The sequence below is a fragment of the Acanthopleuribacter pedis genome (assembly GCF_017377855.1).
Taxonomy (GTDB): domain Bacteria; phylum Acidobacteriota; class Holophagae; order Acanthopleuribacterales; family Acanthopleuribacteraceae; genus Acanthopleuribacter; species Acanthopleuribacter pedis.
The window spans coordinates 1-57671 of the sequence record NZ_JAFREP010000046.1 but is presented as its reverse complement, the minus strand read 5'-3'; the positions used below and the strand labels follow the sequence as shown (position 1 = coordinate 57671).

Annotated in this window: 45 protein-coding genes (1 of these 45 running past the window's edge); 28 read left to right on the top strand and 17 right to left on the bottom strand. The window is 56.9% G+C overall.

What is annotated here, in order from left to right; translation table 11 throughout:
- Positions 1–614: the 3' portion of a type III secretion system gatekeeper subunit SctW gene (sctW, locus tag J3U88_RS31190; RefSeq protein ID WP_207862942.1), read on the top strand. 514 nt of this gene lie to the left of the window's left edge; 614 of the gene's 1128 nt are visible here — the last part of the coding sequence; its start codon lies beyond the left edge, outside the window; its stop codon occupies positions 612–614.
- Between the two features lie 51 nt (positions 615–665).
- A complete protein-coding gene (locus J3U88_RS31185) occupies positions 666–1037 on the top strand; it encodes a type III secretion system chaperone family protein (protein WP_207862941.1) in 372 nt (123 codons plus the stop codon).
- Between the two features lie 145 nt (positions 1038–1182).
- Here J3U88_RS31185 and J3U88_RS31180 read toward each other — a convergent pair whose 3' ends face one another.
- The 7 genes from J3U88_RS31180 to J3U88_RS31150 form a co-directional block, all read right to left on the bottom strand.
- On the bottom strand, positions 1183–1704 hold the full coding sequence (locus tag J3U88_RS31180) for a phage tail protein (RefSeq protein ID WP_207862940.1): 522 nt from the start codon (positions 1702–1704) through the stop codon (positions 1183–1185).
- A 69-nt stretch (positions 1705–1773) separates the two neighbouring features.
- A complete protein-coding gene (locus J3U88_RS31175) occupies positions 1774–2313 on the bottom strand; it encodes a phage tail protein (RefSeq protein ID WP_207862939.1) in 540 nt (179 codons plus the stop codon).
- 10 nt (positions 2314–2323) lie between these two features.
- Positions 2324–2854, bottom strand: coding sequence for a phage tail protein (locus tag J3U88_RS31170; RefSeq protein WP_207862938.1), 531 nt, complete (start codon positions 2852–2854; stop codon positions 2324–2326).
- A 492-nt stretch (positions 2855–3346) separates the two neighbouring features.
- Positions 3347–4444: a hypothetical protein gene (locus J3U88_RS31165; RefSeq protein WP_207862937.1), complete on the bottom strand. Its 1098-nt coding sequence runs from the start codon at positions 4442–4444 to the stop codon at positions 3347–3349.
- 73 nt (positions 4445–4517) lie between these two features.
- Entirely contained in the window at positions 4518–5654 is a 1137-nt protein-coding gene (locus J3U88_RS31160) for a trans-sulfuration enzyme family protein (protein ID WP_207862936.1), read from the bottom strand.
- A 2-nt stretch (positions 5655–5656) separates the two neighbouring features.
- Entirely contained in the window at positions 5657–6712 is a 1056-nt protein-coding gene (locus J3U88_RS31155) for a PLP-dependent cysteine synthase family protein (RefSeq protein ID WP_207862935.1), read from the bottom strand.
- Between the two features lie 981 nt (positions 6713–7693).
- Positions 7694–10156, bottom strand: a complete 2463-nt coding sequence (locus J3U88_RS31150) for a glycogen/starch/alpha-glucan phosphorylase (RefSeq protein WP_207862934.1) — start codon at positions 10154–10156, stop codon at positions 7694–7696.
- 736 nt (positions 10157–10892) lie between these two features.
- Between J3U88_RS31150 and J3U88_RS31145 the strand changes: the two genes are divergently transcribed.
- The 5 genes from J3U88_RS31145 (at position 10893) to J3U88_RS31125 (ending at position 17784) form a co-directional block, all read left to right on the top strand.
- Positions 10893–11852, top strand: a complete 960-nt coding sequence (locus tag J3U88_RS31145) for an exopolyphosphatase (protein WP_207862933.1) — start codon at positions 10893–10895, stop codon at positions 11850–11852.
- A gap of 396 nt (positions 11853–12248) precedes the next feature.
- Positions 12249–13037 (top strand): lysophospholipid acyltransferase family protein, encoded by a 789-nt coding sequence (locus tag J3U88_RS31140; protein WP_207862932.1) that lies wholly within the window; start codon positions 12249–12251, stop codon positions 13035–13037.
- Positions 13027–13683 (top strand): GNAT family N-acetyltransferase, encoded by a 657-nt coding sequence (locus J3U88_RS31135; RefSeq protein WP_207862931.1) that lies wholly within the window; start codon positions 13027–13029, stop codon positions 13681–13683. The genes J3U88_RS31140 and J3U88_RS31135 overlap by 11 nt, the downstream gene beginning before the upstream one ends.
- A gap of 227 nt (positions 13684–13910) precedes the next feature.
- Positions 13911–16454: an MMPL family transporter gene (locus J3U88_RS31130; protein ID WP_207862930.1), complete on the top strand. Its 2544-nt coding sequence runs from the start codon at positions 13911–13913 to the stop codon at positions 16452–16454.
- Positions 16455–17541: 1087 nt separating this feature from the next.
- On the top strand, positions 17542–17784 hold the full coding sequence (locus tag J3U88_RS31125) for a hypothetical protein (RefSeq protein ID WP_207862929.1): 243 nt from the start codon (positions 17542–17544) through the stop codon (positions 17782–17784).
- A 132-nt stretch (positions 17785–17916) separates the two neighbouring features.
- Here the strand turns inward: J3U88_RS31125 and J3U88_RS31120 are convergent, their stop codons facing one another.
- Positions 17917–18321 (bottom strand): hypothetical protein, encoded by a 405-nt coding sequence (locus J3U88_RS31120; protein WP_207862928.1) that lies wholly within the window; start codon positions 18319–18321, stop codon positions 17917–17919.
- A gap of 508 nt (positions 18322–18829) precedes the next feature.
- Here J3U88_RS31120 and J3U88_RS31115 point away from each other — a divergent pair.
- On the top strand, positions 18830–19369 hold the full coding sequence (locus J3U88_RS31115; protein ID WP_207862927.1) for a hypothetical protein: 540 nt from the start codon (positions 18830–18832) through the stop codon (positions 19367–19369).
- A 41-nt stretch (positions 19370–19410) separates the two neighbouring features.
- Here the strand turns inward: J3U88_RS31115 and J3U88_RS31110 are convergent, their stop codons facing one another.
- The 4 genes from J3U88_RS31110 to J3U88_RS31095 form a co-directional block, all read right to left on the bottom strand.
- The gene (locus tag J3U88_RS31110; protein ID WP_207862926.1) at positions 19411–20235 is read right to left on the bottom strand and encodes a hypothetical protein; all 825 of its coding nucleotides are present in this window, start codon (positions 20233–20235) and stop codon (positions 19411–19413) included.
- A 72-nt stretch (positions 20236–20307) separates the two neighbouring features.
- Entirely contained in the window at positions 20308–21600 is a 1293-nt protein-coding gene (locus J3U88_RS31105; protein WP_207862925.1) for a DUF1501 domain-containing protein, read from the bottom strand.
- 41 nt (positions 21601–21641) lie between these two features.
- Positions 21642–25277, bottom strand: coding sequence for a DUF1800 family protein (locus J3U88_RS31100; protein ID WP_207862924.1), 3636 nt, complete (start codon positions 25275–25277; stop codon positions 21642–21644).
- Positions 25278–25382: 105 nt separating this feature from the next.
- Positions 25383–26366, bottom strand: coding sequence for a c-type cytochrome domain-containing protein (locus J3U88_RS31095; RefSeq protein WP_207862923.1), 984 nt, complete (start codon positions 26364–26366; stop codon positions 25383–25385).
- 865 nt (positions 26367–27231) lie between these two features.
- Between J3U88_RS31095 and J3U88_RS31090 the strand changes: the two genes are divergently transcribed.
- A complete protein-coding gene (locus J3U88_RS31090) occupies positions 27232–28176 on the top strand; it encodes an isopenicillin N synthase family dioxygenase (protein ID WP_207862922.1) in 945 nt (314 codons plus the stop codon).
- Positions 28177–28250: 74 nt separating this feature from the next.
- Here J3U88_RS31090 and J3U88_RS31085 read toward each other — a convergent pair whose 3' ends face one another.
- On the bottom strand, positions 28251–29777 hold the full coding sequence (locus tag J3U88_RS31085; protein ID WP_207862921.1) for a CYTH and CHAD domain-containing protein: 1527 nt from the start codon (positions 29775–29777) through the stop codon (positions 28251–28253).
- 1138 nt (positions 29778–30915) lie between these two features.
- Here J3U88_RS31085 and eno point away from each other — a divergent pair.
- The 3 genes from eno to J3U88_RS31070 all read left to right on the top strand — a co-directional run bounded on the left by eno (position 30916) and on the right by J3U88_RS31070 (position 33586).
- Positions 30916–32193, top strand: a complete 1278-nt coding sequence (eno, locus tag J3U88_RS31080; RefSeq protein WP_207862920.1) for a phosphopyruvate hydratase — start codon at positions 30916–30918, stop codon at positions 32191–32193.
- Positions 32194–32315: 122 nt separating this feature from the next.
- Positions 32316–33050: a pseudouridine synthase gene (locus J3U88_RS31075; RefSeq protein ID WP_207862919.1), complete on the top strand. Its 735-nt coding sequence runs from the start codon at positions 32316–32318 to the stop codon at positions 33048–33050.
- A 293-nt stretch (positions 33051–33343) separates the two neighbouring features.
- The gene (locus J3U88_RS31070) at positions 33344–33586 is read left to right on the top strand and encodes a hypothetical protein (RefSeq protein ID WP_207862918.1); all 243 of its coding nucleotides are present in this window, start codon (positions 33344–33346) and stop codon (positions 33584–33586) included.
- A gap of 372 nt (positions 33587–33958) precedes the next feature.
- Here J3U88_RS31070 and J3U88_RS31065 read toward each other — a convergent pair whose 3' ends face one another.
- The 4 genes from J3U88_RS31065 to J3U88_RS31050 all read right to left on the bottom strand — a co-directional run bounded on the left by J3U88_RS31065 (position 33959) and on the right by J3U88_RS31050 (position 40655).
- Complete coding sequence (locus J3U88_RS31065) at positions 33959–34330, bottom strand: VOC family protein (RefSeq protein ID WP_207862917.1); 372 nt, start codon at positions 34328–34330, stop codon at positions 33959–33961.
- Between the two features lie 168 nt (positions 34331–34498).
- A complete protein-coding gene (locus tag J3U88_RS31060) occupies positions 34499–35932 on the bottom strand; it encodes a sodium-dependent transporter (protein WP_207862916.1) in 1434 nt (477 codons plus the stop codon).
- A 282-nt stretch (positions 35933–36214) separates the two neighbouring features.
- A complete protein-coding gene (locus J3U88_RS31055) occupies positions 36215–37450 on the bottom strand; it encodes a PGAP1-like alpha/beta domain-containing protein (RefSeq protein ID WP_207862915.1) in 1236 nt (411 codons plus the stop codon).
- 325 nt (positions 37451–37775) lie between these two features.
- On the bottom strand, positions 37776–40655 hold the full coding sequence (locus J3U88_RS31050; protein WP_207862914.1) for a hypothetical protein: 2880 nt from the start codon (positions 40653–40655) through the stop codon (positions 37776–37778).
- Between the two features lie 514 nt (positions 40656–41169).
- Here J3U88_RS31050 and J3U88_RS31045 point away from each other — a divergent pair.
- The 16 genes from J3U88_RS31045 (at position 41170) to fliN (ending at position 57126) form a co-directional block, all read left to right on the top strand.
- Complete coding sequence (locus J3U88_RS31045; protein WP_207862913.1) at positions 41170–41940, top strand: flagellar hook assembly protein FlgD; 771 nt, start codon at positions 41170–41172, stop codon at positions 41938–41940.
- Positions 41940–43322, top strand: a complete 1383-nt coding sequence (locus J3U88_RS31040) for a flagellar hook protein FlgE (protein WP_207862912.1) — start codon at positions 41940–41942, stop codon at positions 43320–43322. The genes J3U88_RS31045 and J3U88_RS31040 overlap by 1 nt, the downstream gene beginning before the upstream one ends.
- 242 nt (positions 43323–43564) lie before the next feature.
- Positions 43565–44857, top strand: coding sequence for a flagellar hook protein FlgE (locus J3U88_RS31035; RefSeq protein ID WP_207862911.1), 1293 nt, complete (start codon positions 43565–43567; stop codon positions 44855–44857).
- 221 nt (positions 44858–45078) lie between these two features.
- Entirely contained in the window at positions 45079–45627 is a 549-nt protein-coding gene (locus J3U88_RS31030) for a flagellar basal body-associated FliL family protein (RefSeq protein ID WP_207862910.1), read from the top strand.
- A gap of 39 nt (positions 45628–45666) precedes the next feature.
- On the top strand, positions 45667–45960 hold the full coding sequence (locus J3U88_RS31025; RefSeq protein WP_207862909.1) for a FliM/FliN family flagellar motor switch protein: 294 nt from the start codon (positions 45667–45669) through the stop codon (positions 45958–45960).
- A 52-nt stretch (positions 45961–46012) separates the two neighbouring features.
- The gene (gene fliO, locus J3U88_RS31020; RefSeq protein WP_207862908.1) at positions 46013–46618 is read left to right on the top strand and encodes a flagellar biosynthetic protein FliO; all 606 of its coding nucleotides are present in this window, start codon (positions 46013–46015) and stop codon (positions 46616–46618) included.
- Positions 46619–46656: 38 nt separating this feature from the next.
- Complete coding sequence (gene fliP, locus J3U88_RS31015) at positions 46657–47361, top strand: flagellar type III secretion system pore protein FliP (RefSeq protein WP_423842099.1); 705 nt, start codon at positions 46657–46659, stop codon at positions 47359–47361.
- 16 nt (positions 47362–47377) lie between these two features.
- Entirely contained in the window at positions 47378–47647 is a 270-nt protein-coding gene (gene fliQ / locus J3U88_RS31010) for a flagellar biosynthesis protein FliQ (protein ID WP_207862906.1), read from the top strand.
- Between the two features lie 21 nt (positions 47648–47668).
- Complete coding sequence (fliR, locus tag J3U88_RS31005) at positions 47669–48457, top strand: flagellar biosynthetic protein FliR (RefSeq protein WP_207862905.1); 789 nt, start codon at positions 47669–47671, stop codon at positions 48455–48457.
- A 9-nt stretch (positions 48458–48466) separates the two neighbouring features.
- Positions 48467–49537 (top strand): EscU/YscU/HrcU family type III secretion system export apparatus switch protein, encoded by a 1071-nt coding sequence (locus J3U88_RS31000; protein ID WP_207862904.1) that lies wholly within the window; start codon positions 48467–48469, stop codon positions 49535–49537.
- Entirely contained in the window at positions 49534–51663 is a 2130-nt protein-coding gene (gene flhA, locus J3U88_RS30995; RefSeq protein ID WP_207862903.1) for a flagellar biosynthesis protein FlhA, read from the top strand. Before J3U88_RS31000 ends, flhA begins: the two co-directional genes overlap by 4 nt.
- Positions 51660–53165, top strand: a complete 1506-nt coding sequence (gene flhF / locus J3U88_RS30990) for a flagellar biosynthesis GTPase FlhF (protein WP_207862902.1) — start codon at positions 51660–51662, stop codon at positions 53163–53165. Before flhA ends, flhF begins: the two co-directional genes overlap by 4 nt.
- Entirely contained in the window at positions 53165–54031 is an 867-nt protein-coding gene (locus J3U88_RS30985) for a MinD/ParA family protein (RefSeq protein ID WP_207862901.1), read from the top strand. The genes flhF and J3U88_RS30985 overlap by 1 nt, the downstream gene beginning before the upstream one ends.
- A 6-nt stretch (positions 54032–54037) precedes the next feature.
- A complete protein-coding gene (locus J3U88_RS30980; RefSeq protein ID WP_207862900.1) occupies positions 54038–54808 on the top strand; it encodes a FliA/WhiG family RNA polymerase sigma factor in 771 nt (256 codons plus the stop codon).
- Between the two features lie 30 nt (positions 54809–54838).
- Positions 54839–55873, top strand: coding sequence for a flagellar motor switch protein FliM (fliM, locus tag J3U88_RS30975; protein WP_207862899.1), 1035 nt, complete (start codon positions 54839–54841; stop codon positions 55871–55873).
- A 218-nt stretch (positions 55874–56091) separates the two neighbouring features.
- Complete coding sequence (gene fliN, locus J3U88_RS30970) at positions 56092–57126, top strand: flagellar motor switch protein FliN (protein WP_207862898.1); 1035 nt, start codon at positions 56092–56094, stop codon at positions 57124–57126.
- The last annotated feature ends 545 nt before the right edge of the window (positions 57127–57671 follow it).

Below are 57671 nucleotides of genomic sequence, written 5' to 3'. Positions count from 1 at the left end.
GGCTTAACGTCAGTGAAACCGCCGCGCAATTCGCCGCCGGCGACGGCAAGAAAACCCAGGACCTACGCGACTTTTACCGGCATACCGTGTTGGCGCCGGAAACCTTCGTCGATGCCTTTGAGTCGGTGATCAACCATTACCCGGACCGCAATTTCCTGGAAGCGATTTCGTTTATGATCGCCGCCGTCGGGCGCGATTTACACGCGCGTGGGCCGTCGCTTCAGCCCAACGCGCTCAAGAAAATTTTGGACGATCTGTTCCGCTTGGAAATGATGGGCCACATCTACCGCGACGCCGAGAGTTTGCTGGACCGCGTGTTCAAACTTTTCAAAACACGCAGCAAAAAATCGCCGCGTGCCTTTATGCAGCAATTCATGGCCCTGAAAAAAGAAGTGTGGCTACAGAGCGGCCAACTTAACGAACTCGTGGAAGATCTTGGGTTCACCGCGCTCAAGGCCCGCATCTTTTTTGTGCAGGAATTCCAAAAAATGATCAAAAAGATTCCGCTCAAAGCCTTTGACGATTTGGAGATGCGTGAACGCATGCTGGAGGTGATCGTCGAGGTGCGCGATGCGGCCGTGGAAGAAGAAGAGAAGATGGAAGAGGCGGGTTAACCCGTCGCCGGTTCGAGGAAAAAACGGCGCCGCCGCGCCGGGGAGAGAAGCATGCAATGGATTGATGAGGTCGTGCGCAAATTCGGCCAAACCATGGGATTACAGTTGCCGTCGTTGACGGCCGCCGGGCAAGTCAGCCTGGATTTTGAAAAAAAGGGGCAGTTCTTTTTGGAGCTCACCGAGGACGGGGTTTTGCTTTACCTGGCCCGTCCCTTTCCGGCCTACCAACGGGACGTGGCACTGCGGGCCCTGACCCAGTGTCATTACCGTAGCCAGGGGCCGCAAACCTTTTACCCCGCCATGCGCAAGGGCGATACGCTGGTGTATTTGACCCACGTCAGCTTCCGCGAGTTCAACCTACCCCTCATCGAGCGATCCTTAAGTCAGCTCGACCGCATGCTCCGCAAAACCTTGGCCGCTTAAGGCTTGCAAGGGTGCGACCGACAGGTGACCTCGCATCAGCCGCTTCGCTTTGGGGTCGCCGGCGCTTGGGCCCAGCCATGCAGCCACTGCTGAAAGCGGTGGGTTGCATGGCGCGGTGCGCCCGCCTGTTGGCGTTGTCGAAATTTCAGTTACGGCTAGGGAATAAACCGCTGGTGGCGATGCAGTAGTTGGTGAACGTGGTGGGCTGCATGTTCTCATGGGGTGCGCCGCCACCCGCGTTCGCGCAGGTCGCGGTAGACATGATGACCGCGTCTATCGCGTCGCCATAGGGTTTGGGGGCCTCGCCAACCAAAGGAACCACGTCAGCGAGCGCGTAGCCGCCGAGATTTGCGACCACATCCGCATCCCCTTTAAAGGTGTTGAACGCATGGGTGTGGGCGGCCATTTCCGCGACAGTGAGGGAGGCGGTTTCCCCGCCGGTTCTGGTTCCTAGTGAGAACATGACGCCGCGGTGGACCGGAACACGTCCGCGTAAATCGGGCAAGGCAAAGCTGGTGCGACCGTCGCCGCCGTAGAATGTGCCGATCAGGGAGTAAAGCGATTGATTTTGGCTGATGGGTAGGATCGCGCCGTTACAGGCCGCCCAGCCACGCGGGACAAAGTTAAAGCTAAAAATTCTGATTTCACCAAGATAAGGTTCAGTCATTTTGGGTACCTCCCAATCCGTTTCCGCGACCATGTGTGACGGGACCGCGCATTTCGCGCGGTGGTGGCTTTAACTTCGTGACGGATAGGTTCCGACGAGCGCAATGCAATAGATCACGCCGATGAGTGGTTGTAGATTGGTATGGGTTTGCCCGCCGCCTGTGACCTGAAGCCACGACGAGCTGGTGGTGTTTTTCAGGTCGGGTGGGTCCTTTTTAAAGGTACGGGCGCCGATCTTCTGTGCATCCTGCAAAACGCCGATGATGTTGCCGGCGGGGGTACTGTTCTCACTTTGTTCGGCCTCGGTAAAAGCTGCGTGGTAATGACTTGGGATTTGTTGTTCCGAGAGGGAGACCGTGTAGGACCCCGTCTTCTCGCCGAGCCGACGGGGGGTCAATCCGGGACCGGAACCCGCGTGCATCACCGCGCGGTCTTCGAGATTGGGAAGTGCGGTGGTCGTGCGACCATCGCCGCCGTAAGTGGTGCCAATAAGTGAAAACAGCGCCGTGTTCTGGGCGATGGGGAGCAATTGTCCCTCGCAAAAGGCCCAGCCGCGGGGGGCGAAATTAAAGGCGAATGCACGGACTTCCGCAATAAAAGGTTCAGCCATGGGTTTCCTCCTAGGTGCGTGAGGGGTACGTGCCCGTGAGAGCAATGATGTAGTGGAGTGCCAACGCCGGCATCATGTTGGTGTGTGGCGCGTTGCCGCCCGTTTGGCCGACACTTCCGGGTGGCAACGCCCGAAGTTGGTCCGCTGTTGCATGGGCTTCGTAAAACACGCCGCCGGCACTGGGCACCGCTGGGACTTTACCTGCCGGCGAGTGATGGTTCCCGGTTGCGGTGGTTCCCTGGAAGGGATGGTTGTGTGAGGGGAGTTGCTCCGGGGTAAGGGTGACGCTTTCCACACCGATTTTTTGTCCCCACGCGCGGGGTGTGAGACCGGGCCCCGTGCCTTGGCACGCCACCAAGCGTCCGCGAAAATCCGGTAGGGCGAACGTGGAGCGACCGTCTCCGCCGTAGGTGGTTCCAACCAGCGAAAAAAGCGCATCATTTTGACTAATCGTGAGAAGCTGACCGTCACAGTAAGCCCACCGGTTGGGTGCAAAGTTGCCTGCGAAAATCCGTATTTCGCCAAGGAAAGGATCAACCATGAAAACCTCCGTTTCAATCGGTGCCTGGGTTGGCCGGTGGTATGGAACCACACCGGTTTGGTTGGTGACCGGGGCGTTTGGGGCAAACGCGTGGGGAATGGTTGTCTTGGCGAAGGAGGGTGCAGTGTCTTTCGCCAAGTCGTGGGTCAGCGCTGCATCCGCCAAAAAAAACGACACCGCCCTCACCCGGATTGCCCACCAAGAAGCCGTCGTTTCTTGGTGGAACGATGGGCGCGGTGGGACCATGCTGCCGCGTTCCGAAGGCGCGGGATGGGAACACCGATCATCTTCAGTGGATGGGGCAAAGCGGTGGGCGCGACGAAACAGACCGAGGTCTTGGTTTCGTGCGTACGTGAGGCGTTTTCTTGGTTTGCGGCGATTATAACACGAAGCTGTTTATTTGATTTTTATGTTTTTGTGGTACGCCTGTGTCTTGCCAGGGTTCGTTATTTGCGCGCGTAATGGTGTCGTGACTTTTCGTAGGGGCGCCGGTTAACGGCGATAGGTGACGGCCCGTGCTCTGTCTTGCTGCGCGAAAACAAAGAACTCGGGGCTTGCATCCATGCGGTCCGCGTCGAGTGGGATTTCCCAAAAGCCGAGGGTTTCAAAGGTAAGTGTGTGTAATGCCAATACATAACCCCGGTCGTCGTTGCGTTTGCCGCCGTGGTCGAGCAGCAGCCACAGGGTCGTGGCTTCCACGTGCAAATCAAAGAGTTGCGCGCCGCCGGTAAATGCGTAGTTGGGCGCTCCGAAAAATGCCGAGAGGTCGATGGTGTAAATCTGAGCAATGGTGCTGTTTTTATTGAAGAGAAAAACAGCCGTTGCATTTTGTTTGGCCGCGTAGAGTCGCCAGTCGTCCATCGGGAAAAAAACCAGCTTGCGGCCCATCATGTCCTCATCGGGCATGGCCGGCACCGAATAGGTCTGTTGCGGCTTGTTGTTTTGGTCCACGCGGAAAAAGATGTCGGGCCGGTCGTCGGCGCGCAGCAGGTATTGGTTTTCGGGACCGGGGACCGGGGACACACCCGCCGCGTTGTAGGCGTTGACCACTTGGATATCGGGTGTGTAGGTCAGCGATTGGTGTTTTTGCGTGCTGACCGCGTGGATCAGGCCTTGGTGAACCCACAGCAGGTTGGGCGAGACCACCGTTTCTTTTTTGCCGCCGACCGCTTCCGAACCAAACATGGTTAGCGCGAAGTCGCCTGCCGCAAACTTAATAAAAGCATGGTCTTGCGGGAACGACATCAGCAGCGAGCCGTCGTTGAGCCAGGCCACGTCGCCCAGGGGTCGGAACATGCTGTGGCCCGCGGCGACATTGCCCATCTGGAAGCGCAAACCCCCCTGTTCGAGGGGGATTGGGGTCGGTTGGGCCGGTGCGGTGATGGTTGCCGTGGGGACGGCGGTGATGGTTGCTTGCGGTTGACCCGCGGGTTCCGGTTGTTTGTCGGCGGCGGGTGTTGACTGGGCTGAAGGGGTTGGTTGGGGTGAGGGTGCCGGTTCCGATTTAGGGGGCGATTCCGAGCAGCCGGTCAGGCAAAAAGCCGTCAGCAAGATCCCCATCGCAAGCCAAGTTAAACGGTATCCGGTCATCAAATCCTCCAACCAAAAAAGAAAAACGCATGCCGCGAAGGGCATGCGTCCGGTGATTTATGTGGGTGACGGTTTAGCCGTTGACGGCTTGGACCAAGTCAGCGATCAAATCGGCCTCGTCTTCAATACCGACCGAGAGGCGGATCAGGCCGTCGCTAATGCCCAGCTCGGCACGGGCCTCGGCGGGTACCGCCGCGTGGGTCATGGTGGCCGGGTGGCAGACCAAGGATTCGACGCCGCCCAGTGATTCGGCGAGGCTGAAGAGTTTGAAGCGGGTCAGCACTTCCTCCGCGCGTTCCTGGTTTTCCACCGTAAAGGAAACCATGGCGCCGAAGGAGCCCATTTGCGAGAGGGCCAGTTCGCGCTGGGGGTAATTGTCCAGGCCGGGGTAGATGACTTTGCCGACGCCTTTCATTTCCGTCAAGGCTTTGGCCACCGCGCGACCGTTGCTTTCGTGACGGTCCATGCGCACCGCCAGTGTTTTGATGCCGCGCAGGGTCAGCCAGGAATCCATCGGGCCGAGGATCGCGCCCGCCGAGTTCTGTACGAAGTGGATTTTCTCGCGCCAGGATTCGTCCTTGGCGACCAACACCCCACCGACACAATCGCTGTGGCCGTTGAGGTATTTGGTCGTGCTGTGGTTGACGAAGTCCGCGCCCAATTCGATGGGGCGTTGCCGGTACGGGGTGGCGAAGGTGTTGTCGACGCACAACAGGATGTTGTTTTCCTTGGCGACCGCCGCCACCGCTTTGATGTCGGTCAGGGTGAGCATGGGGTTGGTCGGCGTTTCCACGAACATCATTTTGGTTTCGGGTTTAATCGCCGCTTTGACCGCGTCCAAATTGGAGGTGTCGACAAAGGTAAAGGTCAGGCCGAATTTCCGCAAAATACGGTCGAACAGGCGGAAGGTCCCGCCGTAGGTGTTGCCCGTGACAATAAAATGGTCGCCCGCTTCAAACAGGGACATCAGGGCGTTGATGGCCGCCATGCCCGAGGCAAAGGCAAAACCGCAGGCGCCTTTTTCCAGGGCGGCCACATTGTCTTCCAGGGCTTGGCGGGTCGGGTTTTGGGTGCGCGCATACTCGTAGCCCTTGTGTTTGCCGATGCCTTGTTGTTGGTAAGTCGAAGTTTGATAAATCGGTACCATGACCGCGCCGGAATGTGGATCAATCCACTGGCCGGCGTGAACGCAATCTGTCGAAAATCCCATGGTTAGTTTTCCCCTTGTACTAAATTCCGAACCCATTCTTTGCTCGCATAACGCTCGAGGTTGTCCGGGAAAACGGTGATCACCGATTTCCCTTCGCCCAGTTGGGTACACAATTGAATCGCGGCTTCCGCGTTGGCGCCGCCGGACCCGCCGGTCAAGATGCCCAAGCGCCTGGCCAAATCGCGACAACGCGCGAAGGCGACGGTGCAGGGGATATCGAGAATCCGATGGGCTAAATGAAGATCCAGGTTTTTTGGAACAAACGAATTGCCGATGCCCTCAACGAGGTAAGGCCGTTTCTCATCGCCGCGGAAGACGGAACCTTCCGGTTGAACCAACCAGCGTACCGAATCGGGATTGGCGTTGCTGAGCCAGCGGGCCAAGCCTGTAAAGGTGCCGCCGGTACCCGCGCCGATGGCCATCCCGTCGGGAACATAACCCAACTGCTGTTCGATTTCAGCCCCTAAGCGTGTTTCCGCTTGTTCCGGGTTGGCCGGGTTCTCGAACTGGAGTGGCACGAAGCAGCGCCCGTGTTGGGCGGCGTAGGCGTGGGCGCGTTCGATGCAGCCCGTCATGCCGTGGCATTTGTCTACGAGAAAGACTTCCGCGCCGTAGAGTTGCATCAACACGATTTTCTCGTGGCTCATGCGGTCCGGCACGAAAAAGACCGTGCGGTAACCTTTGAGGTTGCCGGCGAGGGCCAAACCGATGCCGGTATTGCCGGCGGTGGGTTCGACGATGGTCATGCCCGGTTCGAGGCGTCCGTCGCGTTCGGCCGCTTCGATCATGGCCAGCGCGGGACGGTCCTTGATGCTGCCGCCGGGGTTGAGGTACTCCAGCTTGGCGAAAAGTTTGGCGCCGCCCGCGGGGACGATGCTGCTGATATCGACGAGTGGTGTGTTGCCGATGAGTTCAATGAGTGAGGACGTTACCTTCATCGTGACCCCTTGATCGTGTTGCCGTTCGTTGCCTTGCGGCGTTTCGCTGCTTTCACGAAGCGTGCCGGAAGCGAAACAATCGCGGGGGACGTTCAAAATCGAATGAGCCTGATTGACCATGAAGCTTCTGTGACCCTTTGGCGCTTAAATTTCAACATACACCGGGCATGGTGAGAACGCACGGTAGGAGAGGGGAAACGGCGTGTTTCTCTTGCTGGAACCTTAAGCTGGTGCAGCGTGCTCGGGTTGTGTGAAGAGCGACGGAACGGCGCGGCGAGGTGCCGTGAGGTTCCCAAGGTCGCAGTGTCACCTGAAACGGACGCGCCAAACAGTCGTGGCGGTGGACGTCCTTGACCGCGGCCGGCCCCGTGGCGGGGTGGGAAAGCATGCGGGTGGGGAAGGCGTTTGCCGGCACGAATGTTTTGTTCAGGTCACCGAAACTTCGTGCCGGATGGGCCGGGGCTTGCCGGCACGAAATACTGCGACGACGGTTCTTCAAAACGTCACGATCATAGCAAGGTCTTTTGGCAAACACGAGAGAGGATGTGATGGATGGGGGAAATGGGTGTCCCGGTGGGGCCTGGCTTGGGAAGCGACATTTCTTAGGATGTGGTGATGGGTGGCGGATGGGCGGCGTGGTGGGTGGCGGGGGTTCACGGACGGGAAATCCCTGAAGGGGATGACACCAAGAACGTTGTGAAGGGTTGTGGTGCCGGCGCCTTCAGCGCCTACACGACGGGAACGCCCGGGGACCCTGGGTAATGGGTTGTTCCACAACCCATTACCCAGGGCTGAAATCCGTAACGCCCTCGGCGTAACCAAAGGTCGTTCGCCTCCGGCTCACCGTTTAAATCAGTTGTGGACCACGCGTTGGGGTGTGCGAACCCCTCCGGGGTACGCCGGATCAGCCCCCAGCTTGTCCCGGCGCGCGATTTGAGCACACGCATTCGTGTGTGCGGCCCCACCCAAGGTGGCGGGGGTTCACGGACGGGAAATCCCTGAAGGGGATGACACCGAGAAATTTAAAAGAGGAAGGGGCCCCGCCGTGCATTTGCGCGACGGGGCCCCCTGTGTTGCCGTTGACGGGATGGCGATTGGTTGCTACTTCCGGGGCGGTTTGGTGCCCCAGATCTTTTCAGCGTATTCACTGATGGTGCGATCCGAGCTGAACTTACCGGAACAGGCCGTGTTCAAGACGGCGCGACGTGTCCACTCCTCGCGGTCCTTGTAGATGCGCTGAACCTCTTCCTGGGCCGCGCGGTAGGCGGGTAGGTCGGCCAGCAACAGGTAACGGTCACCGCCTTCCAAGAGTGCGTGGCGGATCGGTTCGAAAATGCCGCGCTCCAAAATGCTGAAATGATCCGAGAAGATCAGGTCCAGCGCCTCGCGCACTTCTTCGTCCTGCTGGTAGTAGGCGTAAGGATCGTAGTTTTCGGAGAGGGCTTTGGCCTCGGCCGCGTCCAAACCGAAGATGAACATGTTCTCGCGGCCGACTTCTTGGGCCATTTCCACGTTGGCGCCGTCCATGGTCCCGATGGTCAAGGCACCGTTTAACATGAACTTCATGTTGCCCGTACCCGAGGCTTCCGTGCCCGCGGTCGAAATTTGCTCCGATACTTCCGTGGCCGGAATCAGCTTCTCGGCAAGGGTTACCCGGTAGTTGGGCAGGAAGTGAACGCGCAGTTTGTGGCGAACCGATTCGTCGCGGTTGATCATGTCACCGATGTTGTTAATCAACTTAATGATCAGCTTGGCCATAAAGTAACCCGGCGCGGCCTTGGCGCCGAACAGGAACAACTGCGGATGGAAATCCATGTCGGGGTTCTTGCGCAAGCGGTTGTAGAGAATGACGATGTGAATCGCGTTCATCAACTGACGCTTGTACTCGTGGAGGCGTTTGATCTGAACGTCGAAGATCCAGGTTGGGTCGGTTTCCCAATCCCATTCCGCGTTCATGAAATCAGACAGCCGTTTCTTCGCCGCGAACTTCACCTGGGCGAAGCGGTCACAGAAGGCGCGGTCGTCTGCCAGCGGTTTGAGCTTGGCGACCTGTTTCAGATCGGTGATCCAGCCGTCGCCGATGGTTTCGGTAATCAACTCGGCGAGGTCGGGGTTGCAATCCAGCAACCAGCGCCGTTGCGTGATGCCGTTGGTTTTGGCGTTAAAACGTTCGGGATACATGGCGGCGAAATCGGGAACAACCCGCTCCTTCAGCAGTTCGGTGTGGATCTCGGCCACCCCGTTGGTGCTGTGGGAGCCGACGATGGCAAGGTGCGCCATGCGAACCTGACGGTGCTCGCCTTCCTCGATGATGCTCATGCGGCCGATGCGGTGCATGTCGCCGGGAAACTTGGCCGCGATGTCCTTGATAAAGCGTTGGTTGATCTCGTAGATGATCTGCAGGTGGCGCGGCAACAGTTTTTCGATCAACTCAACCGACCATTTTTCCAGCGCCTCAGGCATCAAGGTGTGGTTGGTGTAGGCCAAGGTGCGCAGCGACAGGCTCCAAGCGTGATCCCAGCCCAAACCTTCCTCGTCCACCAGGATGCGCATCAACTCGGGTACCGCCAAGCTGGGGTGGGTGTCGTTGAGCTGGATGGCGACGCGGTCCGGGAACTCGTTCCAATCGTCGCACTCGTCCTTGAACCGCGCGATAATGTCCTGCAACGAACAAGAGACAAACAGGTATTGTTGGCGCAGGCGCAGTTCTTTACCTAGGTAGTGTAAATCATTGGGGTACAGAACCTTGGTCAGGTTCTCGGCGGTCACCTTGTGTTCAACCGCGTTGATGTAATCACCCTTGTTGAAGTCCTCGAAGTCAAAATCCTCGTGGGCGTGGGCCGTCCACAGGCGCAAGGTGTTCACCGTTTTTCCGCCGTAACCGACAATGGGCACATCGTAGGGAATGCCGATGACGGGGTGGGCGTCGACCCAGCGCGGGCACAGGTTGCCCTTGTCGTCCTTGCCCATTTCGACGCGCCCGCCGAAATTCACTTGAAACTGAAGGTTGTTGCGCGGCACTTCCCAAATGTTGCCCCATTTCAGCCAATCATCCGGCTGTTCGACCTGGCGGCCTTTTTCAATTTCCTGGCGGAAGATGCCGTAGTTGTAGCGAATGCCGTAGCCGTAAGCGGGAATGTTAAGGGTGGCCATGGAGTCGATGAAACAGGCGGCCAGTCGGCCGAGGCCGCCGTTGCCCAGGCCCATGTCGACTTCTTCGTTGCGCAACGTCTCGTAATCGAGGCCGTGTTCCTCGACCGCGCTGCGAACCTCTTTCTCAATGTTTAGGTTTTGCACGTTGCTGTGAAGTACGCGACCCATGAGAAATTCGAGGGACAGGTAATAAACGCGTTTGACCTTGTTCTTTTTGTGGGTCTTCCGGGTCTGTAACCAACGGTCAATCAACCGATCACGAATCGTATAGGCCAGGGCCTGGTAGAAATCGAGCTGGCTCGCGCCTTCCTGGTCTTTGGCCAAGGTAAAATTCAGATGGTCTTGTAAATCCTTGTGGATCGAATCGGTGTCCATACCGCGACGAACGCGTTGGTGATCATTGGTCGTCATTGTCGTACCTTCTTTAAATAATGTTCGAACCTGGATCAGAGTTTCGGAATGTTATTCGTTGAGAGCACCGAGCGTTTGAAACCGTGGCGGCGCAACAAAACCGTGTGCCGGAAGGGCACGGGCGGCCGCAACAATGATGAATCGTTGGAAAAACTCGCCCAGTATAACGAAATCGAAGGCCGCCCGACAAGAGGAAGGCACGAAGGGGGTGGGTTGCGGCGTCGCCGAGCGGTTGATCGCGGCACACCGCCCGGGTGGCAAAACCCCCAACCCACCACCCATCCCAAAAAGCCGCGGCGCGATCCCCGCGTGGCAAAACATGTGGCCAACCGCCCCTCGCAAAAAAGCCGCGGCGCGATCCCCGCGTGGCAAAACACCCCGGCCAACCGCCCATCCTGAAAAAAAAACGAATACCAAGCCAAGCCCGATCAAAGCGCCAAGCCAAACATCCCAACCTCCTAGCCGGAAATTGAACCAACCCCGGCCCTTTGCTCTTTCATCCTGAATACCGAATGGGGTAGGCTAAACATTGAATTCCTTGATTGAAACACTCGCGGTTGGTTGGTTCCTCTGTCCGTAGCAGGCGGAGTTTCCGCTGATTGTCCCGAACAATACCCCGTACCGAGCAGGTACCGCGGTGGGTCGGTTGCCGGTTTAGCGCCCAAGACGGCGGTGAAAGTGAGAGGCCGGGGAGAAGGGAAGCCACATGGGATTGCAATAGTTGGAGGTAAAGTCCATGAATACGGACGCTCAAGCGGAAAAGAAAAAATATCGTTTGGTGACCCGCAGTGATTTCGACGGATTGGTGTGTGCCGTCCTCTTTAAAGAATTGGACATGATTAACGAAATTATGTTTGTCCACCCGAAGGACATGCAGGATGGGAAAATCGACGTCAACGCCGGCGATATCACCACCAACCTGCCTTATGTGCCGGGCTGTTATTTGGCGTTTGACCACCACTACAGTGAAACCTTACGCACCCCGCTGGCTGAACGTAAGAACCACGTGATTGATCCCAACGCGCCCTCGGCCGCCCGCGTCGTTTACAACTACTACGGGGGTTTGGATACCTTTCCGCGCATTGGCGAAGATTTGATGGAGGCGGTGGACAAGGCCGACTCCGCGGATTTCGAACGCGAAGACATTCTCAATCCACGGGGTTGGGTGCTGCTCAGCTTTTTGATGGACGCCCGGACCGGGCTCGGTCGCTTCCGTAAGTTCCGTATTTCCAACTACCAATTGATGATGGACCTGATCGATTACTGCAAAGACCACACCATTGACGATATCTTGGCGTTGCCCGACGTCAAGGAACGCATGGACATGTTTTTCTCACATGAACGCAAGTTTGACGAACAGATCAAACGCTGTGCCACCATGCACGACAGCGTGGTGGTCCTGGACCTGCGCGACGAGGAAGTCATTTACACCGGCAACCGTTTTAAGATTTATGCGCTGTTCCCGGAGAGCGAGGTGTCGATTCACGTGATGTGGGGTTTGCGCCGCCAAAACACCGTGTTTGCCGTGGGTAAATCGATTTTTAATCGCAACCATCCCGTCAACATCGGTGAGTTAATGCTCACTTACGGCGGCGGCGGGCACCATGCCGCGGGGACCTGTCAGGTGGCCAATGAATTGGCGGACGCCACGCTACAAAAAATCATTAAGGAAATCATCGAAGCTAAACAAAACTGACCCCGATTTAGGCTAGAATAGTCGACTTGTTACAAGGCGGCGCTCCCAACCGAGGCGCGTTGGGTGGAAAAAGACGCCTTGTACCGGCGGCCCCGCTTGACAACCTTTGCTTAAGTTTGTTTTGGTATAGGGTTCGTTGGTTTTTGTGTGATTTGTGTGACGAACTTCGCGGTCGTCCCCCGATCATCACGCGCCGTTGCGTCAACCCCGGTTTTTGTACCATCGGGTCGCTGCATCGGTTAGGATGCGAACGTGCGCCAAACGCAACTTTGGGTTGCGTCGCGCTTTTTCTCACGGTTGCCGCGAGAAAAGGCTGAAGGTGCTTTCAGCAGAAAAATCTTGGGTGGATGTCGTTTTGCAAAATCGATGGATGGTTTTTTCTCCCGGAGGTCCTTTATGACGGAAAAGTTATTGGTCCCTCCCCTCGGGCTCAAATTGCGCCAGATTATGCGCCATCCGTTGCCCCATCACAATCCTCGGTACCCGTCTCGCGTTTTGCGCTCCATGGTCTGGTTGGCGCAACGTTTTGTCGTGGAAATTGAAAACGACCTGGGCGTGGTCGGTACCGAAAACGACCCCATGATCGTGGTGCTCAACCACAACCAGCGCTTGGAAGCTGTGCTGGTTCCCGCGTTGTTAACCTACTTGCGTGATGGTAAAACCATTCATTTCCTCGCCGATTGGCCGATGATGCTCATTCCCGGTGTCGGCGTGCTCTACCGCCGCAACGATGTCATTCTGCTGACACACAAAAATGCTAAATTCCGGTTTTTCAACCGCTTTAAATCGCGCTTTGACACCGGGGTTCCCGCGCAGGAACAGGCTTTGAACCTGTTGCGCAACGGGTCTTCCATCGGTGTCTTTCCCGAGGCGACGATTAATCGCGATCCGCAACGCCTCATGCGTGGATCGCCCGGTGCTGCTAAAATGGCGCTGCAAACCGGTGTACCGATTTTACCGATTGGGATCCGCTTCCCCTACCACCCCGTCGACAAGCCGATCTCCGACTTCGCCAAGATGAAGCTGGTCGTCGGTAAGCCGATCACGCCGTCGCATCCCCCGGAGGATGCGCCGAAACGGCGTCACGTTCACGAACTACACTGCCATGTCATGACCGAATTAGCGAAGGTTTCCGGTAAATCCTGGGATCTCCAAGCAAACAAGAGGAGGAAGTATGTCCTTTAAAGACGAATTGTCGGTCTCCAAAATCAAAACATCCGAACAGCGGGATGCCGCGCTGCAAGTGATTCAGGCCGTTTTTTTGGAAGAAAAAGGTTGGGTTCCTTCTCATGAAATCCTATTACCGACCAGCGATTTGGAGCGGGACGACGTGTCCTGGTTTATGGTCAGCCGCGAGGGCCAAGCCCTGGGTGTGACCCGCGTTTTGTACGCCCTTCCGGTCGACCTTTACGAAGAGTACGGTTTTAAACCCGTTGATCCCAGCCTGGATGTGGAGGCGTTTATTCGCAACAACCGCATCGCCGAGGTGGGTCGCTTCGCCGTATTGCCCGAGTTCCGCCGCAAAATTCACATTGCCGCCATGTTGATGCGTGCCGCCTCCACCGAAACCGTGGAAAAAGGATTTACCCACTACATCACCGATGTTTTTGAGTCCGATCCCAACACGCCTTACGGCTTTCACAAACGCGTACTCGGTTTCAAAGTGGTTGCCACCCACGATGTCGGTGAAATGCTGACCGACAGCCGGCGAATCACCATGTTGTTGGACTTCAAAGAAGCGTTCAATTGCATGAAACGCCGCAACTCCTGGGTTTTCCGTTTCATTACCGAAGGTTGGAGTGACAAGCTCATCGCCCAGCTAAGCGCCTAACGCGTTTTACGCGGCCCACCTGCTGGGCCGCACGGTTTTATTTGCTACAGGGTGCGACCCTTCCCCGCGTTTCCCATCGGAACTGCTGAACAAAGGCGGGTTCGCTCCGACGGCTAAGTCCGTATGATTTACCCGCTTCGATGCGGTCCCCCAAGGTGCGGGTTCACCCTTTGGACGAATCCGTCGCCGCTCCGTTCCGTATCCTCGTCGCGCGAACTGAGAACTTTATGAAAAATGGTTTCTTGCCCCGCCAATTACCCCTTAAGTTGGTGCGTTTTGCCGCGTCTCACCCCGTCGGGGTGCTGGTCAGCGCCGCCCTCCTCTTAATTGGGGCCGCCTTTTTGGCCACCCGCGTGCGCATCGCCGCCGATATTCTCGCCTTGATCCCCGAGGACAATCCCAGCGTGGATGAATTTCGCACCACCATGGAACGCTTCGGGTCGATTGATATTTTGTTGGTCGGTTTGAAGCTCAACCCCGACCGCGACCTCGAGGCCGATACCACCTATGCCGACATCCTCGCCGAGGAAATGCGTGCCTCCGAGAACATCAACTGGGTTGAATACCGCCTGCAAGACTTCACCGAGGCCGCCGACGAACTGCTCGACCGGGTGACCTTGTTCCTGCCGCCCGAACAGGTGCCTGCCTTTGCCGCCAAGTTCGGTGAGGAAGGTGTCGATCAGGCCGCCGCCCAGCTTGCTGAGCGGGTTCGTTCACCCTTTAGCCTCGGCGTCAAAGAATTGATCCGCAAGGATCCGCTCGGGATTTTGCCGCTGCTGATCGGCGATTTCGTTCAGGGCGATTTGGGGTCACGGTTTGACACCGATTCCGGGTACATCATCGACCGCGAGGGTCGCTATTTAATGATGTTCGTCAAACCCAACGGTGTCGCCGCCAATTTGCCCTTTGACCGCCGCTTGATGGCCGATCTCGCTGAAATCGAACAACGCGTCAACGAGACCTGGGCCGAGGACGAATGGGAAGGCGCGCCGCCCGAGGTCATTTACGCCGGCGGTTACCCCGCCGCGCTGGAAGACAGCCAACTCATTACCCGCGACATGGGGATTGGTGCCTTGGTTGCACTGGCCTTGGTGGTTACCTTGTTTACGCTGGCTTTTGCCCGCTTGAACGCGATCCTCATCAGTTTGGCACCGCTGGTCACCGGCTTGGTGCTGACCTTTGCCTTTGTAGCACTGTTCCTGGGTCGCCTGAATGCCGCGACCTCGGCCTTTGCCGCGCTGTTGATCGGTTTGGGGATCGACTTCATTATTGTGCTCTACAGCCGCTATCTCGAGGAGCGCCGCGCCGGCGGCGATCACGACCAGGCGATTACCGCCATGGGTCGCCACACCGCCGTGGGTGTCCTGCTCGGCGCCGTCACCACCGCCGCGACCTTTTACGCCTTCCTGATTTCGGGTTTTAAAGGCCTCGCCGAGTTGGGTCTGCTGACGGGGACCGGGATTTTGATTGTGGTTGTGACCGTATTTTTAATTTTACCCGCCTTGTTGACCTTGCTTGAACGCAACCGCGACGAAAGCCGGTTTCGCCTCCACGCCTTTGGCGCCGAGCAGTTGTGTGTATGGAGTCACCGTTACGCGCGGCCCGTTTTGTGGGTGAGCGCGCTGGTAACCCTGGTGCTGGGTGCCTTTACCGTCAACCTGCGTTACGACGACGACTTGATGAACATGCGCGCCACCGACAGCCGCAGCGCCGCCAACATGCGCACGCTCATGAACGCCTTCGGCACCCGTTTTGTGCCCCTGATGTTGCGGGTAGACGGGGCAACCGAGGAAGAGGCGCTGACGCGGGCACGCGGGCTCATGAGCGAACTCAACAGGCTGGTGGCCGAGGGTGATTTGGCCAAAATTGATTCGCCGGTCGCCTTCCTGCCCAGCCGTTCCCAGCAAATGGAAACCCTTGCCGCGCTCAAAACCGTCAACATCGATGAAACCGCTTTTTTGCAGCGTTTTGACGCCGCCTTGGATCGTCAGGGCCTCAATGCCGCGCCTTTTCACGAGGCACTTACGCCCTTGCTGGCATCGCTGAAGGTGACCGAACCGCTCTCCTTTACGACCTTGGCCGATACCAAGGTGGGCCGCATCTTGGAACGCTACATTCAAACGGAAGAGGGTGTGACCTCGGTGTTGATTTACGCCTACCCGCCGCCGGATCGCTGGCGCCGCCAAACGCCGCCCGGCCTACAGGCGCTGGCGGATCGCCACCCGTCCGTGATCCTGACGGGACCCGTGGTGATCTCCCGTGAACTAAAACAAGTGGTCTGGGAAGACGCCTGGCTGGCGGCATTGCTCGGCATGGTGCTGGTTTTTATCTTCCTTGCGGTTGATTTGGGCGGGTTTCTGCGGGCTGTATTCTCGCTGGTTCCCCTCGGGGTCGGTATGGTGTGGATGGTCGGCTTGATGGCCGCGTTCGACCTTCCCGTCAACGTCATGAACATCTTTGTATTCACCATGGTCATTGGGATCGGTGTGGATTACGGGGTTCATTTAATCCACCGGTGGCACGAGTCCAACGGCGACGTTGAAGCGCTGGACGGTACCGCCAAAGCGATTGTGATCGCCGCGCTTACCACGGTCAGCGGTTTTGGTTCGCTGATTCTGTCCCATTACCAGGGCCTGCGCTCGATGGGTGCCGTCGCCATTATCGGGGCGCTCTGCACCGCGGTGGTGTCGATCACCCTGCTGCCCGCCTTGCTGGTGCTGTTCCAAGTGGACCCACAAGCCGACGAAAACGAACCGGAGCACGAAGGGTAGGGGCATGGGTTCGCCCGGGGCGCCTCCCGAAAATACAACCGTTGTTTGAGGTCGTGGACCCTCCTTTTTTTGGGGGTGCCCGCATTTTTTTGTATCTGACCAAACGGGCTGGGTTTGTGGGTGTTAGTTGTAAGAAATGGGTGCCCTTTTGACACTTGAAGCAATTTTTTTGACATTTTTGACGCGGCAATTAGTGGGTTAAGGGCGTTTTTTAGGGTGTACTTTGATGAGGAATTTAAATACTATAAATTTATTCAAAAGGGTTCGTATCGATTTAAGGATAACCCCAAATAATTATCCAAAGATCAACCTTGCTGTTCATTCTCTCGGTGAGGCCGGGGTCGGCTTTTTGTCGGGGCGTTCCAAGATTTTCGCGGTGGTTGGCTCGGGAAATCTTCGAGGTGATCGATTGGTAGTTTTTGGTTATCCTTGTGCTTGTTTTGTAAGTGCTATGTTTTGTTTGTGTTAGGGTTTTGGTTTTTGGTTGTAGCTGTCTGAAAATGTCAAAGAATGCTTTGTGGATGGAAATCCGCCGCTCGCGTGAAAATGAATTGGTTTATCAAAAAACGGCCAAATCCTGACAAACGTTCAGAATTGTCACGCTTTCCTTGATATTATTCTTTGTACAAAATTGACTATCGAAAAATTAAACTTTGTGCCCTTTTTTTATTGCGTTACGTCCGAGAATGCTTATATTAATAGTATGCGGTTCGGCGGTATGGTCCAGCCGACCACAACCCCCACCTCCCACGGGTGGGTTCCCTCCCCGCTTATTTATACCTAAAGTGTGCGATTCGGGTGGATGCGATCGCACAAAATGTTGGAGCGAAACGGTTTGGGAAAAGCACAGGCGTACTTGTAAAGTACGTCGCGCATTTTCACGACATGTTGCAGCCCAACAGGTTGTGCGAGGGCGCCGCCAAGAATCGCTCAATTTAGGTTTATTGATCATCGCTTCATGCATGGATGTTGTTCGCCCGGCACTTCTTGGTTCCGGTGTCTTGCTCCGCTTCACGCAAGACTTGCCCTCATCACCAACATCTGAACCTTCTCCCGGTTCAATAGGTCTCCACTCCCCGAGGTACGTATGTCACAGCTTAAGTTCTACAATTTGGATGAAATGTGCTTGGTTCGCGAAACCTGCCCCGCCGACGCCCATCTTCTGCGCCACGCCATTGAAGACGCGCGTGCCCAGCAACGACAACCCGCCGCCCATCGCGAGGTGCTCGGCAACGTTCACAGCTCCATCCAACAAAGCGGCGATTTTATTTCCATCGTCAACATTGAAGTGCGCTCTCGTAAAGGCGCCGCCAAGAGTTTTTCTTATTAAGTATGAAGTCGGGCCGCCCGCCCGGCTCCCGTAACAGACGATATCGCTATACAAAAAAGGCGTGATACCTCGGTATCACGCCTTTTTTGTGTGGGCAAGTCTGTCGCCGGGTCATGCGTGCGGCGCTGTTGTTTAGTCGCCGTCCGTTGTTGCGACCACCGTGCCTTCCAATAAGAAGTTGTTGAGGCGGCCTTTACCGTCGAGATCACCGGCCGAGAACAGGACCTCGAAATCCGCGTCTTCGACACCCGAGGGTGATGAAACTTTGACAACCCGGAAGTAGGCAACCCGTGTACAGGATTGCCATCCGCCGGAACCTTGGGCCAGGCCGCCGCTGGGGGACATGGCGACCACATCGTCGTTGGTGGCTTTGACGTCGAAATAAAACCCCTTGTCCGGGGAAGCAAAGAAATTGGCCGTCACCCGAATCAAGTTGCCACGGGTGAGGTTGGGGATTTTGAGAACCGGCGTGTCCGCGCGACTCGGCGAACTTACATCGATGGACCAGGTACCACTTTTGCTGACGATTTTGCTCATGAGTGCTCCTTTTTCGCCGCCGCACGGACGCGACAGCAAGTTCGGCCGCCACACGCGAGGGGCATAATCGAAATGATGGTGTTTTTCGGGATGAGGGACTTTTATTGTAAACCCAAAGTGACGCGTCTGTCTGACTATTTCGATTTTTGAGACGGCTTCATCGTAATTACCCAATAAAAGACATGCCTGCCATGATTTGACCACGGCTCATTTTTGAAAATGAGGGACTTGCGGTTTTCTCCGCTGTACTGGTGCAGAAATTTATGAGCGTGATGAATGGCATGGTTGTGCAAATTTTCGTAACAAATTGATTCTAGTAAATATTCGCCCGGGATAAAATATTCTCATCGGATCTTCTTGTTTTTCTCATCGGTTTATCGGAGTTTTCTCACCGATAATCCATCGATTTCGGGCAGCATGGCGCCAAACGTGATCCGGCGCCGTCCGGCTCGCGAATCCGACGGCGATGTCGCTTTTGTGCCCGTTGCCGTCCATGGAGCGTTGCAGCATGAAATCCCCTCTGCTTGCTTTGTTTCTTTTGTTCCTTCCCGGTTTCTTCACGCCCGTTTCTGCATTTGATCGTGAGGAAGGCACCGCTTTGGTTGCCCACCTTGTCAAACGCCAACCGGCTAACCGCGAGATCATGTTTGTCGAAATGCTGTTCTCGTCTTCCCATCGCGATCTTTTTTTTGACAACAAAAGTCTCGACGGTTTGGCCAAAATGCTGCGCAAAACCCGGGACAAACGCTTCCAGCGAGACTTTGACGCGGATGCGAAATACCGTTCTTGGTTGCTCTCAAACCTGGAAGAACTCAAAGCCTACAATGATTCCAAGCAAGACGATCTGGTTGGTGTCGCACTTCGAATGAATGATGCCAGCCTCGAAATGAATGATCGCCTCAACAACTTAAACAAACGTAATCTGCTCTACTTGATCCAATACGCGGCCCGTTTGCCGATGAAGCAAACCCTGTCCGAGGAACCCTTTGTGATTTCCGTGGGCCAACTGTTGCCCGTTCTGCGTGCCGAGTACAACTCTCGCAAATAATAACTGGTTCCATTCATTGCTATCCTAAAGCGTCCCAATTCCTACAGGCCGAATCCGCGAATCGTCAAACGATCCGGGGTTCGGTCTTTTTTCAGGGCCAGGGTCAGGTTTGCGTGGCGCGGCTGGTCCGCCAACATGTGGCGCGTTAAACGTTCGAAATACTGAATGAAGCGCGATAGACCCGCGCGATCCATGACCCCGGTTCCTCCCGGGTTACTTTGCGCCGAATCGCGTTCTTGTTGCGCGCGCCAATCCAACACCACTTCAAAACCCGGTGCCGCTAAAAACAGGGAAAGGGTGAAGCGGTCGAAAAAGGCGCGGTACGGGTCTTTGAGTTGCCGGTTTACCCAGGTGCGCCAAATCCCGTCCGGGTCGCTGTCCCTTTCCAATTCGTTGATGGGTGCCGCCAAGGCATCCTTGCTTTGGGGCCGTGCGCCCATGCACCAGCCTTCGCAAATAATCAGTTGGGGTCGGCCCTGAAATACCTTTTGCTGTTGGCACGGCACGCGGTCATCGCGACTTTTGTCAAAGACCGGCAGCTTGGTTTCTGTTTTGGGGCCGGCAGCGGTTAACGCGTCCAGGAGTTGGTTGCCAAGCATGAGGTCGTGGGTGCCCGGCACGCCGCGGGTGGCCAGCAACGGGTGGATTTGGGCGGCCAGTACTTTTCGTTGGGCGCGTGTGTGATACAGGTCGTCGATGGAGAAGGCGGCGGTTCGGACGCCCTGAGCCGCAAACACCGCGGTGAGCTTCGCGGCAAGGGTGCTTTTTCCACTTCCTTGGGCACCCGCGATACGGAACAGCAAGGGGTGCGCTTGTGCCGCCAACCGCGCCTGGATCACCGCGATGATGTGGGTCAATGGGTCCATGTGCCCTCCCGCAAGAAAAAAAGGCGCGAGAGGCGCCTTTCATTGGATGAACTGGATTTTCTTCGATGGGGATTAGGTAATGATACCCACCGAGTTGAAGGTATGACCGGGAATGATGGTGTCCAACGTGGTGTCGTTGACGCCCATGTGGTTGCGCATGATTTCCCAGTAGATGTCACGGAAATCGGTTGTCCAACCCAGATCGTGGTTGCGGTGCAACTCACCCAGGGTCGGCCACATGTCATCGCCACCGATGTGGGTGCCGTTCAAACCGCCGCCCATGACCATGGCCAAGCTGCCGGTGCCGTGGTCCGTGCCGTTGGAGTCGTTTTGGTAGGCGCGGCGCCCGAACTCGGTGACAACCAGGAACATCACGTCCTGCATGCGCACCGGACCCATGTCCGCGTAGAAGGCGGCCATGGACTGCGCCAGCTCGGAGAGCAATTCCTGGTGACGGGTTTCGCCGTCAGTCAGGTTGGCGGGGTTGATCTGGGCGGCGTGGGTGTCGTAACCGCCTTGGTCGATGGTGACCACCTCGACCCCGAGGAAATCGTCGTCCTTCAGCATTTGGGCCGCGTGCATGACGCGATCACCCAAACCCGTGTCGGGGTATTGGGCGCCGTTTTCGGGTTGGTAGTCTTCCCGATCTCGGGTCGAGAAGCTGTCGAGCATGTCGAAAATGCGTTGGCCCGTGTTGTACACGGCTTCGTTGCCGGCGGTGGGGGTGAAGTTGTACATGGCGCGGATGTTCTGGCGCATGGCTTCATCCTCGACCCCTTCCAATTCATTGTCGACGGCCATGGTCAGGCGCCCGAAGTTGGTACTGACGGGAACGGGAACCTGGCCGGAAGCCATTTGCGGAATGTTGTTGCCGATATGCAGGCCGCGGATCGAGCCGGGGCCCGTCGTGTTGGCCAGGAAGCGGTTGAGCCAGCCCGCGGAGATCCCGTTCCCCGGAATCGCCGTTTCGTAATAACTCTGGGATTCAAAGTGGGAACGGTCGGAACCGGGGTAGGCGACCGCGTGGATGAAGGAAAAATGGCCCGCGTTCATCGCCGGGAGCAGCGGGTCCAGGGCGGGGTGCATGCGGAAGAAGCTACTGCCCGGAACGTTGGAAAGCTGCGCGGAGGTGAAACCCAGCGTGGGTCGCAAGCTGCGGTAGTGGTTGTACTCGGCGGAGGAAACGGGGATCAGCGTGTTGAGCCCGTCGTTGCCGCCGCGTTGAAACAGCACCACCAGCTTTTTGAGGCCGCCGCCTTTGCCGAGGCGGAGGGGTTTGTGTTTCAGACCGGCGAGGGCCGGGACGGCGCTCAGACCGGCGACACCGCCCGCGAGTGCTTTGAGAAATGTTCTGCGTTGAACCATGATGAAATACTCCTCTTTTTACTTCAGCGTTAGGGTGTCGCTTACTGTTTGTTGAGTTCCGGCAATCTCAGGTAGAGACTGAGCACTTGGCGAACCCGGGTATCGAGCAATTCGTCGGTTAACTCGAAGTTCGGGTTGTCGCGGGTGAGCCAAGACATGGCCAGCTGGCGCATTTCCGGGCTCTCGCGGCCGTGGGTGGTGATTGCCGAGAACAGGTCGAGGATTTCATCGGCCGTTTCTGCATCGTATTTCTGCAGCAGTTTCTTGAGGTCGATTTCGGGGAAGTAGCCACTGCCCCGGTTGATCGCCATGCTGTTGGCGTAGTTAAAGCGGCCCAACATGGCGTTGGTGTCGATCCAGTTAACCCCTTCCTCGGGGAAACCGGTGGGATCGGCGAATTCCAGCATGTGCATGCCCATGCCTTCCATCACGCGCGGCATGATGTTGGGAACGGGGAAGGACTCGGTCGCGCGGGTCAGGCCGATCACGAACTCCAGCGGGGTTTTGGTTTTGTTCAGACGGTATGCCGTGTCGGTGAGGAAACGGGGATGGCTGAAAATGGCGTTCAGGGTGGACGGGATGTCGCCCTGGGATGCCTCAAAAGCGTCCGCGGCGGCGGTCACGACATCCTGGGGCGGATCGTCGGCGATGAACAACTGACACAACTTCCAGGAGATGAAGTCGGCGGTTTGGCGCTGGTTGGTCAGGTGGCGAATCAGCGCGACACCGTCGGACATGCCGCCGCCCGCTGAAATGTTCAGGGCCGGGATGTCGCCGCCGAACAGGGTTTTGGCGCCGTAGTCGTGCAGGCCGGCGTCGAAGTAGAAATCGCCGTAGCGCAGGGACCAACCGGTGAACACGCGGGAGGCCTGGATGATGTCGTCGTGGGTGTAGCCGTTGTTGACGCCGACGGTATGGAGTTCCATGATCTCGCGGGCGTAGTTTTCGTTGGGCGCACCGACGATGTTGGTGTCGTTATCCAGGTAGCGGGTCATGGGGTAGTGCGAGGCCGAGGCCAGCAGCAGGTCCGCAAAGTTACCCAGCGCGTGCTCGCGGAAACGGTAGTTTTCCTTGAGCTCCTCCGTTTGGTTTTCGGTTTTCTCAAGCTGGGTGTTGAAGTGGTTTTCCCAGAATTGGGTCATTACTTCCAACAACTGACGCTTGGTGTGGGCCATGCGCAGGAACAGGTAGGCGCGCAGGTCGTCCGAATCGTGGTGGGGCATGACGAAGTCACTTGCCAACAAGGTATCCAAGGCGCTGTCGTCGATGGAATCGGGGTTCATCTGACGCGCAATCCAGTTCTGGACACCCATGGTGAGGATTTCGTTGACGGTCTCGGGGTTGGGACCGAAGGTCAAGCGGTTGGCCACGTGGTAAGCCTGGTCCAACTGCTCGGGGGTGGTGCCGGGCGGTGGGAAGGCAACGACCGCGGGTGGCGGTGCAACCCCACCGGTCGGGTTCATTTCCAAGTTGCGGAACATGTTGTGTTCCTGGCGCGACACGCTCATTTGCAGATCGTAAATCGCGGCCGACATAATGCGGCCCGGTAACGCGTGGTTTTCCACGTTGTCGGACGCGTTGACGCTCGAATTGCGGCTAAAGCGCGGGCCGACATTGATGTGGGCCGTGCGGCTCCAGTTGCTCAGGTCGTAGTTGAAATTCTCGCGGTCGCCCTGCAAGCTGCGGCGCATGTAGAGGCGCACGTTGATGCCGTCGTAGGTAACGGTCACGAAGTAGCGGCCTGGCTCGGTAATGATGTTGCCGGTTGAGATGGTGCGTCCGGTGTTGATGCCGTTGTGCATGTAGAAGCGAATTTGGCGGTTTTGTAAATAAAGCCTGGCCAAGTTGCTGCCCGAGGCCCGGGTGATCGACATCAAATCGTAGGAGACGCCGTCGTTGGTCGGGGTTTCGTCCATCAGGAAGTCAACTTCGATACTGAACTGGTTGCTCTGTGCCAGGGCTTCTACCACGTGGGGGCCCGCCTTAGCCGAGAACAGAGAGGTCCCGGTTTGGAGCTGAATGCCGCCGGTAGGGATCTCAAAAATGCGCGGATCGGGTGAGAGGTGGTGATCCAGCCCGGAGGTCTCTTGGTATACGGAGCCGGGTTGGAACAGGAACTCAACCTGCAAGCCGTCGGGCCAGCGGTTAAAGCGACCGCCCCAGGAGGCGGTGGGTTGGGGGGGACGGCGGTACTGTGCGAGGCTGTGGGCAAAAATGTTGGCGGGGACGTCGCTCGAACCGCCGAACGAATCGGGGTCGGTGCCGAACTGCCAAGAAACGCGCATCTGCGGTGAACCACCGGAATCGGAGGTGCGCAGGAAGTAGTGGTGGTTGCCGGCTTCCAGATAAACGATGCCGGTGTTTTGCCACTGGTCCGGGTAATCGTGCCAAATGTTGGCGACCCGTTTGCCGTTAATTTCAAGCGCGCCGTCGTTGTGAATGCGGAAGCGGTAATAACCGGTGTTGGTGATTTCGATGACGCCTTCCAATTCGAGAATGGTGTCGTCGGCGAAATACACATCGTTGATCATGGTGCGGTTGCCGCTGCCGCGCGAAATTTGGGTCGAGTTGTAGGCCGTGACGCTCCAAGGACGCAAGCCGAGTTCCTCGGGAATGGGGATGGCACTGCGCTCGCGTTCGTGGGAGAAGGCGTGGACCCAAAGTCCGGGGCCGGTGATGACCTCATTATCGCGGTAGACCGTGTAATCGGTTTCGTAGGTGCCGCCGTTGCCGTCGTCCACGGTGAAGCTGAAGCGGTTGAGGCCGGGCGCCAGATCAAAGCGCGGGTAGTAACCACCGTTTGCGACGGGGACTTCTTGGCCGTTGAGGGACAGGGTGGCGCCGATGTGGGGGCTGACGATAAAGGCGTTGAGGTCCAGTTGCGCGGTGTTACCCGAAACGCGTTGACCGCTGGGTGGGTAGAACTGGAGCGAGGGCGTGGTGAGCTGGCCTTCGGTCAGTTGCACCGTGGGATGGTAGAAGTAATCGGCGGTAATGGTTTTTTGACCGGCGCCGATCACACTGCCGGTGCTCTCCCAGGAAATCGCCAGGTGGCCGGGGTCGTCGTTTGCATACTGCTCAATGCGGATCTCAACCATGCCGCGCTGTAAATTCGCGTTGTAGGTGGTCAGGTAGGGCCAGGAATCGATTTCCGCCACGTTGATGTCGTTGATGTAGAGGCGAACGCCGCGGCTGCCTTCGATGACCATGGAATAATCCGCGGTTTCGGGAACCCACAGCCAGCCCGTGTAGAGGGCGCCGTAGTTGCGGCGCATGGTGGTGTTGAGGAACACGTTGTCCCAGGCCACGGTGTCGTCGAATTGGGGGACGGGTTGGATGAGGACCGGATCGTGGGGCGGGTTGGCGAAGTTGGGCCAGTTGATGCTTTGGTCCTCGGAGCCGTCGGCAAGACCCCAGTACTGGCCGAGCAGGCCGTGCTTGAGTGAGCCGTCGCGGCGCATCTGGTTGATGAAATCGAGGATGTTCACCGTGCCGTTGCCGTCGAGGTCGGGTACGTCGGGTGTGGCACCGGTTTGTTGCCACATGGGAAATGATACGGCGAGTGTGTCGCTGCAATAAGCGCCGTCGCCAAACTGGTCGCAGGGTAGAGGCTGCGCCAGGATGGGAAGGGCCGCGAACGCCACGCACAAGGTCGTGAGCCAGGGTTTTAAATTCATGCTTATGCTCCAGTCCTTTTCCAACTCAAAAATAGTGGGTCAAAGGTGTGTGCCCGCTTGGGTTCCATCGTAATCGGGATCGGGACGACACACGGCGACCGCGGTTTATTCCAAGACGCCTCGGATAATCCACAGTCGAATGCGCTCTTTCTGCGCCTCGCTCAACGGGGCTGCCGCGTCGGGGGGCGGCATCTGGTCGGCGGCGACGCGCGTGTAGATCGAGCTTTGTTCCGGCTCACCTGACACAAATCCGGGACGGCCGCTGTTGCCGCCCGCCTGTGCCAGTTCATAGGTATTTAATGAAAAGCCGCCTTCGGTGGCGGCCATGTGGCAGCTTTCGCAGTGAACATCGAAAATGTCTGCCTTGAGGTCGGCCCAGGTTTCGGGAATGATCACCGATACCTCGACGCTAATGGGTTCCGTGGTGAGGTACCCGTCGTCGGCGGCAACCGCAAAGCGATCAATGCCGACAAAATCTTGGTTGGGGAAATAACGAATTTGGTTGTTGATGGGAATGATTGAACCGTTGGCAGGCGGGTCAACCGTGGTAAGGGTGGGGATTTGTTCCGCGTCGGTCATCTGAAAAGAAATCGATGCGCTGACGTTGCGAATGGTTTCCGCCGAGGTTTGGCCGATGCTCAGGTTGGGTGGCGTATTTTCGGGGCGGGCGTCGAAGTTGCAAAAGTAAAACCAGTCGAGAATGTCGACGCGGCCGTCGTTGTTGGGGTCCAGATCGGCCGCCGCCGTTTCGTTTTGCCAGTTGGCGTAGAACACGGCCCAGTCGTCGCCGTTGAGGTCGCCGTCGCTGCTGATGTCCGGGTTGCCCGGGTGGACCAATACCCAGGTGGTGTCCTCGTAAACCGCGTCTGAATCCAGGTCGATCAGTTGGACGCGGTACTCGGTGCTTTCGGTTGGGTTCACCGTATAGAAGATGCCGGGTTCGGGGGCGCCGACCCACTGGACGCGGTGGTTGGCGGGCGGATCGATGGGTGCTGCCGACAGAGTGGTGATCGATTGACCACAGGAAAAGCCGGCGGGACCGGCGTCGATACCGGCCTGGAAAAACACCAACGTGAATAAGGCGATCATGGAAACGGGATTCCTTGGCGAATGAGGCAAAGCCTGGTTAGGGGAAAACGGTTTAGGTTTAAATGAAAAAAGCGGCTTTATGACGGAACTTTGTATAAAAAAATCGAAAAAGTGAGAACGGATAGCCGAATAAAATTCGGGTTCTCGTTGTCCGTCACTCGTGTGCGCTGCCCCTTAATCTAAAAGAAGGGAGGGTCAAACAGCCGTGAGTTGCATCACCTAAATATCTGAAACTGTAAGCATCTGAACTTTTGTGACCAGGCCCGGTATTTAGCAACCATTCGCGGCGCGATGGGCTCGGCGTCAAGGGTTCAATGACTTTTTGTTGGGCGGTCCCCGAGGAAGTCTGGCGGAGAAATCGGGCCGCAAGGCTATTTTAACGCCGTTTTTTGTGTCTGGGTGACGATTTTTTGTCGGGCGGTGTAGGTGCCGGTGAAAAGCTGTTGCTTGTCCTGGATCTCGGCGTGGGTTTTCACCGTTAGCCTGTGTATAATACAACGTTTGGGTTGGACCGAATTCCATGCCACATTCATTTGCGCCGTGTCGGCGTTTAACGCAACCTTGCGTGATCCCGCCAAGCCCGCATTGCTCACAAGGATTCGTCGCGAGAAGCGGAAAGCCTTGTAGGAAATGCGGGCCGGCCGCCTTGGGCACCCTCGCGGCATGCGTTCCCATCGGGACGAAGCCTGCCCACGTAGCACGGTTCCGGTTGTGGCGGACCCATCGTCCGTCTTGCGACCCATCGGTTTTCCGTGTTTCGGCCGCGTTTGGGGCACGCCTTATTTCGGTTTTTTTTACAGCAACCCAGAGGATGAAATTCAGTTGCTTTCGAAACACGATTCGAAAGTCAGGAGGCAAGTAGCGCATGAGCATTCCCCATATCAACCTTAGCGATTACCGTGAGGGCGACGCCCAAACCAAGCAGGCATTTGTGCAAACCCTCGGCAAAGGGCTCGAAGAGGTCGGTTTTCTGACCGTCGGCGGCCATGGGCTTGATAAAGAGGTCATTGCCAAGACCTACGCCATGTTTCGTGAATTTTTTGCGCTGCCCGAGGCGGTCAAGTGTCAGTACGACAAAGTCGCCGGCGGCGCCCGGGGTTACACGCCCTTTGGCCGTGAGCACGCCAAAGACCAGAAGTTACCCGATTTGAAAGAGTTCTGGCACACCGGTCAAGAATTGCCCGCGGGCCACCCCTTGCGCGCGGAATACCCCGACAACGTGTGGCCCGTGGAAATTGAAGGCATGGAAGCGGCCGTGACCGGTCTGTACCGCCAGTTTGAAAACTGTGCCGCCACCTTGCTCGAGGCCTTGGCCGATTACTACGGTTTGCCCAAGTCGATCTTTTCCGACATGATCACCGACGGTAATTCGATCTTGCGTACCATTCATTACCCACCCATTGACGGCGGCATGCCCGCCGGTGCCGTTCGTGCCGCCGCCCACGAGGACATCAACCTGATCACCTTGCTGATCGAAAGCCAAGGTGCCGGTTTGGAAATTCTCACCCAGGAAAACGAATGGGAAGCCGTTCACGCGCTTGAGGGCGACATCATCGTGGATTCCGGCGACATGCTGCACCGCCTGACCAACGGCGTGATTCCCGCCACCACCCACCGCGTGGTGAACCCGGTTGAGGGCGAAAACCGCTCGCGTTACTCCATGCCGTTTTTCGTGCACCCCTTCTCGGCCTGCGATCTGACCGTGATGGATCATTTCGTCACGGAGGAACGCCCCGCCAAGTGGCCGCCGATCACCGCCGGCCGGTTCTTACAGCAACGCTTGGAAGAAATCGGGCTGATCAAGAAATAGCACCCAATCCTTCCGCAAAAAAGAAAAACCCACGTTTCGCACGTGGGTTTTTTAATGCCTGGGAGGTATCGGTCTTAGCGCCAGAAGGGTTTGGTTTTTTTGAATCGCGACCAGTGGTCGTCGAAATCGTTGACCAGATGTTCGATGTTACAGGCGAACCAGCCGCGGATCAGACCCGCGCCCGCGTCTTGTGGGGACAGACCCAACTGGTCCAGCAGGGTGTCGGCCACCACCGCGTCGTTGAGGTAGCCCAACTGGTCCTGCAACCCTTTTTGCGCCTTGCGGTAGGGCACCGTTTTGCTGTTGGGGTAAAGGCCCATGAAAAATTCGGTGGTGTAGCGGGCGCGTTTGCCGAGAATGCGTAGTCGGTGGCGTTGCTCCAGGCTGAGGTCGTCGAATTTTTTACCGCGTTTGAAGAAACGGTCGTGGGCGTCGTTCATCATGCCGATGCCCAGGTCCATCAGCGGGCGTTCCCAAGCGGCGACCTGTTCCGCGTCGCAGCCGTTGAGCCACAGCCTTTGGTCGAGCCAGTGGCGCAGCCGCAGCACCAGTAACAGGTAGCGTTGCGAGCGCAGGGCGCCGCGGGCTTTGACGTAACCGGCGGCGCGTTGTTGTTCGGCGCCTTCGTTAATCACTTGGAGTTGCGGCATTTCGGGGAAGTAGGAACGGATCACCGCCAGGGATTCGTCGCAAAAGACGTCCCAATCGCGGGCAGGCCCCATTTCATCGGCCAACCATTTGAATTCGTCGCGCCAGAATTGGAACTGACGTTGCGGCAGCAAGCCGCGGAACAGGGAGAGGCAGGAGCGCATGCGGCGCAGGCCGACCCGGAGTTGGTGGACGCCTTCGGTGTCGGTGCCGTAGAGGACGGGGCATTCGTTGGCGAGTACTTGGGCCAGGCAGTTTTCGATCATGGCCGCGAACCCTTGGCTACAGCTTTCTTTTTCGTTGAGTTGCAGCGGTCGGGCGCGTTGCGGTTTCCAGGTGGGTTCCTTTAATAAATTGTAGGCGCGCTGGGCTTTGCTGCGGCTTTCGGCCATGCAGGGGAAACTTTCGGCGAGGGCGATGGCGACTTTCATCAGGGAAACCGGATTGCCGCCTTTGAGTTCGAGTTCCACCTCGTGGATGGCCTCGGTTTGATCGCCCGCGCGGATTTCGCCGAGGTCGAGGACCATTTCAATGGTGGTGAAATCCTCGAGTTCCAGGTACCAGGCCGTGCGTTCGAAGTCCGTGACAAAGAGCGGTGCCAGTTGGTCGCGCAGGGCGGCGTCGGCAAAAATCTCGGCGAATTGACTTTCGGCCAACTTTTCGTAATCGGGTTGGTCGTCGGCGATGGGGCATTCGAACTCTTCGCGTTGGTGCAGGCTGCCCGCGCCGCTGCCTTTGGCTTTAACCGTTTGGACCCAGCCGTCCGGGGTTTTGCGGACGCGGAAGCCGATGCCCTTGTTGCGCAAGCTCAGATCGGGGCTGTCAAGATAGGTGCTGACCACGTGTTTTTTCTTGGGGGGTCCCAGGGCGAGGCGGTTAACCATGGGGTGTTCGATAATGCGGTCGACCTGGTCGGGGTCGATCACAAACTTAATCTCTATTTCTTTGGCCATTCATGCTCCTTGATGCAATGGGGCGGCGGGGCGGGCCGCGCGGAAAAGGACGCGGCCGTTGGGTAGCGGATGATCGGAGGCGATGCGGCTCGGGACGGTTCGCCGGCGGAAAAGAAGCGGCGCGAAAAACAAAGGCAACGGATTGTGGGTCGCGCGGAAGCTGCCGCATCGCGGTTAATTGTGAGATTTATGTTAGCATTTTTGGCGAGGATCGGGGTGGATGAGTTTTTTTGATTGGGTGGTGCGGTTTTTTTTGTGGGGCGTGGGTTGGCCTTTGTTATTTCTTAGGATCGTTGGATGGTTTGATGATGCGGATGGGCGTCCGCGCCCTTTGAACCGGTTCCCGGCGTGGATGGTGCCGTCGCTTCGAAAGCGCTCACGTGGGGCGTGGGTTGGACTTCGTTTTTTAGCAGGATCGTAGGATGGTTTGATGATGCGGTCCGGCGTCCGCGCCCTTTGAACCGGTTCCCGACGTGGATGGTGCCGTCGCTTCGATGGGCTTGGTTACATTGATGCCCGGTGGCTCTGAGGTTTACCCGCATCATGGGATTTTTTCTAAACTGAAGCCAAAAACAGAATCGAAGCCAATTCAGTCCCTGGAAAGGGCCTTTGGAGAGGGCCTCTCCAAGTGACGGCTTCATCCGCGTCGGGAAAAGGCGAGACCAACCGGAGGTTGGGCGGAAAAGGATAAAAAGCGTGGGGCCGCATCCTCAAAAAATCATGGCATCCTGAGAAATAAAAAGAACCAAGCCAAACCCAGGGTAAGGCCTTCGAAGTGACGGCTTCATCCGCGTCGGGAAGACTTGGCACAGGGCGTGGATGCTCGGCCGCATCCTCAAAAAATCATGGCATCCTGAGAAATAAAAAGAACCAAGCCATGCCCCGACGGAACCCGCGGCCCCATCCACCCGCATCCTGACAAGAAAACGGGTCCACACCGGCCTGGCTTTTTAGGTAAGATGACCCTTACCTGATTCTTTGCCATGCCGCCAGGGGGAACATCGCGCCTTTGGCGCGCGGTTTCCGTCCGCCACACCCGTGGGGATGCTGCCGAACATGATTAATTCGAGGCGTGTATGGCTGGGATGGGCCGTAGCCAGGGTCCTGCCTGTAGAAAAATAGAAAAACGAGGTCGCACATGAGCTTCATTGAAGAAGTGGTAGGAAGACAGATTCTTGATTCTCGCGGTAATCCCACCATTGAAGTGGATGTATATTTGGAGAATGGGGCCATGGGCCGTGCCGCCGTTCCTTCCGGTGCCTCGACCGGGGAACATGAAGCGCTTGAGTTGCGTGACGGCGATAAAGCCAAGTACATGGGCAAATCGGTGGAGCAAGCGGTTGAAAATATCCGCGAAAAGATCGCCCGCGCGGTAGAGGGCATCGACGCCCGCGATCAAATCGCCGTGGACCGGGCCATGCTGTTGCTGGACGGGACCGACAACAAAAGCAGCCTTGGTGCCAATGCCATGTTGGGTGTTTCCTTGGCCGCCGCCAAAGCCGCCGCCGACGACCTGGACCTGCCTTTGTTCCGTTACATCGGTGGGATCGACGCCTGTGTGTTGCCCGTGCCCATGATGAACATCCTCAATGGCGGTGCCCACGCCGACAACAACGTGGATATCCAAGAGTTCATGGTGATGCCCGTGGGCGCCTCCAGCTTCTCCGAGGGTTTGCGGGCCGGCACCGAGGTATTCCATCACCTGAAAGCGGTACTCAAAGCCAACAACCTCAACACCGCGGTGGGCGACGAGGGCGGTTTCGCGCCGAACCTGAGCTCCAACGCCCAGGCGCTGGATTTCATTCTCGAGGCCATCGAAAAAGCCGGTTACAAAGCCGGCGAGGATTTCGTTTTGGCCCTGGATGTGGCTTCCTCCGAGTTTTACAAGGACGGCAAGTACCACCTGGAAGGCGAAGGCCGCAGCCTGACCTCCGATGAATTGGTGGCCTTCTACAAGGACTTGTGCGACAAGTACCCCATCCGCTCCATCGAGGACGGCATGGACGAAAACGATTGGGAAGGCTGGGCCAAGCTCACGCAAACCATCGGTGACCGCGTGCAGTTGGTCGGCGACGACTTGTTCGTCACCAACCCCAAAATCCTCAAGCGCGGTATCGACGAGGGCATCGGCAACGCCATCCTCATCAAACTCAATCAGATCGGCACGCTCAGCGAAACCATGCAGGCCATCAAAATGGCGCAAACCGCCGGCTTTAACACGGTCATCTCGCACCGTTCCGGTGAGACTGAAGACGTGACCATCGCCGACTTGGCCGTGGCGGTTAACGCCGGTCAAATCAAAACCGGTTCCGCCTGCCGCACCGATCGCATTGCCAAGTACAACCAGTTGCTGCGCATCGAGGAAACCCTCGGCGCCAGTGCCGTGTACGCCGGTCGTTCGATCTTCAAAAAATAAGCGCACCACGCTTCGCAACGGCCGATCCCGTTCCCACGGGGTCGGCCGTTTTTGCGTTTGGCCGCCGGCTTTTTGGCGGCGAATCGTGTTTAATAGGCCTTCAACTTGAGCGGGGGGTTCTTTTGAAACTCGATGTACTTTATCGCGACGACCATTTGGTAGCAGTTTTTAAACCGAGCGCCCTGTTGGTGCACCGCACCGCCATGTCCCGTGACCGACGTTTTGCTTTGCAACTGGTGCGCAACCAGTTGGGGTGTCACGTGTATCCCGTTCATCGTTTGGACCGGGCCACCTCCGGCCTGCTGATTTTTGCGCTGTCGTCGGAAATCGCCGGGCTGATCTCGGAACAGATCCGCGAGCATCAGGTGGAAAAAGGGTATTGGGCGTTTGTGCGTGGGTTCGTGCGCGAGCCGGGATTGATCGACCGGCCGCTGAAAAACGAAGAGTTGGACCAGATGCAGGAGGCCGAAACCCGCTATGCGCCGCTGCGTCACCTCACCTTACCCGTGCCCGTCCACAACTTTCCCGAGGCCCGTTACACCCTGCTCGAAATTTGGCCGAAAACGGGGCGGCGCCATCAAATCCGCCGCCATTTGGCCAGGGCGGGCCATCCGCTGATTGGCGATACCATGCACGGGGATGGGCGTAACAACCGCGTGTTCCGCGAACATTGCGAGAGTCAGCGGTTGCTGTTGGAATCGCGCCTGTTGTCATTTACCCATCCCGTTACCGGGGAGGCGCTGGTGTTGAAAGCCCCCGTGGGCCGTGATTTCCAGGCCTTGTTTTCCCGATTTGGCTGGGACGATTTGTGTGACCGTGAGATGAACGGCTATGAGGGACCACCGGCCGAGATGTGACTTTTTTCCCGTGCTCTGTCCCTTTCCGATGCCGGCTCACGCACGAATAAACGGTTGCACCCTGATGAGAACAAGGGTTCGGCCGCATTGGCATTAAGACCTAAGAAACGCGATAACTCGCGGAGATTTTCGCTAAACCTCTGGGCTGCAACGGCCTGTAAAAATGCTCACCGCACCCAGTGGGTGCGCGTCGTGCGCGACCCCGGCCCGCTTTTTTCAAGCCATTTCGCTCCAGATCTTTAGCGAAAATCTCACGCTCTTATCGCGCTTCTTAGGTAAGAAAGGAGCGTGGGATGGGCATGGGCGCCGCATCGGCGGTGATCATTTGGTTGTTTATGTTTCAAATTTTGTTTGGCAGCTGGACCGATTTTAAGGAAGCGCTGCGTTACGGCATCACGCCCGACATCATTTCGATGTTTCGCGGTGATTTTGGCGAGGATCTGTGGGCCGAGTTTCGTCTAACGCTCTGGCTGCTGTCGGGTCCCGCCGCCGGGTTCGGTGTGTACGTGATGGTTTCCCAGTGGATGAGCCTTTAACCTAAGCAGCGGGCCGGCCGTTTGTGTGCGCGTTTTGCCTAATCCCCTCACAAGGCTTGTTGCGAATCATTGAAGCGGAGGGCGTTTTGGCTGAAATAATGGGACTTACCACCGCGGCGGTTGTGTACGCCGTCATGTTTAAGCTGCTGTTCGGCACCTGGGAGGCACTTAACGAGGCGCTGGAATATTCGATTACCCCCAACTAGATTTCGTTGTTGCGAGGTGAATGGCGCGCCGATGTGTGGGCTGAATTCAAACTGTCGCTTTTTTGGGGCTCGGGCGTCACCCGCGGCTTTTTTGTTTATGTGTTGGTGCCCATCGTGACGGCCGGGCTTTAGCGCCGAACCGTCGCGGGGGAAAGCGGGGCACCGATTATTTTTTGAGTGGGATTTCCATCAGGGTAATCCAGAGCCCGTTGGGATCGCGCAGGTGGGCTTCCCAAGGGCCGTAGGGATTGCTCGGTTCGATCATAAACTGGACGCCGTCTTCTTGCATGCGCTGGTATTCGGCGCGCACGTCGTCGCAGCTCATTACCATAATAATGTCGCCGGGTTTGGGGGCGCCTTCCTGGGCCGGGTCCATCGCCGCCATTGGCCAAATTTGCGTGTTGCCCGCTTCGCCGAAGGCTTTTTCACCTTCCATCGGTGCTTGCTCGGCCAAGCCCAGGACCTCGCCGTAAAAATTACGGGTTGCCTCGAGGTCCTTGCTGATCACATGCATCATCAATAAACCGTTTACCGCCATGTTATCTCCCTTGGTGCCGATTGTTCGTCTGTTGCCCCGATCATAACCAAATCGGGGCCGAACATAAAACAGAAGAAACGCGCCGGCGCGGGTAACGGCTCCCGCGAGCCCGCATTTCCCAGGTTTTCGCCGCGAAGCGAAACCCACCTGGGTTATGCGGGCGAGGCGTCAGTCCTTGAGGTGTTTGACCAGGTAGCTGTTGGCGGCGATCAGAACACCGATCACCAGGCCGAATTGGACCAGGCAACTGATCAGCCAGTTGGTTCCGAATTGGACCAGGGCCGTCATCCACCAAGCCAGCAGGACCAGGCCTTCGAGGAGGACCAGGATCATCAATCCTTTGAACCAGGGGCCGATTTTGAGGACGGTGGCGTTTTTGTTGAGGATTTCCTCGGCAAAACGTTCAGCGCCGAAGCGAAGCACCATAAAACACATAAACAGGCCGGAAACGATCAGGCCGATCGCCCAGATGAAGTCTTGGTCGTCGAAGATGGTGTCGCTGAGCGCGCTGGGGGCGCCGAGTACCAAACCCAAAACCAGGGCGATGACCAGGGCTTTAGGGCGGCTGATTTTGAAGTCCATAAAAAAGCGCGTGCTCAACTCAACCATGGCAACCAACGAGGTGAGCGCGGCAAAAGCGAGCCCGGAGAAAAACAGCACGTTGAGCAGGTAGCCGCCGCTCATTTGGCCAAACAGCATGGGAATGACTTGGAAGGCGATGCCGCCTTTGCTGGAGGTGCCGCCGACGAGATCGGTGCCGGCGCCGGCCATCAGCGAAAAAACCGCAGGGAAGATCAGCAGCGCCACAATGAGTTCAATGCCGTTGTTGCCGCTGCCGGTGGCCATCGGGGTGGTGACCGGATCTTCATTGTCGCGGGCGTAAACCGCGTAGGTCAGCATCAGGCCCCAGCCCGCGCCGGTGGACCAGGCCGATTGGGTCAGGCCCGCGATCCAGTGGCCGGGTTCGGCGAGTTTGTCCCATTTGATGTCGGTCAGGTAGGCGAGGCCGTCGCTTGCGTTGGGCAGCATCAGCGCGTTCACCGCGCCAAAAAGCAGGATGGCGATCAGCGCGGGGATCAGTATTTTGTTGAGCCATTCGATGCCTTTGGTACCGCGATAAACAAAAAAGCCGGCGAGCGCGAGCGCAATTGCGTGGAATAACAAGGCTTGGGGCGTGCTGCGAAAATCGTCGAAAATTTTGATCGAGGATTCGGCGGTGACATCGTTGAGCGCGCCGCTCACGGCGAGTAAGGCGTATTTGAGGGTCCAGCCGGTGACCACCGCGTAGTAGCACATAATCAGCATGGTACAGATGGTCACGAAACCGCCCATCCATGCGAATTTGGGGCCGGCGAGTTTGGCGAAGGCGCCGAAGGGCCCGCGGCGGGCGTGTTGGCCCGCGCCGAGTTCCACCATCAGCAGGGGCACGGACCACAGGAAAAGGAAAAGGATCCAGGGGATGAGGAAGGTGCCGCCGTCGTATTGGGCGACCTGACGGGGAAAACGCCAAATGTTGCCGGTACCGACGGCCATGCCCATGCAGGTAAGGATCATGGCGAGTTTGGAGGAGAAACGGGGGGCGGAAGAAGATGGATGCGTCATAAAAGAGCCTTGTTGGGATATTTGTGATATGTCAGTTGTAGTCTATAACGCCGCGGGGGCGATTGACAACCGCGCGCCCACCGACCCTGGCTGCGAATAGGGCGGGGGGGCTAGGTCCAAAAGGGAAACAAATGGCAAGGGTGCAGGACATAGGCATTGTAGAGGAAAACGGGACGTTCGCCAAAACTTGGACGGACGCTGGTCGATAAGTGGCGCAGATTGAGCCGCTTGGAGAGGTTTGGTGGGGCACGTGTTCCTGTAGCATTCGGTCTTCACGCCGGCTCACCCCACGCTGCGCAGCCACCCGTGAATCACGTCGTACACACCCGGCTTATCGTGCAGGGCTAAGTGGTTGACGCCGCGTGCCACCCATTGCCGGTCTTCAGGAAAAGCGAGGGCCAGGGCTGGGTTGTTGTGGCGACCGAGGGCGCTGTCCACGCTTACCAAACCGTCGCCGAGCCAATCGGTGACCGGGCCCTCTTGGGTGGTCGTTTGACTACCCGCGAGTGCAAAACAGGCAGTGCCCTCGGGTAAGGGGGTTGGGGTACGTGGGTTGGCGGCCATGGCGAATCGGTCCCTATTTTGCCAATCCGCGTCAACCACATTGCCGAACCGCAGATCGGTGATACCGCAACTGCGTATCTTGCCCAAGCGTGAAAAGGGGGCGCTGTAGGGATGGCCGTCCAAGAGCGTGTCGACCAGATTGCCGGTTTTTTCCCACATCGATCCTTGATGGGGCGTGCCCAGGCAGACCAGCGCGCGTAACCGGTGCGGCCAGGCATGACCCGTCGCCGCGCCGTAAAAGCAGGCACTTCGACTGACCAAGCCGCCCATGCTGTGGGCCAGCACGTAGCAGGGGACCGGCTTTTTCAGGCGGGCCTCTAGCTCGGTGACGGTGGCGTCCAAAAGCGTCGCCAGCGCGCGGCCGTTTTCGGAAACATGACGCCCGGTGTTGTAGCGCAGATAGACCGGGGTGAATCCCAAATCACGGGCAAGCGCGGCACCGTGATCGTGGTCCCCCCGTCGCCATTTGAGATCGTTCATGCACAAGCCGTGAATCAGGATTAAAAGACGGGGCTGTTCGTTTGAGAGGGCTTGGGCCAGGCTTTCGCCGGAGACGGCCTGCCCGTCTCGGCGTAATTGCATGGGAATGGCCAAGGGGTTATTTTGTGCCGCGAGGTGGTCGCCGATGACGCCGTTCAGCACCGCCGTGAGGGTATCACGCTGTGATGCATAGGGTGCTTGTTGGTCGAGCGCTCGGGCTAGTTGGGCCAACAAGGGATCGACGCCCCAGCCGACCAACGAGGTTACCGCGCGGATTTGGCGGTAGACCAATCCGGTGATGCCCCGGGTGTGGGTGCGATCCGGTGCCCCGCGAACCGCCGCAAGGTGGTTGATGGCGAGGTGCAGGGCTTCGACTAAGTCGGTTATCCCGTGAACCGCATCCACGGTCAGCCGCCCGACGCCTTGCAAGGCATGGGCAGGTTGATGGTGATCGGTCGCTTTGGCCTTTTCCATGGTGACGCTCCCCGCGGCAATGCGTGCGACATGCGAACAGGGTCTAACCCGACGGTCGTTGTTTGCATCATACACGGCTTCCACCGGGCGACCCATCTTTCTATAAAGCTGAGACGGCTTACTTATTCGGGGAAGGGCGGCGACCTCGGGGCGGCCTGATCACCCTCCAGCAGAGGTTCCCCCAATGGCGTCAAGTGTTTGGGAAAGTCCCGCGCCGTGTTTTTCCGTGTGTTCTCTACCCTTGGGTGCGATCCCTTGGCGGAATGCCTACCGGGGGCCGATCCCGCGTGTGCTGGATGGGTTGGCGCCGCGGGGTGTTTTTCCGCTAGCGCAAATCCTCCAGGCGGTCGCCGACCAATTCCTGCACGTCCGTGATCAAACAGCGCACGTTTGTGTCGTAGTTTTTGATGAAGTTGCGAGGTTTAAATTGCTGCAAGCGCTTGCGGTAGTACATCCAAATGCGCCGCAACACCCGTAAGCGCTCGCGGTCCGCTTTTTTGACCGCGCTCATCATGTGCAAAATGCCTTTGTACAGCGCCTTTTCGCGGATCTGCTGCATGCTCACAAAATTTAAGGTGCGTACCAACAGCTCGGTTTCCGATTCCAAAATCTCCGGTACATCGCGCAACATGTCGATCTTGAGGTCCATCGGGACCCGTTTGTCGTCCTTGTACTTTTTATAAGCGCGGCGGTTGATCTGTTTGACAATGTTCGGCGGAACCTCCGGCGCCTTGTTGTAGGCCCGCTCGTATAAATCATCCATCAACTGGTTCTTGTGCTGGTACACCACCCCGAACCGTTTCACATCCATCAAAGTGATGTTCTCCACGAAGCTGTAAATGCCCTTCAAGCGCTCCAAGTCGTCGATGTTGATCGTCACCTTAAACTGCGAGGTTTCGAAGTGGCCGCCGAACCGGTTTTGCAATTGGCGCACTTCCTTCAAACCTTCATTGACCTCGCCTAGCAGCGTATTGAGATCGTCGAAATTGCCGACCATGTCTTTTTTCAGCTCTTCAATAATCACCTTGGGCAACAAACCGGCCCGCGACAACTCCCGCAAGCGATCCTGCGATTCGCCGCCCTTGCGGGTAAGTCGTTGCGCTTCAATGACCTGACTCTCAATTGATTGGATGTTGTCGATCAGGCGTTCGCCTTCCTGTTGGCTGGTGACCAAAGGCGCTGAACGCAACAGCGCCCGCAGCAAGGTGCGCAGGTTGCCCGCGAAGCAGTCCGACAGCGAAAAAATCTCGAATCGCAAACGCGCCGGCCGCACCGGCACGTCCTCGATGCGCTCGCGTAACTCCGCGCGCAGGTCGTCGACGATTTTTTGCAGGCGCTGTTCGTTCTCGAAAATGAAGGCTTGCTTGGCTTCGTATTCCTTTTTCTTCAGTTGCGATTCCCAATCACTCAGCGCGTGGATCAATTGCTCCTGGCGCGGCAGGGAATGCATCTCGTGCAGCAGTTGATCCAACTGGTACATGCATTCTTCCGGCGCAAACTGCAGCGCTCGGTCCACCATGTCGGCGTAGTGATCAGCGTCCAATACGCTGTAATCCAACTTCTTAAGTTGCATGAGGTTGCGGTCCATGATCAGATCCAAGGCCTCCTGCAACACCGTTTCTTCAACGCCTTGGTAGGACATGTCGCGGTAGCAGGTAATCAGCTGCTCCTCGCAGTTCATGCGCAATTCTTCCAACCGCGATTCGGCCGCGGCGAAATCCAGCAGCTTGCGTTCGTATTCCCCGAAATCGCTGCAATCCGCGCGTAACTGTCGGTGCATTAAGGTGTCGCCGAACATCGCCAACCGCTGCAGGATCTTTTTGCGCAAGGCCAGCCAATCGGCTAAAAGTGCGCCGTCGCTGACTTGGGCGCGGTCCTGCAATTGCTCGAAGTTTTGGTGCAGGTCCAGAATCGACAAGCGTGGTTGGGTTGTGTCCTTGGGTTTGTCGCCTTGGTCGCCGATTTCCGATTCCACCATCGCGCTGATCGCGTCGGGCAGGGCCAAGTCGGGGTATTTTTTCTTGAGATCAATCAGGATTTGGAACAGTTCCAGCTTGAGCCGCTGGAGTTGCGTCTTGTTCGTTTGCAACCACGCCCGTGCTTCAGCCGCTTCTTTTTCGCTCAAGGTGCCCAGCGTCGCGTCGTTGTCGATGGCTTGGTTGGGTTCACCGTCGGGCCGGGTAATGGTGCGGATCTTTTCCTCAATATCAAAATAGATCGCGGCCAGCTTGCCCAAATTCTCCTGTAGCTCCCGTTGGGAAGGGAACAGGCTGTCGATCAAGCCACGGAAGGCGTCGGCGTCCCAGACGGCCCGCACCATGAACCAAGTGGTTCGCTTCAACTTGCGCTCCACCTGCTCCTCGTTGCTGAACAGGGTAACAAAATCTTCGCCGCGTTTCTGGCTCGCGCCCAGGGCGAACCAGTTGGCATGTACCTCAAGCGCGTCCATGTTGCGGTTCAGCGACATGCCGCTCAAGCGTTCCATTTCATCAAAAATTTCGTTACTTTTGCCGTCCAGCAGGTGCAAACCGTCTTCGATCACCTTGCGCAAAACCTTGAGGTTGCCCTGAAACGGTGAACCGGCCACCCACTTCACCGCTTCCTGGTGGCGCAGGTGGTGAGGGTCGTCGATCATCTGCAAGAACACCTTAAACTCGGCGTGGAACTGGGCGGGCACATGCAACGCCTTGGTGAGAATGTCCAACTTGCGCGAGACCGATTTGGTCAGTTTCGACATCGATTGGTATCGCTGCATTTCCTCTATCCCGCTGCGCATGCGGCGGCTGACGTCGAGGTTGTGGAAGCTGAGGTGACGCTCGCGAGCCTGTTCTTCCTCCAGCTTGGTCAAAATGCGTCGGTGCGGCGCCATCAAAAGACGACGGATGCGGCGCATCACAATCACGGTGGGATTGCGGAAGTGACTTTTTAGGAGCGGCAGGTACTCGACGTCGTAGGGGACCGGTAAGGGCAGATGTTTGATGGAGAAATACAGCAGGTGACCCATTTGATCGCGCAACTCGGCGATGTCGATTTTGGTCAACACGCCGCGGTTGCGTTGGTTGATGTCGTCGACGATGCCGCCCACGATCTGTCGGTACGGGGTGGAATGGCGGCTGTACGAACTCTGTAAATCGGCGGTGGTTTCGTTGATGCGTTGGGCATTAAACGCTTTGGGGCGCACACCGTCCATTTCTCGCCATGGCATGAATGCTTCTTTCTCCCTTCCGCCAAATCCGCCGCGAATGCTTCCTCGCCGGCTCAAGCGTGAATCGCGCCGGGTTCCCTGAAGGCCGCTGGGCCCGGCCGCGCGTCGGCAGCCGTTCAATCAGAGAAGTCTACTCGTTGTTTCGGCAGAAGCGCGGCGCTCATAAACCTTTTCGCGGGAATCGGACGACCTTATTCTAACCTGTCGCGCTTGCTTCCCTCGCAACCGCATCTCGGCGCATCGGCGGTTCCTCATAAAAAGGTGGGTGACGGTTGGGTTGTTGGATTGCTCTTCACGGGTTCCGACCACGGCCGGCAAGGTTCGAGATGGGCTGGGTAAATCTTTCCGGTGCGGCGAAGCGGGGCGGCAGATTTTTCCGCCTCGGCGCGCGCAAAAAAGGCGCTGTTTGGGAAGTGCAGAATTAACAAGGGTTTAACGGCGTTGCTTTTTTGGCTTCAGCCTTGCTTTAGAGACGCTTGAGATCAGCCCGACTTTGCGAGGCGGAGGGTGGAGCATGGAAGTTTCAAGTATTAGCAGTTCCTACGGTATTACCGGGAATCCCGTTGAAAATGACGAGATTACCGAGGAAACCTTTTTGCAGTTGTTAACCGTTCAATTACAGCACCAAGACCCGTTGCAGCCGGCCAGCGATCTGGAATTCATTCAGCAAATGGCCACCTTTGCATCACTCGAACAGCAGCGAATCACCAACGATAATTTAGAAGTGCTGCAGATTTACCAATCTTCGATTAACAACAGCAATGCCTTGGGCGTCGTCGGCAAAGATGTCAAAATTGCCGATCCCACCGTGACCCACCAAGAAGGCGACACCCATACCTTCATCTTCCAGGACGATCCCGAGGCCGTGCGCGCCCACTTTGAGGTGCGCAACGAAATCGGCCGTGTGATTTACACCTCGCAATTACCCGCCGGCTTTGAAGGCGAACAACGCTTCCAGTGGAATGGCTTCGACGATGAGGGCAACCGCATGCCGCCAGGTGATTACACCGCATCGATCCGGCTCGAAAACGCCGAGGGCTCTTATTTCAATTCTCCGGTTTTCCAAACCAAACGCATTGACGGCATCTCTTGGGAAGGCGGATCGGTCAACGTCATGGTCGACGGCAACCGCATTCCGATTGAGTCGGTCGTGGAAGTCTACGAACCCGGCTACGGCGGAACCGACAACAGCAGCGAGGAGGAAGAAGACACCTCGCAAAACAACGATCCAAACGGGAACTTCAAGACGAGATGGCCCTTTCAGGTCATTCCAGGAGGTAAATAATGCTACTCGGTTCCTTCTACACCGGCCTCTCGGGCCTGCAGTCCAATGCGGTTGCGCTGAACGTGATCGGCAACAACTTGGCCAACATCAATACCTCGGGTTTTAAACGCAGCCAAACCAACTTTGCGCAAATTATGTCGGACACCGTTTCCGGCATCAACGGCGTCGGCAATCCGATTCAAGTTGGTTTGGGTGTGCGCACCAGTGAGGTCGTCGCGAAGTTCGAACAGGGTTCAATTCAAACGACGGGCATTAAAACCCACCTGGCGATTCAGGGTGAGGGTTTCTTTACCACCGCCACCAACGGCATCGCCTCCTACACCCGATCCGGTAACTTCGGTTTTGACGACGAGGGCTTCATGGTCGCCGCCAACGGCTCCCGCGTCCAGGGTTTCCTCGGCACCCGATCCGACGGCACGGTTGACACCAGTGGTGACCTGACCGACATCCGCCTCGATTTGGGTGAAGCTTCGCCGCCCCGTGAAACCGGCGTGGTGCGGTTCATCTCGAACCTCAGCGCCGAGGCGCTCAACGGCGAAACCTATTCAACCTCGGTCGAAGTTTTTGACTCCAAGGGTGTTCCGCACCAAATGACGATTACCTTTACCCGCGATACCACCCTGGACCTCGCGGTCGGCGACGCCGATCCCGCCAACGGCGGTGCCGCCAGTACCATTGACCAAGTGGGTTGGACCTACGACTTTTCTTGGAATGGGGACGCCACCCTGGTTGACGGCGGCGGTAACGGGGACGGTACCGGCGTGATTCGCTTTGGTGAGGACGGCAAGCTGTACTCCATTGATACCGGGCTGCTTAACGATCCGGTCACCGGTCTTGCCCTGAGTACCACCAGCGATCCCATTCTGCAGGTTCCCGATCCGGGCACCGGCGCCGAGAGTTTGTCGATCACCTGGGACGCCATCGATACCCCGGCCGATCCCACTTCCGGCCCCAACGATTCCTTTATCACCAGTTTCGGCAGTACCTTTAACACCGGCACCTTGTTCCAAGACGGTTTTGGTTCGGGTATTTTGCAAGACATCGATTTTAGTCAAGACGGGGTCATGATTGGGTTTTACGACAACGGTTTGACCCTGGAACTGGCCAAAATCGCCATCGCGACCTTTAACAACAGGCTCGGCTTGAAGCAGGTTGACGGGGGGTTCTACTTACCCACCGCCGCCTCGGGGCCGGCCTCGATTGATGGTGAAGGCACTGGTGGTCGGGGTTCGATCATCGCCAGTAGTTTGGAAAGTTCCAACGTGGACATCGCCGAGGAATTCACCTCGCTGATTGTCCACCAACGGGGGTACCAGTCCAACTCGCGAACCATCACCACCACCGACCAGCTTCTCCAGGAAGCCCTGAACCTGAAACGGTAAACATGTGAAACGCCGGTATCGTTGGACGGGGGCGGCCGACCTGTCGTTCTCGTCTTTGCAACGATCCGGCGTCTTTGGACCTCTTTACGGCGCCAAATTTCAAGCTGGGCGTGTTCGTTCATGCCGCCAAAGCAGCATGATTCGGATGCGTGCGCCGCGTCGGGTCTCAACTCAGGTCGCCATCGCGGTTGCTCCGGCGGGTTTTTGCCCGTGCACGGGGTGCCGCGATGCAAGGGGCTTTTATGCTTTTGGGTTCGTTTTACACCGGTTTGTCCGGTCTGAATGCCAATGCCACCGCGCTAAACGTGATCGGCAACAACCTCGCCAACATCAACACGTCCGGCTACAAGCGCAGCCAAACCAACTTTTCGCAAATCATGTCCGACACCATCCGCGGCGTCAACGGCGGCGGGAACCCAATCCAGGTCGGTTTGGGGGTTCGTACCTCCGAGATCGTGGCCAAGTTCGAACAGGGTTCCATCCAAACCACGGGCATCAAAACCAACCTGGCGATTCAGGGTGAGGGTTTTTTTGCGGTAAGTACGGGCAGCCAAACCGCCTACACGCGTTCCGGTAACTTTGGTTTTAACAACCAAGGGTTCCTCGTCGCCGCCAGCGGCGGCCGCGTCCAGGGTTTTATGGGCACCAATCCCGACGGGACCGTGGATACCAGCGGCGGCAACACCGACATGCGCATCGATTTGGGTGAGGCGTCGCCACCGCTGGCCACCTCGCAAGTGCGTTTTGTGTCCAACCTCAGCGCCGAGGCCGTCAACGGGGATACCTACACCTCTTCCATCGAGGTATTTGACTCCAAAGGGGTACCCCACCAACTCTCGATCACCTGGACCAAAACACCCAACACCGGGGAATGGACCTACGCCTTTGAGATGCCGAGCGGGACCGTGAGTCCGGCCGCGCCCAACCAAGGCACCGGGGTGGTCCTTTTTGGGCCTGACGGCATTTTGCAAGAAGTGGACGGGGCGCCGGTGAACACCATCGCCGCCAACCGCCAAATCTTGATCACCGATCTCGACAGCGGGGCCGAGGATATCTTGTTCAGCTTCGACTTGCTCGACATACCCGATCCCACCGATCTCACCCAGAACACCAGCTTCACCACCAGCTTCGGCAGCACCTTTAATACCGGCACCATCGCGCAAAACGGTTTTGGTTCCGGGGTTTTGCAGGACGTTGATTTTGCCCAAGACGGGACCATGATCGGTTTCTACAACAACGGGCTCACCCTCGAACTCGGTCGCGTCGCCCTAGCCACTTTTAATAACAAGCTGGGTTTAAAGCAGATCGACGGCGGTTTCTATTTCCCCACCGCCGCTTCAGGCCCGGCCTCCGTGGACGGGGAAGGGACCGGTGGTCGCGGTACCGTGATCGCCAGCAGCTTGGAGAGCTCCAACGTGGATATCGCCGAGGAATTTACCTCGCTGATCGTGCATCAGCGGGGTTATCAATCCAATTCCAGGACGATCACCACCACCGACCAGCTCCTCCAGGAAGCACTCAACCTCAAACGTTAAAACATCAACCCGCCCGGTTGATGGCTGCGAACCTGTTTGTCGTCAGGCGCATAACCGGGCGCGGGTCTCCTACCGGAAAACAATTGTAGAAAACTGTGTTTGGCATGTAATTCATTGAATGTAAAAGTTTTAGAAAATAGGTCCGGTGGCTCGATTTTTGCATTTTCAAGCGATAAAATACTATGTGAACCCCACATCTTATCGCTTATCCGGGAGGAGCCATGGCCTGGGAAGAAGAAAGTATCGACACCGGCGCGGACTTTGAAGAAGTCGGCGGCAAACGCAACCCGATCAAGTTGATCGTGATCGCGCTGGTGGTGATCGGCGTTTTGGTCGGTGCCTACTTTGCCTACAACGCGGTGATGAATAAAGAAGATGCGCCCGCCGAGGGTGAAAACGCTGAAGGCACCGGTGAGCAAGTGGAAGAAGTGGTTGAGGAAGTCGTCCCCGAGGCCGGCCACAAGATCGCGCTTGAGAAATTTACCCTCAACCTCGCCGATAAAGGGAAACCCCACTTCTTGGTAACCACCATTGCCTTGGAGGTCACCAAAGTCGAGCTCAAAACCGCGGTGGAAGCCGACGACAAACTCTACAACACCAAAACCCGCGATACGATTTTGCGCATTCTCCGCACCAAAACCTTTAAGGAAGTCAGCGATCAGGCAACCATGAAGGAAGTGTCCAAGGAGATTCAGCACAAACTCAACCGCATCTATGGTGAAGACGGCAAGGTCATGAACGTTTATTTCACGGAATTCATGGTCCAGTAACCAACCCGCAACCCGCCACCCCCAAGGAAAGGATTGTCCATGGCCAGAAAAACCTCCGTTGCCCAGACCAAATTCGAAGACGTTATCGGCGATTTGATTTTTTTCAAAGAGTTGGTGGTCCCGCTTAGCATTGAGTTGGGACGTGCCACGGTTACCATTCGCGATTTGCTGGACTTTGAGGCCGGCTCAATTGTGGAACTCAAAAAATCGGCCGGTGAAACGCTGGATGTTTACGCGCATAACTACCTGATTATGAAAGCCGAGGTGACCGTCATCGAAGACAGCTTCGGTTTGCGCGTTACCGAAATCACCAACCCCTGGAAGCGCATATAATACGCGGTTCGCGGCCCTTTGGCCGACCCTCGCTGTAAAGGAACCAACCCTCATGACCCTGCAACCAACCCCATCCCATTCCGTCGGCGCCCTTTTGGGCCGTCTCCTGCTGTGCCTGCTGCTCTCGGGCGGCTTGCTCTTTGCCGCGCAACAGGAATCCACCGACGCCGCCACCCCGGACGAAACCACCCAAAGCGCCGAAACCCAACCCGCCGAAAACGACCCACCCGTCGCCGACCGCGACCCCGATCAGGGTTTTTTGATCAGCGGCGAACGGCCCGACGTCAAACCCCCGATTCCCGGCAACGAACACCTGGGCGGCGCCTTTCTCAAGATGTTGTTGGCGCTCGGCATTGTGATCGGCGCCATTTTCGCCTTCTCCTATTTCGCCAAACGGGTGCTGCCCAAACAGTTCGGGATTGCCGGCGGCGCGGGCAACATGCGCCTCGTGCAAAATCTGGCGCTGGGGCCGAACCGCTTTATTTCCTTGGTGGAAGTCGACGGCCGCCGTTTTTTGTTGGGCGTTACCGAAACCCAAATCAACCTGCTCAATGCATTGGATGAATACCCGTTCTCCCAGGAAATGGCTGAGGCGAGTGATTCCCAGGCTGTTCGCGAACCGCGTACGGTCAGAGAACTGATGGAGGAAGAGTCGTGAAAACGCTCTCCGGCTTGGTTGTGTTCCTCGCGACCGGCCTGCTGACCGCGCAAATTCAGGCCCCGACCAATACGCCGACGATTAGCATCAATCTCGGCAACAGCGCCGGTGAAGCCGCATCCAACAGCATTCAAATCTTTGTGCTGCTCACCATTCTGTCGCTGGTGCCCGCCATTTTTATGATGTTCACCAGCTTCGCGCGCCTGACCATCGTGCTCAGCTTCCTGCGCCAAGCGCTTGGGACCCAAAACGTTCCTTCCAACCAAGTCCTGGCGGGACTTGCCATGATCATGACCTTCTACATCATGGCGCCCACCTTTCGCGCCATTAAAACCGACGCCTACGATCCCATGAAACGCGGCGAGATTTCCCTGGAACAAGCCTGGGATCGCGGCGCCGAACCGCTGCGGCTGTTTATGCTCAAACACACGCGCGAGAAGGATTTGGCGCTGTTTATTCGCCTTAGCGGTCAGCCCAAGCCGGCCACCCGGCTGGAAGTCCCCATGGAAATTCTGACCCCGGCTTTTATGATCAGCGAACTGAAAACCGCCTTTGAAATTGGCTTCCTCATCTTTATTCCCTTCCTCATTGTCGATTTGGTCGTCGCCTCGATCCTGCTGGCGATGGGCATGATGATGCTGCCGCCCGTCATGATTTCCATGCCCTTTAAGATCCTGCTTTTTGTCATGGTGGACGGCTGGCACTTGCTCGTCGGTTCACTCGTGCAAAGTTTTAACGTCTAGCCGCCGGAGGTCTGTTTTGGAAGAAACCATTATCCTCGAACTGGCAGCCGCCGCCATTCGCACCGCCTTTTTGGTGGCCGCGCCGGCGCTTCTGCTGGGCCTGATTGTCGGGGTTGCCATCTCGTTGTTTCAGGCCGTGACCTCGATTCAGGATCCCACCCTGAGTTTTATTCCCAAAATTCTCGCCGTGATGCTGGTCATCCTGGTGGCTTTTCCCTGGATGATTTCCGTAATGCGCGATTTCACCCTCGAACTCTTTACCAATCTCAACTACTACGTGCGATGAAGGCGGTTAGTCAAAGTCCTTATGAACCCTTTGCTCGAAGTGCCAACGGCTTGGCTCAGTGATTTTGTGGTGGTTTCCGCCCGCGTCGGCGGCATCATGGCATTCGCGCCCGTTTTCGGGGCCGCGAATATCCCCGTTCGCCTCAAAGTTTTGCTGGCCGCGGCTTTGAGCTGGGTGTTCACCGGCTTCCTGCATCCGCTCAGCTACGAGGCCGCCCCCACCAGCGCCGGCCTGATCATACAGCTCGCCGCCGAAATCACCGTCGGCGCCGCCATCGGTTTTACCGCCGCCATCATTTTTGAAATCGTCATTTTCGGCGGTTACCTCATCGATTACTTCATTGGTTTTGGTTTTATCAACATTGTCGATCCCCAATCCGGCAGCAGTATTTCGATTTTTGCCTTTTTCTACAGTTATTTGGCGCTGATTGTGTTTCTGGTAACCGACGCCCATCACATCATTCTCGAGGTGATGATGCGCAGTTATGACTTGATCCCCGTGTTTGGGACCGAGCTGCATGCCGAGGGTTTGAACCGGATTTTGGATTTCACCGCCGGCATTTTTTATATTGGCTTCCAAATCGCGGCACCCATGTTTTTGATTATGTTCACCATTGATTTCTCGCTGGGGATGATCAGTAAAACCGTGCCCCAGCTCCAAGTTTTGGTGGTGGGTTTCCCGTTTAAGATTTCGGTGGGGTTGCTTTCCGTGGCCCTGGTTTTGCGGCCGACCTTTGAGTTTTTTATGGGTTTGTTAACCACTTATCGCGAGAACCTTTTCTGGCTGATTAAGTACTTCGGTGCGGGTTAGGAGGGGATCGTGTCAGCGGCGGACGAGGGAAGAACCGAGAAAGGCTCGGCGAAGAAACGGGAGAAGCAACGCGAGGAAGGCAATGTCCTTAAGTCGCAAGAGGTTAATACCGCGATGCAGTATTTGGCCGGCTTGGTCGCCTTGTCGTTTTTTGGGGGCGGGCTCGGTGTGGCCATGAGCGATGTGATGGCGTACGTGTTGACCGTGGCGCCTTACGGGAACCTTCAGGGTGAAATCAACAGCATTAGTTGGTTCTATTCCTTCGAATTCGTTGCCATGCTCACCCCGTTTTTTTCGGTGCTGATGATCGCCGCCCTCGCCAGCAACATAAGCCAGGTTGGCTTTATGATTTCGTGGACCCCGCTGAAACCCAAGCTGACCAAACTCAATGTGTTTGCCAACTTTAAACGCATTATGTTCAGTTCCAACAGTGTGATGGAATTGGTGAAGTCGATTGCCAAAATCGGGGTGCTCAGCTACCTCATCACCATCGCGGCCATGCCCCACCTCGCCGACTACCTCGGCATGCTGCAGTTGACGCCGATGTTGGTGGTGATGCGGGTGTGGGAGGTTGCCTACGCGATTTGGATCATGATCATCATTTTTATGGTGGTGATCGCGGTGGCCGATTATGCCTACCAGTGGTACAAACACGAAGATCAACTGAAGATGTCGAAGTCTGATGTGAAAGACGAGCAAAAGCAGGCGCTTGGCGATATGCAAGCCAAGGCCAAAATGCGCCAACTCGGGGTGCAGCGGTTGATGAACATCATGGCCGAGAACGCCGCCAACGCCGACGTGGTGATTACCAACCCGACCCACTTCGCGGTGGCGCTGGTTTACGATCAAGGCAACATGGTGGCGCCCAAGGTGGTCGCCAAGGGTGTCGACCATGTGGCCCTGCGCATTCGCAAGCGGGCCCGTTCCAAGAACATTCCCATTGTCGAGAACCGCGCCCTGGCCCGTGGTTTGTATTACGCGGCCGAGATCGGCCAAGACATTCCCGAGATTTTTTTCCGCCCCGTCGCCGAAATTTTGGCCTTCGTTTACAAATTGAATAAGAAGCGAGCGCACGCATGAAGGAACAACTACTCGCGTTTGCGCAACGCATAAGCCCGCACCAGCATTTAATCACGCCGTCGCTGATCATGATCATGCTGGTGATGTTCATGATCCCGGTGCCGACCATTGTGCTCGACATCATGATCGCCGCCAACTTCACCATCGGCCTTACCATTCTCATTACCGTGATGTACATGCCGAAACCCACCTCGTTTTCGGTGTTCCCCTCCATTCTTTTGATTACCACCTTGTTCCGGCTCAGTTTGAACGTTGCCTCCACGCGGGTGATTCTGTTGCGCGGCCATGAGGGCGAAGCCGCCGCCGGTACCGTGATTCGGGCTTTTGGCCAGTTTGTGGTCGGCGGTGAGTACTTGATCGGGATTCTGATTTTTGCCGTCTTAATTACCATCCAGATGATGGTCATTAACACCGGTTCCTCGCGGATCGCCGAGGTTACCGCGCGTTTCACCTTGGACGCCATGCCGGGCAAGCAAATGTCGATTGACGCCGACCTTAACTCGGGCATTATCACCGAGGAAGAGGCGCGGCAAAAACGCAAAGATTTACAGGAAGAAGCCGACTTCTACGGTTCCATGGACGGTGCGATTAAGTTCGTTGCCAAGGACGCCATGGCCGGTTTGATCATCACCGCCATTAATATTGTCGGCGGCTTGACCTTCGGTGTGGTTCGCCACGAGATGGACCTCGCTGAGGCGGCGACCACCTTTACCATCCTCACCATTGGCGACGGTTTGGTCAGTGCCTTGCCGTCGCTGTTTATTTCCATCGCGGCCGGTCTGTTGACCACGCGTGCCACCGCCAAGAAAACTTTGGGCGAAGATGTTTTGGATCAAGTCTTTTACGACAAAAAACCGCTGGCGTTCGTCGGCGGTTCGCTGTTTCTGTTCGGCATGGTGCCGGGCCTGCCGACGCTGGCGTTTTGGTCGCTGAGTGCGGCCTTGCTCGGTTTTGCCTACTACAAACACACCAGTCCCGAGGGTGTCGTGGTTCCGGCCGCCTTGGGGCCCGGCGGGGCGCCCGGCGGCGACAAAAAACCGGAGGCGATTCCCGGCGGCAAAGGCGGCCCGCCGGCGACGCCGCAACCTGAACCTGTTGAAAAACTGTTAAAAGTCGATATGATGGGTTTAGAAGTTGGCTATGGACTTATTTCCTTGGTAGATACGAAAAGGGGCGGTAATATTCTGGAGCGAATCAAGTCGATTCGTCGTCAGTTAGCCCTTGAATTGGGCGTTGTTGTGCCTCCTATTCGTATTCGTGACAACCTGCAACTGCGTCCCAACCAGTACTCGGTGCTGGTGAAAGGCGTTTCCGTTGCCACAGGAGAACTCATGTTGAACCATTTGCTGGCCATGAATCCGGGGACGGCCACCGCGGAGATCGACGGCGTGTTAACACGCGAGCCGGCTTTTGGTTTGGATGCTTATTGGATCCGCGAGGAACTGAAGGAAGAAGCGCAAAACGTGGGGTACACCGTGGTGGATTTGCAAACCGTGGTCACCACCCACTTGAGTGAAATTATCAAACGGCACGCGCCCGAACTGCTGGGTCGCCAGGAGACCCAGGCGCTGTTGGACAATTTGGCCGATACCTATCCCAAAATCGTCGAGGATTTGGTACCGACGATTCTGCCGTTGGGCACCGTGCAGCGCGTGCTGCAAAACCTTTTGGCCGAGCGGGTTTCGGTTCGCGACCTGCTCAGCGTGTTGGAGGCTTTGGCCGACGGCGGCATGGTCACCAAGGATCCTTACGCGTTAACCGAGTTGGTGCGGCAAGCGATCAGTCGCGGTATTGTGGCGCCGTACCTCAATGATCGCGGTGAGATCGCCGTGATTGCGCTCAACCCCGAGCTGGAGCGCAAGTTAACCGAGGCGATTCAGCAAACCGAATCGGGCAACTTCGTGGTGATCGCGCCCGAAAAAGCGCAGCAATTTGTCGATAATTTACAGCAATCCATCCAGAATTCGGCCTTTGCCATTCAGCCGATTGTGTTGGTGAATCCGGGGCTGCGCATGCCTTTGCGACGCTTGCTTGAACGCGTGTTACCGAACCTGTTGATCTTCAGTCAAAGTGAGGTCCCCGCGCATGTCAATATCATTACGATTGGTGTGGTGGGTGACATATGAAAATAAAGAAATTCGAAGCGCCCAGTATGAAAGAGGCGCTCGAAAAGATTAAAGAAGAGATGGGTCCCGACGCTTTTATTTTGGGCACCAAAAGTATTAAGAAAAAAGGCCCGCTGGGGTTTGGCGACCGCAATTTTTTACAAGTTACGGCCGCGGTGGACGTGTCGGACCCCAACAGCCTGGCCTCGGCCGCGGCGGCGGCGAATGCCGCGGCGCCCGCGCCCGGTGGGAACGCGCCGGGGGGCGGCAGGATTGACATCCGCCAAGGTTCCGAATCGGCGTTTGGCAAAGACAAAAGTCCCGCCTCGGAGAACAGCCCGCTCTCGGAAGGTCTCGCAGACGCGGCTTTTCCCAAAATTCCCACCTACACCGCCGGCGGTACCACCGTCTTGCCCGACGACCTTTCCCTCGGCGCCGATTCGCCGCCCGCCTCGCCTTTTAGCCAGGGTTTTGAAGCCATTTACGGCGACGCCTTGCGCAAGGCGAAAGCATCTGAATCCGGGCAGAAGTCCCGCGAGGGCAAGGACGGCCGTTCGTTGCGTGAGGAAGTGGCCGAGGTGCGCGAGATGTTGGCCGGCTTAAGCGAAAAAGAAACCGACCTGACACCGCTACACCGCGAGATGCAGGACCTCAAAGGTTTGCTTTATTCGGTCATCCGCAACCAATCGCCGATTGCCGGCCTCAAACTGTCGCCCGCGATGATTACCCAGTATCAGCGGATGAAGGACAGCGGTGTCGAGGACAACATCGCGGCCAAGTTAATCAAAATGGCCCATGACAAAATGAAACCGGATCATCGCGACAACAGCAAACGCATTCAAGCCTTTTTGCGCAGCTTATTCGCGGGACTCATCGATGTGGCCGATCCCAAGCTGGTCGATCCCGCCCGCCCGCGCGTGATGGCACTGGTGGGACCTACCGGCGTCGGCAAAACCACCACCCTTGCCAAGTTGGCGGCCTACGCCCACCTGCAAGCCGGTTCCGAGGTGGTGTTGATTACGCTGGACACCTACCGGATCGCCGCCGTTGAGCAGCTTAAGACCTACGCTAAAATAATGGAGATCCCGGTGCAGGTCGCCCTGAACAGCAGTGAGCTGCGGCATGCGATTCAGTTCCACCAGGACAAGGCGTTGATTCTGATCGACACCGCGGGCCATTCGCAGCGCGACGAAATCGGGATGGACAACCTGATGCAGTTCTTCGGCAATCAGGAGGACATCGAGGTGCATCTGGTGCTGAGCGCCACCACCAAAAGCGCCGATCTCAACGACATCGTGACCCGCTTCGCCCCGCTCCAGCCCGATTATTTGCTGTTCACCAAATTGGACGAAACCTCGCAATACGGCAGCTTGTTCACCCAAATGATCAAAGCTTCAAGGCCGGTCAGTTTTGTGACTACCGGCCAAAATGTCCCCGAAGATTTCGAATTTGCCGGCAAAGATCTGCTGGCCTCCTTGTTTTCCGGTTACACCCTCGCCCAAGCCAAAGGGAGCCAGAACTGATGGATCAAGCAGAAACCTTACGGCGCCTCGCCGCCCAGAAACCCAAAGTCGCCGAGCCCAAGGCCGACCAGGATATTCGCATTATCGCGGTGACCAGCGGTAAGGGCGGCGTGGGTAAAAGCAACGTGACCCTCAACACGGCCATCGCCTTGGCCAAGCGGGGGCATGCTACCTTGATTCTCGATGCCGATATGGGCACCGCCAACATTGATATTTTGCTGGGGATGGATCCCCGCTTGAATTTGGGCCATGTCATCGAAGGCAAGGCCTCGCTTTTTGAAATCCTGGTTAAAATCTCCGACAATCTGTATCTTCTGCCCGGTGCGTCCGGCATCATGGATCCCGGTTACCTGGGTATCCAAAACCTCGAGCAACTGCGCAAGGACATTGGGCAGTTGGAATCGATGTTCCAATATGTGTTTATCGACACCGCCGCCGGTGTTAACCAAATGGTGATCCAAGCGCTCAAGGGTTCCGACCGGGTGCTGCTGATTTGCAATGACGAGCCGACGTCCATCGTCGACGCATACGCCCTTGTCAAAGTCCTTTATAAGCAAGATCCCGAGGCTTTTATTCAGCTCGTTGTGAATGACGTCGCCGGAGAGGAGGAAGCTGAGGATGTTTATGGTAAGCTTAGAGCAGCTATCCAACATTTCTTAAAACGAGACCTGGATTACCTGAATCACATTGCGCATGACGACGTGATTGCGCGCGGCGTGATTCTCCAGAAACCTTTTATGTTCACAGCGGCAGAATCGCCGGCACGCGGCCATGTGGAGGCACTGGCCGAGAAACTCGAATCGACGTTGGCGGACAGAGGCGGCAAAGGCTTGTTGCAACTGTTTCAGCGGCTGATTCAGCCATAGGAGGGGATGAATATGCCACAGGCGGGGATGGAAGTAAAAACCATGGATCACGAAGCACGACAAGGTCAGATTGAAGATTATATTCCTCTAGTGAAGTACTTGGCCCATCGCATTTCCATGAAGCTGCCCAACCATGTCGAGATTGACGACTTGGTGAACTCGGGCATTATCGGCTTGATTGATGCGATTGAGAAATTTGACCCGAGTCGCGGGATCAAGTTCAAGACCTATGCTGAGTTCCGTATTCGCGGCGCGATTTTCGACGGTTTGCGTAGTTTGGATTGGGTGCCTCGATCCGTGCGCAAGCAAAAGAAAATGGTCGAGCAATCCTATGCGCAGTTGGAGCAGCAGTTGGGGCGCCACGCCACCGACGAGGAGTTGTCCAAGGAGCTGGGTGTCGGGCTCGACGAGTTCTACAAAATTCTCGACAATCTCAAAGGCGTCTCTTTAGGTAAGTTCGTAGAATTAAACAACAACGATAGCCAGGCTAATGGTGAGGGTGACTCGGTTATTGCGTTTATTCCCGACCGTTCCACCGATGATCCGTACCACAAGTTCCAGAAACACGAATTGACCGAAATCCTTTCGGAAGCGATTCGCAAGTTGCCGGACAAAGAGCGTTACGTGGTGTCGTTGTACTATTTCGACGAACTGACCATGAAGGAGATCGGTACCGTTCTGAACATTACCGAATCGCGGGTGTCGCAGTTGCACACCAAGTCGATGATTCGTTTGCGCGACGCCCTCAAGAGTTACGTCGAAAACAAGGGACGTTAAGCCGCCTAACCTGTTTTCGGAGTCCGCCTTATGGCCAAAATTTTAACCCAAGAAGAAGTTGATGCGCTGTTGAACTCGGTGCAGTCCGGCGGCGATGCGGCCATGGACGACGATCCCGGGGATGCGCCCAGTGCCGGGATGGCGACGGGCATCATTGAGCGTGAGAAACCCAAGCAGAAACAGTACAAAAAGGTCATGGTCTACAACTTCAAGAGGCCGGACCGCGTGTCAAAAGAGCAGATGCGATCCCTGCACTTTTTACACGACCGCTTTGCGCGTAACTTTTCCTCCTCCTTAAGCGCCTACCTGCGGACCATTTCCGAAATCAACCTGGTGAGTGTTGAACAGTTGACCTATTCGGAATTTCTGTTGTCCTTGCCGGATCCCACCTGTTTCTCCTCGATTGCCATGAAACCTTTGGAGGGGAACGCCGCGCTGGAGATCAACCCCTCGTTGGTTTTCCCGATTATCGACAAAATGTTGGGGGGTCCGGGCGAGCCGTTGACGGAAATTCGCGCCATGACCGCGATTGAGCAGAACATTTTCGAGGCGATTCTCCGCCTGATTTTGGAAGACCTCAAAGAAGTTTGGAAACAGATTGTCAACTTAGACATGCGCATTCACGCCCAAGAAACCTCGCCCCAGTTGGTCCAGGTCGTTGCGCCCAACGAAGTTGTTGTGTTGATTGTCTTTGAGGTGAAGTTCCAGGAAGTGGTCGGCATGATGAACTTCTGTATTCCCTCGATCATTTTGGAGCCGATTGCCAAAGAGTTCGACCAAGAGTGGTACACGGGTTATAAGAAAAGTGAGACCTTTGAAGAAGCCAAGATGTTGTCGGAGTTAATGAAGCGGGTGTACTTCGACGTCGGCGCCGAGATTCGCGGTTCGACCATTACCGTGCAGGATTTTCTCAGTTTGGAGCGGGGCGATATTATCGAGTTGACCAGCCGCCCCGAGGACCCCCTGATGTTGAGTGTCAACCATGTGCCCAAGTACCAGGGTCAGGTTTTGATCAACAACGAGGTGCGCGCCTTTCAGGTTCACGAAAAAATTGAACCGCTTTGATTGGGTTTTTGCGTGCAGACCGTGGGAACCAAATGGTTGTTTTTCGGCGGTCTTTGGCCTAAGCTGGCGGAAGGATTCCCGTTTTTCGCTTAACGTCTTGCAGGTTAATGTTTTCCCGACACTTCCTGCCGCGGCGGATTAAATGGAAGGCGGATTGTGCCGATAAGTGTGTTAGCGCCGTGCATGGGTGCGCGGGCCTCTTTGTTGGGAAGCGTTGCATGACCGATTTGAATACCAATCAGGTGGAAACCCTAGGCATTGTCAGTGAAGTCATTGCCGACGCCGCGTTTACCGTCCTGAGCATGTTGTTGGGTCGCGAGATTGACCTGATCCCGTTGCGCTCTGCTTTTGTCGGCATGGGTGAAATTCAGGATCACAATTGGGATACGATTATTGTCGCCAAGGCCAGTTTTACCAAGGGCTTGGAAGGCACCATTTACTTTATCGTCAACATTGAAGATGCGACGCGCATTATCGATTTGATGTTGGGTGGCGAGGGTGAAAACGCCGCCGAGTTGGACGAAGACAGTTCCGACGCTTTAAGTGAAACCATTAACCAGATTATGGGCGCCAGTTGCCAGACCTTGACGGAAAAAACCGGCGACAGTATTTCCATCGGCCAAGTTGAGATCGTGACCGGGAGCGATTCCGGTATAGTCAGCGAGCAGGTTGAGGCCGATGAGTTTCCCGGTATTGAGTTCGACATTGAGCTCGAGGGTTTGATTAACTCCAAAATGTACGTTGGTCTGAACAAGACCTTGCTGGATTCGATTGACGCCGGCCTGCACAAGAAGCCGGAAGAGCCGCCCGCGCCGCCGCCGCCCGCCGCCGCCCCACCCCCCGCCGGGGCCGCCGCCCCACCCCCGGGTGCCGCCGCGCCGCCACCGGCGGCAGCCGCGCCCCCGCCGCCGGGTGCCGCACCGGCCGCCGCCCCACCGCCGCATGCGGCGTACCAATACCAGCCGCCGCCGGGGCCGGCGATACCCGACCTGGGCGGCAACATCGATTTGTTGATGGACATCGAGTTGCCGGTCATCATTCGCATCGGGCGCACGGAGCTGCTGCTCCAGGATATTCTCAAGCTCACCCCTGGCTCCATTATTGAATTGAACAAAGCGATGGACGACCCCATCGACATGTTGGTGAACAACAAGTTGGTCGCGCGGGGTGAGGTGGTCGTGGTTGACGGTAACTTCGCGTTCAGGATTACCGAGATCGTTTCGCCCCAGGCGCGGATCCGCAGCCTGGGATAGGTTGATGACGCCGTGTCCCGTCGCGGATGAAGCCGTCGCTTCGAAGGCCTTTGCGTGCAACATTGCGCCGAACCTGTTATTTCTCAGGATAAGAGCAGGATGGGCGATTGGTGTGGGGTGTTTGTCCCGCTTGGGTGCGCCTCGGGTGAAGCGCGGTTGCCCTCCGGCTTTGCCAAGGCCATGGCGGACAGGGGATGGGTGCGGTGCAATCGAAGCGACGGCTTCATCCGCGGCTGGAAAAGGGAAGAAGAGGGTCGCAACGCCGATCCGCAATATCCCTGGCGGAAACCATGCTACATGGGCGGCAACGTTGATCCGCATCCAAGGCGGGAAGGGGAAAAAGTGGGTTGCAACCCCGATCCGCATCCATTACAGCGAACTAGCCCGCATCTCTCAAAAGGAATTCTGCTACGGGGCAACCCATGCGATTACAAGGGGGCGGCCTTCCGCCTTACTCGGTCGAGCCGCCTTCGCCGTAGCATTGCTACGCCGAATGGTCGGACCCCTGTGCCGTCTCTCGGTCGTAATCTTCGTACTCACAAGGC

Excerpts from the sequence above, each read along its gene's own strand:
- J3U88_RS31185 (WP_207862941.1), top strand. The coding sequence starts at position 666 with ATGCAATGGATTGATGAGGTCGTGCGCAAATTCGGCCAAACCATGGGA.
- J3U88_RS31180 (WP_207862940.1), bottom strand. The coding sequence starts at position 1,704 with ATGACTGAACCTTATCTTGGTGAAATCAGAATTTTTAGCTTTAACTTT.
- J3U88_RS31175 (WP_207862939.1), bottom strand. The coding sequence starts at position 2,313 with ATGGCTGAACCTTTTATTGCGGAAGTCCGTGCATTCGCCTTTAATTTC.
- J3U88_RS31170 (WP_207862938.1), bottom strand. The coding sequence starts at position 2,854 with ATGGTTGATCCTTTCCTTGGCGAAATACGGATTTTCGCAGGCAACTTT.
- J3U88_RS31165 (WP_207862937.1), bottom strand. The coding sequence starts at position 4,444 with ATGACCGGATACCGTTTAACTTGGCTTGCGATGGGGATCTTGCTGACG.
- J3U88_RS31160 (WP_207862936.1), bottom strand. The coding sequence starts at position 5,654 with ATGGGATTTTCGACAGATTGCGTTCACGCCGGCCAGTGGATTGATCCA.
- J3U88_RS31155 (WP_207862935.1), bottom strand. The coding sequence starts at position 6,712 with ATGGTCAATCAGGCTCATTCGATTTTGAACGTCCCCCGCGATTGTTTC.
- J3U88_RS31150 (WP_207862934.1), bottom strand. The coding sequence starts at position 10,156 with ATGACGACCAATGATCACCAACGCGTTCGTCGCGGTATGGACACCGAT.
- J3U88_RS31145 (WP_207862933.1), top strand. The coding sequence starts at position 10,893 with ATGAATACGGACGCTCAAGCGGAAAAGAAAAAATATCGTTTGGTGACC.
- J3U88_RS31140 (WP_207862932.1), top strand. The coding sequence starts at position 12,249 with ATGACGGAAAAGTTATTGGTCCCTCCCCTCGGGCTCAAATTGCGCCAG.
- J3U88_RS31135 (WP_207862931.1), top strand. The coding sequence starts at position 13,027 with ATGTCCTTTAAAGACGAATTGTCGGTCTCCAAAATCAAAACATCCGAA.
- J3U88_RS31130 (WP_207862930.1), top strand. The coding sequence starts at position 13,911 with ATGAAAAATGGTTTCTTGCCCCGCCAATTACCCCTTAAGTTGGTGCGT.
- J3U88_RS31125 (WP_207862929.1), top strand. The coding sequence starts at position 17,542 with ATGTCACAGCTTAAGTTCTACAATTTGGATGAAATGTGCTTGGTTCGC.
- J3U88_RS31120 (WP_207862928.1), bottom strand. The coding sequence starts at position 18,321 with ATGAGCAAAATCGTCAGCAAAAGTGGTACCTGGTCCATCGATGTAAGT.
- J3U88_RS31115 (WP_207862927.1), top strand. The coding sequence starts at position 18,830 with ATGAAATCCCCTCTGCTTGCTTTGTTTCTTTTGTTCCTTCCCGGTTTC.
- J3U88_RS31110 (WP_207862926.1), bottom strand. The coding sequence starts at position 20,235 with ATGGACCCATTGACCCACATCATCGCGGTGATCCAGGCGCGGTTGGCG.
- J3U88_RS31105 (WP_207862925.1), bottom strand. The coding sequence starts at position 21,600 with ATGGTTCAACGCAGAACATTTCTCAAAGCACTCGCGGGCGGTGTCGCC.
- J3U88_RS31100 (WP_207862924.1), bottom strand. The coding sequence starts at position 25,277 with ATGAATTTAAAACCCTGGCTCACGACCTTGTGCGTGGCGTTCGCGGCC.
- J3U88_RS31095 (WP_207862923.1), bottom strand. The coding sequence starts at position 26,366 with ATGATCGCCTTATTCACGTTGGTGTTTTTCCAGGCCGGTATCGACGCC.
- J3U88_RS31090 (WP_207862922.1), top strand. The coding sequence starts at position 27,232 with ATGAGCATTCCCCATATCAACCTTAGCGATTACCGTGAGGGCGACGCC.
- J3U88_RS31085 (WP_207862921.1), bottom strand. The coding sequence starts at position 29,777 with ATGGCCAAAGAAATAGAGATTAAGTTTGTGATCGACCCCGACCAGGTC.
- eno (WP_207862920.1), top strand. The coding sequence starts at position 30,916 with ATGAGCTTCATTGAAGAAGTGGTAGGAAGACAGATTCTTGATTCTCGC.
- J3U88_RS31070 (WP_207862918.1), top strand. The coding sequence starts at position 33,344 with ATGGGCATGGGCGCCGCATCGGCGGTGATCATTTGGTTGTTTATGTTT.
- J3U88_RS31065 (WP_207862917.1), bottom strand. The coding sequence starts at position 34,330 with ATGGCGGTAAACGGTTTATTGATGATGCATGTGATCAGCAAGGACCTC.
- J3U88_RS31060 (WP_207862916.1), bottom strand. The coding sequence starts at position 35,932 with ATGACGCATCCATCTTCTTCCGCCCCCCGTTTCTCCTCCAAACTCGCC.
- J3U88_RS31055 (WP_207862915.1), bottom strand. The coding sequence starts at position 37,450 with ATGGAAAAGGCCAAAGCGACCGATCACCATCAACCTGCCCATGCCTTG.
- J3U88_RS31050 (WP_207862914.1), bottom strand. The coding sequence starts at position 40,655 with ATGCCATGGCGAGAAATGGACGGTGTGCGCCCCAAAGCGTTTAATGCC.
- J3U88_RS31045 (WP_207862913.1), top strand. The coding sequence starts at position 41,170 with ATGGAAGTTTCAAGTATTAGCAGTTCCTACGGTATTACCGGGAATCCC.
- J3U88_RS31040 (WP_207862912.1), top strand. The coding sequence starts at position 41,940 with ATGCTACTCGGTTCCTTCTACACCGGCCTCTCGGGCCTGCAGTCCAAT.
- J3U88_RS31035 (WP_207862911.1), top strand. The coding sequence starts at position 43,565 with ATGCTTTTGGGTTCGTTTTACACCGGTTTGTCCGGTCTGAATGCCAAT.
- J3U88_RS31030 (WP_207862910.1), top strand. The coding sequence starts at position 45,079 with ATGGCCTGGGAAGAAGAAAGTATCGACACCGGCGCGGACTTTGAAGAA.
- J3U88_RS31025 (WP_207862909.1), top strand. The coding sequence starts at position 45,667 with ATGGCCAGAAAAACCTCCGTTGCCCAGACCAAATTCGAAGACGTTATC.
- fliO (WP_207862908.1), top strand. The coding sequence starts at position 46,013 with ATGACCCTGCAACCAACCCCATCCCATTCCGTCGGCGCCCTTTTGGGC.
- fliR (WP_207862905.1), top strand. The coding sequence starts at position 47,669 with ATGAACCCTTTGCTCGAAGTGCCAACGGCTTGGCTCAGTGATTTTGTG.
- flhA (WP_207862903.1), top strand. The coding sequence starts at position 49,534 with ATGAAGGAACAACTACTCGCGTTTGCGCAACGCATAAGCCCGCACCAG.
- flhF (WP_207862902.1), top strand. The coding sequence starts at position 51,660 with ATGAAAATAAAGAAATTCGAAGCGCCCAGTATGAAAGAGGCGCTCGAA.
- J3U88_RS30985 (WP_207862901.1), top strand. The coding sequence starts at position 53,165 with ATGGATCAAGCAGAAACCTTACGGCGCCTCGCCGCCCAGAAACCCAAA.
- J3U88_RS30980 (WP_207862900.1), top strand. The coding sequence starts at position 54,038 with ATGAATATGCCACAGGCGGGGATGGAAGTAAAAACCATGGATCACGAA.
- fliM (WP_207862899.1), top strand. The coding sequence starts at position 54,839 with ATGGCCAAAATTTTAACCCAAGAAGAAGTTGATGCGCTGTTGAACTCG.
- fliN (WP_207862898.1), top strand. The coding sequence starts at position 56,092 with ATGACCGATTTGAATACCAATCAGGTGGAAACCCTAGGCATTGTCAGT.